Source organism: Novosphingobium oxfordense (assembly GCF_044029435.1).
Classification (GTDB): domain Bacteria; phylum Pseudomonadota; class Alphaproteobacteria; order Sphingomonadales; family Sphingomonadaceae; genus Novosphingobium.
Genome location: NZ_CP147005.1, coordinates 2,166,939 through 2,220,890, shown reverse-complemented (window position 1 = coordinate 2,220,890; position 53,952 = coordinate 2,166,939). Strand labels below are relative to the sequence as shown.

At 63.7% G+C, this 53,952-nt stretch carries 64 protein-coding genes (2 of these 64 running past the window's edge); 47 read left to right on the top strand and 17 right to left on the bottom strand.

Annotation, left to right across the window (positions count from 1 at the left end; all coding sequences use genetic code 11):
- Together fusA and tuf are read left to right on the top strand one after the other, a co-directional pair.
- Positions 1–2,072 carry the 3' portion of an elongation factor G gene (fusA, locus tag WBP07_RS10385; protein WP_395390959.1) on the top strand. Its footprint begins 13 nt before the window's first position, so 2,072 of the gene's 2,085 nt are visible here — the last part of the coding sequence; its start codon lies off the left edge, out of view; it ends in the stop codon at positions 2,070–2,072.
- Positions 2,073–2,162: 90 nt separating this feature from the next.
- Positions 2,163–3,353: an elongation factor Tu gene (gene tuf / locus WBP07_RS10380; RefSeq protein WP_395390958.1), complete on the top strand. Its 1,191-nt coding sequence runs from the start codon at positions 2,163–2,165 to the stop codon at positions 3,351–3,353.
- A gap of 126 nt (positions 3,354–3,479) precedes the next feature.
- On the opposite strand, the gene WBP07_RS10375 is transcribed toward tuf, so the two are convergent.
- Entirely contained in the window at positions 3,480–3,938 is a 459-nt protein-coding gene (locus WBP07_RS10375; protein ID WP_395390957.1) for a hypothetical protein, read from the bottom strand.
- A 254-nt stretch (positions 3,939–4,192) separates the two neighbouring features.
- On the opposite strand from WBP07_RS10375, the gene rpsJ reads away from it, so the two are divergent.
- The 34 genes from rpsJ to WBP07_RS10205 all read left to right on the top strand — a co-directional run bounded on the left by rpsJ (position 4,193) and on the right by WBP07_RS10205 (position 27,495).
- Positions 4,193–4,504 (top strand): 30S ribosomal protein S10, encoded by a 312-nt coding sequence (gene rpsJ, locus WBP07_RS10370; protein ID WP_007011873.1) that lies wholly within the window; start codon positions 4,193–4,195, stop codon positions 4,502–4,504.
- 349 nt (positions 4,505–4,853) lie between these two features.
- Positions 4,854–5,609 (top strand): 50S ribosomal protein L3, encoded by a 756-nt coding sequence (gene rplC / locus WBP07_RS10365; protein ID WP_142635117.1) that lies wholly within the window; start codon positions 4,854–4,856, stop codon positions 5,607–5,609.
- Positions 5,610–5,611: 2 nt separating this feature from the next.
- Positions 5,612–6,238: a 50S ribosomal protein L4 gene (rplD, locus tag WBP07_RS10360; RefSeq protein WP_395390956.1), complete on the top strand. Its 627-nt coding sequence runs from the start codon at positions 5,612–5,614 to the stop codon at positions 6,236–6,238.
- Positions 6,231–6,542: a 50S ribosomal protein L23 gene (locus WBP07_RS10355; RefSeq protein ID WP_395390955.1), complete on the top strand. Its 312-nt coding sequence runs from the start codon at positions 6,231–6,233 to the stop codon at positions 6,540–6,542. Before rplD ends, WBP07_RS10355 begins: the two co-directional genes overlap by 8 nt.
- Before the next feature lie 6 nt (positions 6,543–6,548).
- A complete protein-coding gene (rplB, locus tag WBP07_RS10350; RefSeq protein ID WP_395390954.1) occupies positions 6,549–7,385 on the top strand; it encodes a 50S ribosomal protein L2 in 837 nt (278 codons plus the stop codon).
- 6 nt (positions 7,386–7,391) lie between these two features.
- Positions 7,392–7,673 carry a 30S ribosomal protein S19 gene (gene rpsS / locus WBP07_RS10345; protein WP_142635109.1) on the top strand — a complete coding sequence of 94 codons (282 nt, stop codon included), beginning with the start codon at positions 7,392–7,394 and terminating at the stop codon, positions 7,671–7,673.
- Complete coding sequence (gene rplV, locus WBP07_RS10340) at positions 7,670–8,047, top strand: 50S ribosomal protein L22 (protein WP_132386855.1); 378 nt, start codon at positions 7,670–7,672, stop codon at positions 8,045–8,047. Before rpsS ends, rplV begins: the two co-directional genes overlap by 4 nt.
- A gap of 3 nt (positions 8,048–8,050) precedes the next feature.
- Positions 8,051–8,746: a 30S ribosomal protein S3 gene (gene rpsC, locus WBP07_RS10335; protein WP_395390953.1), complete on the top strand. Its 696-nt coding sequence runs from the start codon at positions 8,051–8,053 to the stop codon at positions 8,744–8,746.
- Between the two features lie 22 nt (positions 8,747–8,768).
- Positions 8,769–9,203: a 50S ribosomal protein L16 gene (gene rplP / locus WBP07_RS10330; protein WP_395390952.1), complete on the top strand. Its 435-nt coding sequence runs from the start codon at positions 8,769–8,771 to the stop codon at positions 9,201–9,203.
- 12 nt (positions 9,204–9,215) lie between these two features.
- The gene (rpmC, locus tag WBP07_RS10325) at positions 9,216–9,416 is read left to right on the top strand and encodes a 50S ribosomal protein L29 (protein WP_395331269.1); all 201 of its coding nucleotides are present in this window, start codon (positions 9,216–9,218) and stop codon (positions 9,414–9,416) included.
- Positions 9,417–9,428: 12 nt separating this feature from the next.
- Positions 9,429–9,698, top strand: coding sequence for a 30S ribosomal protein S17 (gene rpsQ, locus WBP07_RS10320; RefSeq protein ID WP_021233437.1), 270 nt, complete (start codon positions 9,429–9,431; stop codon positions 9,696–9,698).
- Positions 9,699–9,902: 204 nt separating this feature from the next.
- Entirely contained in the window at positions 9,903–10,271 is a 369-nt protein-coding gene (gene rplN, locus WBP07_RS10315) for a 50S ribosomal protein L14 (RefSeq protein ID WP_395390950.1), read from the top strand.
- Complete coding sequence (gene rplX / locus WBP07_RS10310) at positions 10,271–10,588, top strand: 50S ribosomal protein L24 (RefSeq protein ID WP_142635101.1); 318 nt, start codon at positions 10,271–10,273, stop codon at positions 10,586–10,588. The genes rplN and rplX overlap by 1 nt, the downstream gene beginning before the upstream one ends.
- On the top strand, positions 10,581–11,162 hold the full coding sequence (rplE, locus tag WBP07_RS10305; protein ID WP_142635097.1) for a 50S ribosomal protein L5: 582 nt from the start codon (positions 10,581–10,583) through the stop codon (positions 11,160–11,162). Before rplX ends, rplE begins: the two co-directional genes overlap by 8 nt.
- A gap of 26 nt (positions 11,163–11,188) precedes the next feature.
- Positions 11,189–11,494 (top strand): 30S ribosomal protein S14, encoded by a 306-nt coding sequence (gene rpsN / locus WBP07_RS10300; protein WP_086490047.1) that lies wholly within the window; start codon positions 11,189–11,191, stop codon positions 11,492–11,494.
- Positions 11,495–11,506: 12 nt separating this feature from the next.
- Positions 11,507–11,902: a 30S ribosomal protein S8 gene (gene rpsH / locus WBP07_RS10295; RefSeq protein ID WP_395331277.1), complete on the top strand. Its 396-nt coding sequence runs from the start codon at positions 11,507–11,509 to the stop codon at positions 11,900–11,902.
- Entirely contained in the window at positions 11,902–12,435 is a 534-nt protein-coding gene (rplF, locus tag WBP07_RS10290; RefSeq protein WP_395390948.1) for a 50S ribosomal protein L6, read from the top strand. Before rpsH ends, rplF begins: the two co-directional genes overlap by 1 nt.
- Complete coding sequence (gene rplR / locus WBP07_RS10285; RefSeq protein WP_207078134.1) at positions 12,435–12,773, top strand: 50S ribosomal protein L18; 339 nt, start codon at positions 12,435–12,437, stop codon at positions 12,771–12,773. The genes rplF and rplR overlap by 1 nt, the downstream gene beginning before the upstream one ends.
- Before the next feature lie 2 nt (positions 12,774–12,775).
- A complete protein-coding gene (gene rpsE / locus WBP07_RS10280; protein WP_395390946.1) occupies positions 12,776–13,480 on the top strand; it encodes a 30S ribosomal protein S5 in 705 nt (234 codons plus the stop codon).
- Positions 13,481–13,486: 6 nt separating this feature from the next.
- Positions 13,487–13,663 carry a 50S ribosomal protein L30 gene (gene rpmD, locus WBP07_RS10275; RefSeq protein ID WP_395390945.1) on the top strand — a complete coding sequence of 59 codons (177 nt, stop codon included), beginning with the start codon at positions 13,487–13,489 and terminating at the stop codon, positions 13,661–13,663.
- A 152-nt stretch (positions 13,664–13,815) separates the two neighbouring features.
- On the top strand, positions 13,816–15,351 hold the full coding sequence (locus tag WBP07_RS10270; RefSeq protein ID WP_395390944.1) for a hypothetical protein: 1,536 nt from the start codon (positions 13,816–13,818) through the stop codon (positions 15,349–15,351).
- 117 nt (positions 15,352–15,468) lie between these two features.
- A complete protein-coding gene (locus tag WBP07_RS10265; protein ID WP_395390943.1) occupies positions 15,469–16,830 on the top strand; it encodes a hypothetical protein in 1,362 nt (453 codons plus the stop codon).
- Between the two features lie 151 nt (positions 16,831–16,981).
- Complete coding sequence (rplO, locus tag WBP07_RS10260; RefSeq protein ID WP_395390942.1) at positions 16,982–17,461, top strand: 50S ribosomal protein L15; 480 nt, start codon at positions 16,982–16,984, stop codon at positions 17,459–17,461.
- 236 nt (positions 17,462–17,697) lie between these two features.
- Entirely contained in the window at positions 17,698–19,065 is a 1,368-nt protein-coding gene (secY, locus tag WBP07_RS10255) for a preprotein translocase subunit SecY (protein WP_395390941.1), read from the top strand.
- Positions 19,066–19,100: 35 nt separating this feature from the next.
- Positions 19,101–19,748 (top strand): adenylate kinase, encoded by a 648-nt coding sequence (locus WBP07_RS10250; RefSeq protein ID WP_395390940.1) that lies wholly within the window; start codon positions 19,101–19,103, stop codon positions 19,746–19,748.
- Positions 19,749–19,850: 102 nt separating this feature from the next.
- Positions 19,851–20,543 (top strand): SRPBCC family protein, encoded by a 693-nt coding sequence (locus WBP07_RS10245; protein ID WP_395390939.1) that lies wholly within the window; start codon positions 19,851–19,853, stop codon positions 20,541–20,543.
- Positions 20,544–20,942: 399 nt separating this feature from the next.
- Positions 20,943–21,311 carry a 30S ribosomal protein S13 gene (gene rpsM, locus WBP07_RS10240; protein WP_142635077.1) on the top strand — a complete coding sequence of 123 codons (369 nt, stop codon included), beginning with the start codon at positions 20,943–20,945 and terminating at the stop codon, positions 21,309–21,311.
- 51 nt (positions 21,312–21,362) lie between these two features.
- Positions 21,363–21,752, top strand: a complete 390-nt coding sequence (gene rpsK, locus WBP07_RS10235) for a 30S ribosomal protein S11 (RefSeq protein ID WP_007011846.1) — start codon at positions 21,363–21,365, stop codon at positions 21,750–21,752.
- Positions 21,753–21,857: 105 nt separating this feature from the next.
- Entirely contained in the window at positions 21,858–22,925 is a 1,068-nt protein-coding gene (locus tag WBP07_RS10230) for a DNA-directed RNA polymerase subunit alpha (RefSeq protein WP_395390938.1), read from the top strand.
- 81 nt (positions 22,926–23,006) lie between these two features.
- A complete protein-coding gene (locus WBP07_RS10225) occupies positions 23,007–23,507 on the top strand; it encodes a diacylglycerol kinase family protein (protein ID WP_395390937.1) in 501 nt (166 codons plus the stop codon).
- A gap of 103 nt (positions 23,508–23,610) precedes the next feature.
- Complete coding sequence (rplQ, locus tag WBP07_RS10220; protein WP_395390936.1) at positions 23,611–24,033, top strand: 50S ribosomal protein L17; 423 nt, start codon at positions 23,611–23,613, stop codon at positions 24,031–24,033.
- 238 nt (positions 24,034–24,271) lie between these two features.
- Positions 24,272–26,434: a prolyl oligopeptidase family protein gene (locus WBP07_RS10215; protein WP_395390935.1), complete on the top strand. Its 2,163-nt coding sequence runs from the start codon at positions 24,272–24,274 to the stop codon at positions 26,432–26,434.
- A 132-nt stretch (positions 26,435–26,566) separates the two neighbouring features.
- Complete coding sequence (locus WBP07_RS10210) at positions 26,567–26,995, top strand: hypothetical protein (protein ID WP_395390934.1); 429 nt, start codon at positions 26,567–26,569, stop codon at positions 26,993–26,995.
- Positions 26,996–27,156: 161 nt separating this feature from the next.
- The gene (locus WBP07_RS10205; protein WP_395390933.1) at positions 27,157–27,495 is read left to right on the top strand and encodes a hypothetical protein; all 339 of its coding nucleotides are present in this window, start codon (positions 27,157–27,159) and stop codon (positions 27,493–27,495) included.
- A 99-nt stretch (positions 27,496–27,594) separates the two neighbouring features.
- On the opposite strand, the gene WBP07_RS10200 is transcribed toward WBP07_RS10205, so the two are convergent.
- On the bottom strand, positions 27,595–28,236 hold the full coding sequence (locus tag WBP07_RS10200; RefSeq protein WP_395390932.1) for a trimeric intracellular cation channel family protein: 642 nt from the start codon (positions 28,234–28,236) through the stop codon (positions 27,595–27,597).
- 7 nt (positions 28,237–28,243) lie between these two features.
- Complete coding sequence (locus tag WBP07_RS10195; protein WP_395390931.1) at positions 28,244–28,702, bottom strand: hypothetical protein; 459 nt, start codon at positions 28,700–28,702, stop codon at positions 28,244–28,246.
- 279 nt (positions 28,703–28,981) lie between these two features.
- Between WBP07_RS10195 and WBP07_RS10190 the strand changes: the two genes are divergently transcribed.
- Positions 28,982–30,322 carry a cytochrome P450 gene (locus WBP07_RS10190; protein ID WP_395390929.1) on the top strand — a complete coding sequence of 447 codons (1,341 nt, stop codon included), beginning with the start codon at positions 28,982–28,984 and terminating at the stop codon, positions 30,320–30,322.
- A gap of 144 nt (positions 30,323–30,466) precedes the next feature.
- Positions 30,467–32,143, top strand: a complete 1,677-nt coding sequence (locus WBP07_RS10185; RefSeq protein WP_395390928.1) for a hypothetical protein — start codon at positions 30,467–30,469, stop codon at positions 32,141–32,143.
- A 12-nt stretch (positions 32,144–32,155) separates the two neighbouring features.
- Here WBP07_RS10185 and WBP07_RS10180 read toward each other — a convergent pair whose 3' ends face one another.
- The 6 genes from WBP07_RS10180 to WBP07_RS10155 all read right to left on the bottom strand — a co-directional run bounded on the left by WBP07_RS10180 (position 32,156) and on the right by WBP07_RS10155 (position 37,216).
- A complete protein-coding gene (locus WBP07_RS10180) occupies positions 32,156–33,088 on the bottom strand; it encodes a zinc-binding alcohol dehydrogenase family protein (protein ID WP_395390927.1) in 933 nt (310 codons plus the stop codon).
- A 112-nt stretch (positions 33,089–33,200) separates the two neighbouring features.
- Positions 33,201–34,673 (bottom strand): DUF4403 family protein, encoded by a 1,473-nt coding sequence (locus tag WBP07_RS10175; protein ID WP_395390926.1) that lies wholly within the window; start codon positions 34,671–34,673, stop codon positions 33,201–33,203.
- Between the two features lie 145 nt (positions 34,674–34,818).
- Positions 34,819–35,241: a VOC family protein gene (locus WBP07_RS10170; RefSeq protein WP_395390925.1), complete on the bottom strand. Its 423-nt coding sequence runs from the start codon at positions 35,239–35,241 to the stop codon at positions 34,819–34,821.
- Between the two features lie 140 nt (positions 35,242–35,381).
- Entirely contained in the window at positions 35,382–35,744 is a 363-nt protein-coding gene (locus WBP07_RS10165) for a hypothetical protein (protein ID WP_395390924.1), read from the bottom strand.
- 203 nt (positions 35,745–35,947) lie between these two features.
- Positions 35,948–36,367: a UrcA family protein gene (locus WBP07_RS10160; protein ID WP_395390923.1), complete on the bottom strand. Its 420-nt coding sequence runs from the start codon at positions 36,365–36,367 to the stop codon at positions 35,948–35,950.
- Positions 36,368–36,811: 444 nt separating this feature from the next.
- Complete coding sequence (locus tag WBP07_RS10155; protein WP_395390922.1) at positions 36,812–37,216, bottom strand: UrcA family protein; 405 nt, start codon at positions 37,214–37,216, stop codon at positions 36,812–36,814.
- A 529-nt stretch (positions 37,217–37,745) separates the two neighbouring features.
- Here WBP07_RS10155 and uvrA point away from each other — a divergent pair.
- From uvrA to WBP07_RS10125, 6 genes are all read left to right on the top strand, one after another.
- The gene (gene uvrA, locus WBP07_RS10150) at positions 37,746–40,643 is read left to right on the top strand and encodes an excinuclease ABC subunit UvrA (protein ID WP_395390921.1); all 2,898 of its coding nucleotides are present in this window, start codon (positions 37,746–37,748) and stop codon (positions 40,641–40,643) included.
- 2 nt (positions 40,644–40,645) lie between these two features.
- Entirely contained in the window at positions 40,646–41,200 is a 555-nt protein-coding gene (locus WBP07_RS10145) for a hypothetical protein (RefSeq protein ID WP_395390919.1), read from the top strand.
- Positions 41,169–41,351 (top strand): hypothetical protein, encoded by a 183-nt coding sequence (locus WBP07_RS10140; protein WP_395390917.1) that lies wholly within the window; start codon positions 41,169–41,171, stop codon positions 41,349–41,351. Before WBP07_RS10145 ends, WBP07_RS10140 begins: the two co-directional genes overlap by 32 nt.
- Before the next feature lie 46 nt (positions 41,352–41,397).
- Positions 41,398–41,571 (top strand): hypothetical protein, encoded by a 174-nt coding sequence (locus WBP07_RS10135; protein ID WP_395390915.1) that lies wholly within the window; start codon positions 41,398–41,400, stop codon positions 41,569–41,571.
- Between the two features lie 250 nt (positions 41,572–41,821).
- Positions 41,822–42,709 carry a hypothetical protein gene (locus tag WBP07_RS10130; protein WP_395390914.1) on the top strand — a complete coding sequence of 296 codons (888 nt, stop codon included), beginning with the start codon at positions 41,822–41,824 and terminating at the stop codon, positions 42,707–42,709.
- Positions 42,703–42,996 carry an STAS-like domain-containing protein gene (locus WBP07_RS10125; protein ID WP_395390913.1) on the top strand — a complete coding sequence of 98 codons (294 nt, stop codon included), beginning with the start codon at positions 42,703–42,705 and terminating at the stop codon, positions 42,994–42,996. Before WBP07_RS10130 ends, WBP07_RS10125 begins: the two co-directional genes overlap by 7 nt.
- Positions 42,997–44,666: 1,670 nt before the next feature.
- Here the strand turns inward: WBP07_RS10125 and WBP07_RS10120 are convergent.
- The 4 genes from WBP07_RS10120 to WBP07_RS10105 all read right to left on the bottom strand — a co-directional run bounded on the left by WBP07_RS10120 (position 44,667) and on the right by WBP07_RS10105 (position 48,760).
- Positions 44,667–45,242 carry a septal ring lytic transglycosylase RlpA family protein gene (locus WBP07_RS10120; protein ID WP_395390912.1) on the bottom strand — a complete coding sequence of 192 codons (576 nt, stop codon included), beginning with the start codon at positions 45,240–45,242 and terminating at the stop codon, positions 44,667–44,669.
- Positions 45,243–45,371: 129 nt separating this feature from the next.
- Positions 45,372–46,592 (bottom strand): argininosuccinate synthase, encoded by a 1,221-nt coding sequence (locus WBP07_RS10115; RefSeq protein WP_395390911.1) that lies wholly within the window; start codon positions 46,590–46,592, stop codon positions 45,372–45,374.
- Positions 46,593–46,681: 89 nt separating this feature from the next.
- Positions 46,682–47,926: a class I SAM-dependent methyltransferase gene (locus WBP07_RS10110; RefSeq protein WP_395395768.1), complete on the bottom strand. Its 1,245-nt coding sequence runs from the start codon at positions 47,924–47,926 to the stop codon at positions 46,682–46,684.
- Positions 47,927–48,022: 96 nt separating this feature from the next.
- On the bottom strand, positions 48,023–48,760 hold the full coding sequence (locus tag WBP07_RS10105; RefSeq protein WP_395395767.1) for an SDR family oxidoreductase: 738 nt from the start codon (positions 48,758–48,760) through the stop codon (positions 48,023–48,025).
- A 256-nt stretch (positions 48,761–49,016) separates the two neighbouring features.
- Here WBP07_RS10105 and WBP07_RS10100 point away from each other — a divergent pair, with 256 nt between their 5' ends.
- Positions 49,017–49,523 (top strand): nuclear transport factor 2 family protein, encoded by a 507-nt coding sequence (locus WBP07_RS10100; RefSeq protein WP_395390910.1) that lies wholly within the window; start codon positions 49,017–49,019, stop codon positions 49,521–49,523.
- A gap of 19 nt (positions 49,524–49,542) precedes the next feature.
- Here the strand turns inward: WBP07_RS10100 and WBP07_RS10095 are convergent, their stop codons facing one another.
- A complete protein-coding gene (locus tag WBP07_RS10095) occupies positions 49,543–50,310 on the bottom strand; it encodes a sulfotransferase family 2 domain-containing protein (protein WP_395390908.1) in 768 nt (255 codons plus the stop codon).
- Positions 50,311–50,522: 212 nt separating this feature from the next.
- On the bottom strand, positions 50,523–50,861 hold the full coding sequence (locus WBP07_RS10090) for a glycine zipper 2TM domain-containing protein (RefSeq protein WP_395390907.1): 339 nt from the start codon (positions 50,859–50,861) through the stop codon (positions 50,523–50,525).
- Positions 50,862–50,934: 73 nt separating this feature from the next.
- Between WBP07_RS10090 and WBP07_RS10085 the strand changes: the two genes are divergently transcribed.
- Together WBP07_RS10085 and WBP07_RS10080 are read left to right on the top strand one after the other, a co-directional pair.
- Positions 50,935–51,303, top strand: coding sequence for a hypothetical protein (locus WBP07_RS10085; protein ID WP_395390906.1), 369 nt, complete (start codon positions 50,935–50,937; stop codon positions 51,301–51,303).
- Positions 51,304–51,334: 31 nt separating this feature from the next.
- Complete coding sequence (locus WBP07_RS10080; RefSeq protein WP_395390905.1) at positions 51,335–51,724, top strand: VOC family protein; 390 nt, start codon at positions 51,335–51,337, stop codon at positions 51,722–51,724.
- A gap of 221 nt (positions 51,725–51,945) precedes the next feature.
- Here the strand turns inward: WBP07_RS10080 and WBP07_RS10075 are convergent, their stop codons facing one another.
- Both WBP07_RS10075 and WBP07_RS10070 read right to left on the bottom strand, forming a co-directional pair.
- Positions 51,946–53,442 (bottom strand): methyl-accepting chemotaxis protein, encoded by a 1,497-nt coding sequence (locus WBP07_RS10075; protein ID WP_395390904.1) that lies wholly within the window; start codon positions 53,440–53,442, stop codon positions 51,946–51,948.
- Between the two features lie 185 nt (positions 53,443–53,627).
- Positions 53,628–53,952, bottom strand: the 3' portion of a protein-coding gene (locus WBP07_RS10070) for a glycine zipper 2TM domain-containing protein (protein WP_395390903.1). The gene runs 65 nt beyond the window's last position; 325 of the gene's 390 nt are visible here — the last part of the coding sequence; its start codon lies off the right edge, out of view; the stop codon is at positions 53,628–53,630.

Genomic DNA, 53,952 nt, shown 5'->3' with positions numbered 1-53,952 from the left:
ATCCGCTCAATATGTACCGTAACATCGGTATTATGGCGCACATCGACGCCGGTAAGACCACCACTACCGAGCGAATCCTCTACTACACCGGCAAGTCCTACAAGATCGGCGAAGTCCACGACGGCGCTGCGACCATGGACTGGATGGAGCAGGAGCAGGAACGCGGCATCACCATCACCTCGGCTGCGACCACCTGCTTCTGGACGTCCGAGGGCCAGGAATACCGCATCAACATCATCGACACCCCCGGCCACGTTGACTTCACCATCGAAGTCGAACGTTCGCTGCGCGTGCTCGACGGTGCGGTCGCGTGCTTCGACGGCGTTGCCGGCGTTGAGCCGCAGTCGGAAACCGTGTGGCGCCAGGCCGACAAGTACGGCGTTCCGCGCATGTGCTTCATCAACAAGCTCGACCGTACCGGCGCGAACTTCAAGTACTGCGTGCAGTCGATCATCGACCGCCTCGGTGCGACGCCTGCCGTGCTCTACATTCCGATCGGCCTCGAAGCCGATCTGAAGGGCCTGGTTGACCTGGTTCACAACCGTGCGATCGTCTGGAAGGACGAATCGCTCGGCGCCGAATTCTTCTACGAAGAAATCCCGGCCGAACTGGCTGACGAAGCTGCCGAATACCGTGAAAAGCTGCTCGAACTCGCTGTCGAGCAGGACGATGCGGTCATGGAAGCCTACCTCGAAGGCACCGAGCCCGACGTCGCCACGCTGAAGGCGCTGATCCGCAAGGGCACGCTGAACCACAAGTTCGTTCCGGTCGTCTGCGGCTCGGCGTTCAAGAACAAGGGCGTGCAGCCCCTGCTCGACGCCGTCGTCGACTATCTGCCTTCGCCGCTCGACATCGAAGACGTCCAGGGCGTCAAGGTCGACAGCGACGAGGCCGACAGCCGTCCGCCTTCGGACGACGCTCCGTTCTCGGCGCTCGCGTTCAAGGTCATGAACGACCCGTTCGTCGGTTCGCTCACCTTCTGCCGCATCTACTCGGGCACGCTCTCGAAGGGTTCGTACCTGAACTCGGTGAAGCAGAAGAAGGAAAAGGTCGGCCGCATTCTCGAAATGCACGCCAACGATCGTAAGGACATCGAAGAAGCCTTCGCGGGCGACATCGTTGCTCTTGCCGGCATGAAGGAAACCACCACGGGCGACACGCTCTGCGCGGAAAAGGCGCCGATCGTTCTCGAACGCATGGAATTCCCCGAGCCGGTTATCGAACTGTCGGTCGAACCGAAGACCAAGGCCGACCAGGAGAAGATGGGCGTCGCGCTCAACCGTCTCTCGGCCGAGGATCCCTCGTTCCGCGTCACCACCGATCACGAATCGGGCCAGACGATCATCAAGGGCATGGGCGAACTTCACCTGGACATCATCGTCGACCGTATGCGTCGCGAGTTCAAGGTTGAAGCCAACGTCGGCGCCCCGCAGGTCGCCTATCGCGAATACCTCGCCAAGCCTGTCGATGTGGACTACACCCACAAGAAGCAGTCGGGCGGTACCGGTCAGTTCGGTCGCGTGAAGATCAAGGTCACGCCGGGCGAGCGCGGTGCGGGCATCACCTTCAAGGACGAGATCAAGGGCGGTAACATTCCGAAGGAATATATCCCCGCGATCGAAAAGGGCATGCGCGAAACCGCTGCCTCGGGCTCGCTGGTCGGCTTCCCGATCATCGACTTCGACATCGTCCTCTACGACGGTGCCTACCACGACGTCGACTCGTCGGCTCTGGCCTTCGAAATCGCCGGTCGCGGTGCTATGCGTGAAGTCGCCCAGAAGGCCGGCATCAAGCTGCTCGAGCCGATCATGAAGGTCGAAGTCGTCACCCCCGAGGAATACCTCGGCGACGTCATCGGCGACATGAACAGCCGTCGTGGCCAGATCCAGGGCACCGACAGCCGCGGCAATGCCCAGGTCGTCGAATCCATGGTCCCGCTGGCGAACATGTTCGGTTACGTGAACCAGCTCCGCTCGTTCACCCAGGGCCGTGCAAACTACTCGATGTTCTTCTCCCACTATGACGAGGTCCCGGCGAACGTCGCGGCCGAGGTCAAGGAGAAGCTTGCCTAAACGGCAAGATCATTCTAGGGGCGGCGCCTGTTTCGGCGGGCGTTGCCTCACATCCCGCAGATTACAATTCAAGCAAAGAAGGTTTGAAAGATGGCGAAGGCAAAATTCGAGCGGAACAAGCCGCACTGCAACATCGGCACCATCGGTCACGTTGACCACGGTAAGACCACCCTTACCGCTGCCATCACCAAGGTCATGGCCGAGGCATTCGGCGGCGAAGCCGTTGACTTCTCGAACATCGACAAGGCTCCGGAAGAGCGCGAGCGCGGCATCACCATCTCGACCGCTCACGTCGAGTACGAGACCGACGCCCGCCACTACGCGCACGTCGACTGCCCGGGTCACGCTGACTACGTCAAGAACATGATCACCGGTGCTGCCCAGATGGACGGCGCTATCCTGGTCGTGAACGCTGCTGACGGCCCGATGCCGCAGACCCGCGAGCACATCCTGCTTGCTCGCCAGGTCGGCGTGCCGCAGCTCGTCGTGTACATGAACAAGGTCGACCAGGTCGATGACGAAGAGCTCCTCGAGCTCGTCGAACTCGAAGTGCGCGAACTGCTCTCGTCGTACGACTTCGACGGCGACAACATCCCCGTCGTCAAGGGTTCGGCTCTGGCCGCTCTTGAAGGCCGTGACGACAACATCGGCAAGGAATCGATCCTGGCTCTGATGAAGGCCGTTGACGACTTCATCCCGCAGCCCCCGCGTCCCACCGACAAGTCGTTCTTGATGCCCGTCGAAGACGTGTTCTCGATCTCGGGTCGTGGTACGGTTGTGACCGGCCGCGTCGAAACCGGCATCGTCAAGGTTGGTGAAGAAGTCGAAGTCGTCGGTATCCGCGACACGCAGAAGACCACCGTCACCGGCGTCGAAATGTTCCGCAAGCTGCTCGACCAGGGTGAAGCCGGCGACAACATCGGCGCGCTGGTTCGTGGCCTGAAGCGCGACGACGTTGAGCGTGGCCAGGTTCTCGCCAAGCCGGGCACCGTGACCCCGCACACCGAGTTCTCGGCAGAAGTCTACGTTCTGTCGAAGGACGAAGGTGGCCGTCACACGCCGTTCTTCGCGAACTACCGTCCGCAGTTCTACTTCCGCACCACCGACGTGACCGGCGAAGTGATCCTCCCCGAGGGCACCGAGATGGTCATGCCTGGCGACAACGTTTCGCTGTCGGTTAAGCTGATCGCTCCGATCGCCATGGACGAAGGTCTCCGCTTCGCAATTCGCGAAGGCGGCCGTACCGTCGGTTCGGGCGTCGTTGCCAAGATCACGAAGTAATTCGCTGATCTTCAGCTTCGGCTAAAGTGATTGGCCCGGCCTTCCTCACGGAAGGCCGGGCTTTTCGCGTTTATGGATCTCTTTGATGAAGTCGTGTTGATGAAGTCGTGGCCCGCACGGGCGGCTTTACTGCGCCCGCAACTCGCCCTGTGCGATCTTCCATGCATCCGATCCCTTGGGCGCTTCGGGAATGGACTTGAGATCGATGTAGTAGACGGGTTCGGGCACGCGGCCGAACGGTATGGTGATGCAAGGGCCAAGGCAGCCGGGCAGATGCCCGATGTCCGGCGGGTAGGCCGCGCCCGTGCGCGTGCTCTCGTCGACGGATTGCGATGCCGGGACGCGCTGGTCCGTGCCGTCGGCGCCGTGGGAACAGACGACGATCGTGCCATCGTTGCCGCCGTTGCTGGCGCGGGCGGCGTCACGGCAGGCGTCGTCCACCGGGCCGCCTCTGGCGTCGGGCACGGTGACGTGCGCCGTGAGCACGTCGGAGTCGTCGAGATCGATGGGGAGCTTCGTTCCGCTGGGGGCGTAGGCCGGCTCGTCGGCCGCAGCGGCGCTTGGAGCCAGGCATGCGAGGGTCAACGCGACAAGCGCGCTGGAAATTGTCGTGGTGATGGAGGGCATTGAAAGCGGCTTCTGTTAGGCGTCGCCTTGCCAACGTAGGGCGGGGATGGGGCGCAGGGAAGGGCGGATGCGACGAACCGCGTCCGCTGCCCCCGAAAACCTGCCGAATGTCGTGAAAACAGGGCTTGCCCGACTCGCCTTCACCGTGTAGGGGCGCGGTTCGAATTTGACGGGGCGTATGCCCTTTGGCTCTTTCTCATCGGTAGTAGGTAATGGAAGCTCAGAACATCCGTATCCGCCTCAAGGCGTTTGACCATCGCGTGCTCGACCAGGCCACTGGCGAGATCGCCGACACGGCCCGCCGCACCGGCGCTCTGATTCGTGGGCCCATTCCGCTCCCGACCAAGATCGAGAAGTTCACGGTCAACCGTGGTCCGCACATCGACAAGAAGTCGCGTGAGCAGTTCGAAGTCCGCACCTACAAGCGTCTGCTTGACATCGTGCAGCCGAACGCAGCTACCGTCGACGCTCTGATGAAGCTCGACCTGGCTGCCGGCGTGAACGTCGAGATCAAGCTGGCCTAAGCCGGTTTACGGGGTGACCTTTATGGGTCGCCCCGAGAGTCTTTTTGATCGGACTTAAAACGATCAGGTAGAATTCGGATCTTCGGATCCAATTACCTTGTCGGCTTTCATGGCCGGCTTTGCGAACAGCAGTTCGCAGAGACAGCGCCCCGAAGGGAAACCGAGGGGACACAAGGGATACCTCCGACGTCTCCTCCGGGAAATGTCGGGAATGCGTCCCCCGTCTCGTTTCCGCAGCCCATTCAGGGTTTGCAGGGAACACCTGACCCGGACGGGGTTCGTATCACAAATAGGGTTGGACACGCGTACGAGGGATGGTCCTGCGTACGCCTCTGTAAGGAGAAAGGTCATGCGTACAGGCGTGATCGCCAAGAAAGTCGGGATGACCCGCCTGTTCCAGGAGGACGGTCGCCACGTGCCCGTCACTGTCCTGGCACTTGAAGACTGTCAGGTGGTTTCGGTCCGTACTGCTGATCGTGACGGCTACGTCGCGGTTCAGCTCGGTGCGGGCGAAGCAAAGCAGAAGAACGTTGCCAAGCCGCAGCGTGAACACTTCGCCAAGGCGCAGGTTCCCCTCAAGATGCGCGTCGCGGAATTCCGCGTCGCCGACGACGCCCTCCTCGAAGTTGGCGCCACGATCGCTGCCTCGCACTTCGTGCCCGGCCAGCTGGTCGACGTAGGCGGCCACACCCAGGGTAAGGGCTTCCAGGGCGCCATGAAGCGCTGGGGCTTCGGCGGTATGCGCGCCACCCACGGTGTTTCGATCTCGCACCGTGCGCACGGTTCGACGGGTAACCGTCAGGATCCGGGCAAGGTGTTCAAGAACAAGAAGATGGCCGGCCACATGGGCGACCGTCAGCGCACCCAGCAGAACCTCGAAGTCGTCCGCGTGGACGACGAGCGTGGCCTGATCTTCGTCAAGGGCTCGGTCCCCGGTTCGAAGAACGCCTGGCTCACCGTTTCGGACGCCGTCAAGGTCGACCGTCACGCCGAGGCTCCGTACCCCGCCGGCATCAAGTCGGTTGCCAACACCAATGATACGGCCGCTGCCGTGACCCCGGCTGAAGCCGCGGCTCCCGAAGCGACCGAAGGCCAGGAGGGCTAATCATGAAGGTTCAGGTCCTCAATATTGACGGCACTGCCGGCAAGGGCGACATCGAACTGTCGGACGACGTGTTCGGTCTCGAGCCGCGCGCCGACATCCTGCACCGCGTCGTCACCTGGCAGCTCGAAAATCGTCGCGGCATCGCCCGTGCGACCCGCGAGCGCTCGGAAGTCGCGCGCACCGGTAAGAAGTTCGGTCGCCAGAAGGGCGGCGGTACTGCCCGTCACGGCGATCGTGCGGCTCCGGTGTTCATCGGCGGTGGTAAGGCTCACGGTGCTCGTCGCCGCGAGTTCAACGTTTCGCTGAACAAGAAGATCCGTGCACTGGGTCTTAAGATGGCTCTGTCGTCGAAGGCCCAGAATGGCCTCGTCGTCGTCGACTCGCTCGACGTCGCCGATGCCAGGACCAAGGTGCTCGTCGGTCAGCTCGCCAAGGCCGGTTTCGGCAAGAAGGTGCTCGTGGTCGATGGTGAGCAGGTCAACGAGGGCTTCGCCCGCGCTGCCCGCAACATCGTCGGCGTGAACGTGCTCCCGGCTGTCGGCGCCAACGTGTACGACATCCTGAAGCATGATACGCTGGTGCTGACGCGCGCCGCTGTCGAGAAGCTGGAGGCGCGTTTCAATGGCTAAGAGCAACGTGGACATCCGTCACTACGACGTGATCCTCTCGCCGCACATCACCGAGAAGTCGACCCTGCTTTCGGAGCAGAACGCGGTTGTCTTCAAGGTTGCTGACAAGGCGACCAAGCCCGAGATCAAGGCCGCCGTCGAAGCTCTGTTCGACGTCAAGGTCACCGGCGTGAACACGCTGGTCGTCAAGGGCAAGACCAAGCGCTGGCGCGGTAAGGCTTACCGCCGCAGCGACGTGAAGAAGGCGATTGTCACGCTGGCCGAAGGCCAGTCGATCGACATCACCGAAGGCGCGCGGGGTTAATTTCCGATGGCACTTAAGACTTACAACCCGACCAGCCCCGCACGCCGCGGCCTGGTCCTCGTCGACAAGTCGTCGCTCTGGAAGGGTAAGCCCGTCAAGGCGCTGACCGAAGGCAAGAGCAAGACCGGCGGTCGTAACAACAAGGGTCATGTCACCTCGCGTGGCATCGCCGGTGGTCACAAGCAGAAGTACCGCTTCATCGACTTCAAGCGTCGTAAGTGGGACATGGAAGCTGTTGTGGAGCGTATCGAATACGATCCCAACCGCACCGCTTTCATCGCGCTCGTGAAGTACACCGACGGTGAACTGGCCTACATCATCGCGCCGCAGCGCCTCGCCATTGGCGACGTCGTGATCGCCGGTGAGAAGACCGACGTGAAGCCCGGCAACGCCATGCTTCTGTCGCAGATGCCGGTTGGCACGATCTGCCACAACGTCGAGATGAAGCCCGGCAAGGGCGGTCAGATCGCACGTTCGGCCGGTACTTACGTTCAGGTCGTCGGTCGTGACCGCGGCATGGTCATCGTTCGCCTCAACTCGGGCGAGCAGCGCTACCTGCGTGGCGACTGCATGGGCACCGTTGGCGCCGTGTCGAACCCCGACAACGCCAACCAGACGCTTGCCAAGGCCGGTCGCGGTCGCTGGCTGGGCCGTCGCCCGCTTACCCGTGGTGTTGCCAAGAACCCGGTCGATCACCCGCACGGCGGTGGTGAAGGCCGTACCTCGGGCGGCCGTCATCCGGTCACTCCGTGGGGCAAGCCGACCAAGGGCGCTCGCACTCGCAACAACAAGCAGACGGACAAGATGATCATCCGTTCGCGCCACGCCAAGAAGAAGAGGTAAGACACGATGGCACGTTCCGTCTGGAAAGGCCCCTTCGTCGACCTGTACCTTCTCAAGAAGGCCGAGGTCGCGCAGGATGCCGGCACCCGCGCTGGTCCGATCAAGACCTGGTCGCGTCGCTCCACCATCCTTCCGCAGTTCGTTGGTCTGACCTTCCAGGTCTACAACGGGCACAAGTTCATCCCCGTTGCGGTCAACGAGGACATGGTCGGCCACAAGCTCGGCGAATTCGCGCCCACGCGCACGTTCCCGGGTCACGCTGCCGACAAGAAGGGTAAGCGCAAGTGAGCAAGCAGGCAGCACCCCGCCGCGTAGGCGAAAAGGAAGCTCTGGCTGTCGGCACCACCATTCGTGGTTCGGCCCAGAAGCTCAACCTGGTCGCCGCGCTTATCCGTGGCCGCAAGGTCGAGGACGCGATGAACATTCTCGCTTTCTCGAAGAAGGCCATGGCTCAGGACGCACGCAAAATTCTTGCGTCGGCCATTGCCAACGCTGAGAACAACCACAACCTCGACGTCGACGCTCTCGTCGTCGCCGAGGCGTCGGTCGGCAAGTCGATCACCATGAAGCGTTTCCACGCTCGTGGTCGCGGCAAGTCCACCCGCATCCTCAAGCCGTTTTCGCGCCTGCGGATCGTCGTTCGCGAAGTCGAGGAGGCCTGATCCATGGGTCATAAGAGCAATCCGATCGGTCTGCGTCTGCAGATCAACCGTACCTGGGACAGCCGCTGGTTCGCGGAAGGCCGGGACTACGGCAAGCTGCTTGAGGAAGACCTCAAGATCCGCAAGTTCATCGTCACGAAGCTGCCCCAGGCCGCTATCTCGAAGGTGGTGATCGAGCGTCCGGCCAAGCTGTGCCGCATCTCGATCTACGCGGCTCGTCCGGGTGTCATCATCGGCAAGAAGGGCGCCGACATCGAAAAGCTCCGCAAGGAGCTGGCTTCGATGACGGGCAGCGAAGTGAAGCTGAACATCGTCGAAATCCGCAAGCCGGAAATCGATGCGAAGCTCGTCGCTCAGGGCATCGCCGATCAGCTGATCCGTCGTGTGGCGTTCCGCCGTGCGATGAAGCGTGCGATGCAGTCCGCGATGCGTCTGGGCGCCGAAGGCGTCAAGATCATGTGCGGTGGCCGTCTCGGCGGCGCTGAAATCGCCCGCGTCGAGCAGTATCGCGAAGGTCGCGTGCCGCTTCACACCCTGCGTGCGAACATCGACTATGCCGAAGCCGAGGCGCTGACCGCCTACGGTATCATCGGCATCAAGGTCTGGATCTTCAAGGGTGAGATCCTGGGCCACGACCCGACGGCGCAGGACCGCCTGATGCTGGAGGCTCAGACCTCCGGCGTTCGTCCCGCGCGTTGAGGCTTAGGATAGAGTAAGCACCATGCTGCAACCAAAGAAGACCAAGTTCCGCAAGGCCTTCAAGGGCCGGATCAAGGGCGAAGCCAAGGGTGGCACCGACCTGAACTTCGGTTCGTACGGCCTCAAGGCCCTCGAGCCCGAGCGGATCACCGCCCGCCAGATCGAAGCGGCTCGCCGCGCGATCACGCGTCACATCAAGCGCCAGGGCCGTCTCTGGATCCGCGTTTTCCCCGACGTGCCGGTTTCGAAGAAGCCTGCTGAAGTCCGTCAGGGTAAGGGCAAGGGTTCGGTCGAATACTGGGCCGCCCGCGTCAAGCCGGGTCGCATCCTGTTCGAACTGGACGGCGTCGCTGGCCCCCTCGCAGCCGAGGCTTTCAGCCGCGCTGCGATGAAGCTGCCGATCAAGACCAAGGTTGTGGCTCGCCTCGGCGACACCTCGCACCTTGGCGGCGAGTAAGGAAGTCGTATCATGGCTAACAAGATCGAAGACCTTCGCGCCAAGACCGACGACCAGCTCCTCGCTGATCTCGTCGAGCTGAAGCGCGAGCAGTTCAACCTGCGGTTCCAGGCCGCGACCAGCCAGCTTGAGGCGCCCGCGCGCATCAAGCAGGTGCGTCGTGACATCGCCCGCATCAAGACGCTCCAGGCCGAGCGTTCGGCGCAGGCCTAAGGAGGAAACACGATGCCCAAGCGTATTCTGATCGGGACCGTCGTTTCCGACAAGACCGACAAGACCGTGACCGTACTGGTCGAGCGCAAGGTGAAGCACCCCCTTTACGGGAAGATCATCCGTCGCTCGAAGAAGTACCACGCTCACGACGAAGACAACGCCTTCAAGACCGGCGAACGCGTCCGGATCGAGGAGACGAAGCCCTTCTCGAAGACCAAGACCTGGAAGGTTCTTGACCGTCTTCAGGCGAGCAAGGGTACGGCGCTCGAAGCCGAGGTGTAAGATTTGGAACGGAAATGTTCCTCGGGACATTTCCGGACCACTTCAGCCTCGGCCTCAGGGCCGGACAAGAGTGTTGACCTAGGCGGGTGAATGCGGCAAAGGGCCGCACTTCGCCCGTCGGGGCGACTCGGGCCCCTCGTGGGCCTGTCTTTTTAGGAACTGCCGGACTGGTTCCGGCAAGCCAGTTGAGAAGGACTCGGATCGATGATCCAGATGCAATCCAATCTCGACGTCGCGGACAACAGCGGCGCGAAGCGCGTCCAGTGCATCAAGGTGCTGGGTGGCTCGAAGCGTCGTTTCGCAGGCGTCGGCGACATCATCGTGGTGTCGATTAAGGAGGCGCAGCCCCGCGCTCGCGTCAAGAAGGGCGACGTTCACCGTGCGGTGATCGTGCGTACCCGCAAGGACGTGCGTCGTGCAGACGGCAGCGTGATCCGCTTCGACGGCAATGCCGCCGTGCTGATCAACAAGAACGAGGAGCCGATCGGCACTCGTATCTTTGGCCCCGTCGTGCGCGAGCTTCGCGGCAAGGGCTTCATGAAGATCATCTCGCTTGCTCCGGAGGTGCTGTAATGGCTGCCGCGAAGATCAAGAAGGGTGACTCCGTCGTCGTCCTGTCCGGCAAGGACAAGGGCCGCACCGGCACCGTGCTTCAGGTTCTCCCGAAGGACGCCAAGGTCGTGGTTGAGGGCGTGAACGTCGCTACCAAGCACCGCAAGCCGACCCAGCAGAACCCGCAGGGCGGCATCGAGCGCACTCCGGCTCCGATGGCGATCAGCAAGGTTGCCGTTGCCGACAAGGACGGCAAGCCGACCCGCGTTCGCTTCGAAGTCAAGGACGGCAAGAAGGTCCGCGTGGCCGTGAAGTCCGGGGAGACCATCGATGGCTGATTACACTCCGCGCATGCGCACCCGCTATGACGACGCGATCGTCAAGGCGATGACCGAAAAGTTCGGTTACAAGAACGCGATGGAAGTGCCCAAGATCGAAAAGATCACGCTCAACATGGGCGTGGGCGAGGCGAGCCAGGACAAGAAGAAGGTCCAGACCGCCGCTGTCGAAATGGAAGCCATCGCTGGTCAGAAGCCGGTGATCACCAAGGCCCGCAAGTCGATCGCACAGTTCAAGCTGCGCGAAGGCATGCCGATCGGCTGCAAGGTGACCCTGCGTCGCGAGCGTATGTACGAATTCCTCGATCGCCTCATCACGATCGCGATGCCCCGCATTCGCGACTTCCGTGGCCTGAACCCCAAGTCGTTCGACGGCCGTGGTAACTACGCGATGGGTCTTAAGGAGCAGATCATCTTCCCAGAGATCAGCTACGACAAGATCGAGAAGGTGCGTGGTATGGACATCATCGTCACCACCACCGCGAAGACCGACGAAGAAGCACGCGAACTGCTGCGTCTTTTCGGTTTCCCGTTCCCGGCCGAAGCGGCTTCGGAACAGAAGGAAGCGGCGTGAGCCGCTGATAGAGAGAGCTTAAGTCCATGGCGAAACTGAGTTCCGTGAACAAGAACGAGCGTCGCAAGAAGCTCGTTAAGAAGTATGCAGGCAAGTACGAGCGCCTCAAGGCGGTCGCTGCTGATGAATCGCTCGATGAAACCGAGCGTCTCATTGCTCGCCTGAAGCTGGCCGAGATCCCGCGCAACGGCAACCCGACCCGGGTTCGCAACCGCTGCGCCACGACCGGCCGTCCGCGCGGTTATTACCGCAAGTTCGGCCTGTGCCGCGTCGAGCTGCGTGATCTTGCCAACAAGGGCATGATCCCCGGCGTGACCAAGTCGAGCTGGTAAGGGTTAGAAGCAATGGCATTGACCGATCCCCTGGGTGATATGCTCACCCGCATCCGCAACGGCCAGCAGGCGAAGAAGGACTCCGTCCTTTCCCCCGCCAGCAAGCTGCGTGCGCGCGTGCTCGAAGTTCTCCAGCGTGAGGGCTATATCCGTGGTTTCAGCGATGACACCACTGGTGCCCACCCGCAGCTGCGCATCGAGCTGAAGTATTTCGAGGGCGAAGCCGCTATCAAGCACATCGCCCGCGTCTCCAAGCCTGGCCGCCGCGTCTACTCGGGTTCGAAGGAACTCCCGGTTGTGCGCAACGGTCTCGGCATCACCATCGTCTCGACGCCGCGTGGCGTGCTTTCGGATGCCGAAGCGCGCGCTGCCAACGTCGGTGGCGAAGTGCTGGCGGAGGTGTTCTAATGAGCCGCATCGGCAAAAAGCCGGTTGTGATCCCTGGCGGGGTCACTGCCGCCATCGACAACGGCACGCTCAGCGTGAAGGGCCCCAAGGGCACCCTCACCATGGGTCTGTCGGACCTCGTGACCTACTCGGTCGAAGAAGGTTCGATCGCCGTTCAGCCTGCCAACCAGTCGAAGGCTGCCCGCAGCCACTGGGGCATGCAGCGCACCCTCGTTTCGAACCTCGTTGAAGGCGTTACCAACGGCTTCTCCAAGGTCCTCGAGATCAAGGGCGTCGGCTACCGCGCCGCGGCTCAGGGCAAGAACCTGAAGCTGCAGCTCGGTTACTCGCACGACGTGGACATCGCGGTGCCGGAAGGCATCGAGGTCAAGACCCCGGATAACACCACGGTCGAGATCTCTGGTATTGACAAGCAGAAGGTCGGCCAGCTTGCGGCCGAAATTCGCCGCTGGCGCAAGCCCGAACCCTACAAGGGCAAGGGTATCAAGTACCGTGGCGAGTTCATCTTCCGCAAGGAAGGGAAGAAGAAGTAATGGCCAAGCTTTCCCTTTTTGCGCGCCGCGCCCGGCGCGTCCGCACGGCCCTGAAGGCCCGTTCGGGCGGCCGTCCTCGCCTGTCGGTGCACCGCACCGGCCGTCACATCTATGCGCAGATCATCGACGATGCGCAGGGCCGTACGCTGGCCGCCGCCAATACCCTTGGCGGCAAGGGCACCGACAAGGATGCCGCGACCCGCGTTGGCAAGGAACTCGCCGAGGCCGCCAAGAAGGCGGGCGTTACCTCGGTGGTGTTCGACCGTGGCGGTTTCCTCTTCCATGGCCGCGTCAAGGCGCTGGCCGAAGCCGCCCGTGAAGGCGGGCTGGAGTTCTGATCATGGCTGACGCAAACACCGAAATCCAGACCGAGGCTCCGGCCGCTGAAGGCCAGGAAGTCCGCGAAGGTCGTGGTCGTGGTCGTGGCCGTGGCGAACGCGGCGAGCGTGGCGGCCGTGGCCGTCGCGACGATCGCCGTGGCGGCCGTGGCAACAACGAGGAAGAACAGGGCGAGGAGCTCATCGAGAAGCTCGTCCACATCAACCGCGTTTCGAAGACCGTTAAGGGCGGTAAGCGCTTTGGTTTCGCAGCTCTCGTCGTCGTTGGCGACGGCAAGGGCCGCGTAGGCTTCGGCCACGCCAAGGCTCGCGAAGTGCCTGAAGCGATCACGAAGGCCACTGCTTCTGCAAAGAAGAAGATGGTCCGCGTGCCGCTCAAGGACGGTCGCACCCTGCACCATGACGGCAAGGGCCACTTCGGCGCCGGCAAGGTGAACGTGCGTACGGCTCCCGCCGGTACCGGTATCATCGCCGGTGGTCCGATGCGCGCCGTGTTCGAAAGCCTCGGCGTCCATGACGTCGTGACCAAGTCGGTCGGCACCTCGAACCCGTACAACATGATCCGCGCCACCTTCGACGCGCTGACCAACCAGACTTCGCCGAAGTCGGTTGCCCAGCGTCGTGGCAAGAAGGTCGCCGACCTTCTGGGTCGTGGCGGCGCCAGCGAGGCAGAGGCGGAAGCCGCTGCCGAAGCCATCGCGGAGTAATCAGTCATGGCGAAGATCAAGATCAAGCAGATCGGTTCGCCGATCCGTCGCCCCGAGAACCAGAAGAAGATCCTGATCGGTCTGGGCCTCGGCAAGATGAACAAGGTCGTCGAGCTGGAAGACACCGCGGAAGTCCGCGGTGCGATCGCCAAGCTGCCGCACATGGTTGCGGTGATCGACTGATCGACCGTCCGATCCCGAGCTGTAACGGTTCGGGTCAGGAACACGAAAGGGCTCCGGTGGAAACGCCGGGGCCTTTTTCTTTGCCCTTCGCGTACGTGGGAGAGCCTTCGTTAACCATGTCTGCCCTATGCCGGGGCCGATAGGGGGGACGTGTGGAACAGGCCGGGGCATTTCAGCGTAGCGAATTGGGCGGGCTTGCCGGATCCGGCGGGATGGGCGGCGTCCTGGCGCGGGCAGCGAGGGCCTTGGGCTCCGGCTCGCTGGCATCCGCGTTGCTGTTCCTCTGTGTGGCGATCGCGCTGCGGGCCAGCACTTACGGTGATCCCAATGTCCACGGCGACGAGGTCTTCTATCAGACCGTCGGCCTGGCCATGCATCACGGCGCGGTTCCTTATGTGGACGTCTGGGACCGTAAACCCTGGGGCCTGTTCTTCCTCTACTACCTGATCACCGCGATTTCGGATCAGCCGATCGCCTATCAGCTGGCGTCGACCGTGTTCGCGGCGGCGACCGCCTGGGTCATCAGCCGAATCGCGAGCCGCTGGAACGCAGGGCAGGGCGCACTATTCGCCGGCCTCGCGTACCTGCTCTGGCTGGAACAGGCGCAAGGCTTCTTCGGCCAGGCGCCGGTCTGGTACAATCTTTTCGTCGCGACGGCCGCTCTGCTTGTTCTTCAGACCGTGCATGAGCTTGGCGAGGGCAAGGTGACGTGGCGTCCCTGGGCGGCCATGGCGCTGGGCGGCTGCGCGATCACGATCAAGCAAACCAGCCTGTTCGAATGCGCGTGGTTGGGCAGCTACGCCGCTTACGCGCTCTGGCACTCTCCGCTCGCGAAGCGGCGCAAGTTGCTGACGATCGCCGGATGGATGCTGCTGGGCGCGGCACCGACGTTGGGCATCGCGCTCGGTTACGCATTTGCAGGCGATGGCCCGATCTGGTGGCAGGCGATGGTCGGCGCGAATCTGCGCAAGACGATCGACCCCGCCACGTCGGCGATCCGCGCCTTGCTCATGTTCGTGATGCTGGCGCCTTTCGCGATGCTGCTGGTGCTCGGCCTGCCGAAAATGCAGCGGGAAGAGCGCGGCTTCCTGGTCGGATGGCTGGCTGCGGCAGGTCTGGGCCTGCTGTCGGTGCCGAACTTCTATCCGCACTACGCGTTGCCGATGCTCATCCCGCTATGCATCGCTAGCGCCGGCTTCTTTGCTGGCCGTTGGACCGGGCCGGTTGCGCTTGCGGTCATGGCGCTGCTGGCCTTCCGCGATACCCAGGTTCTTGATTTCGAGCATGCCCGCCGCTCGCGCGCTGCACTGGCGGAGCTTGAGCAGGCCGTACGCAGTCATGACGATGGCGGACCGCTGTTCGTCTATGACGGACCTTTCCAGCTCTACGCGATGACCGGGCACCACTTCGTCACGCCGCTGGTCTTTCCGCCCCATCTTGCCCAGGGTATCGAGAAGGACGTGAGTTACCTCTCCACCCTTGGCGAAGTGCGCCGCGTGCTGGCCGAGCGTCCCTCGACCCTGGTGCTGGCCAGCAAGCCAAGGCAGGGGCCGGTCAATTGGGAAACCATGGTTCCGGTCCGGGCCTATGCCTTGCGCAATTGCCACCTGGTTTCCCGCGTCCTCACACCTGAATGGCTGCACGAAGAGACCATCGATGTCTGGGCGGACTGCAATCGAGCCCATTGATTCTGTTCAATGAGACGCGAAAAGCTGTGCGTTGGTGCAAGTTCATCTCCACCCGGGCCCGAATCCTGTGCTAAGCGGCCCCCAATTCCGGCATCTTGCACTTCCCTGGGGGATACCTTGCTTCGCAGGACAATCGCGGCCTCATCGCTGATTCTCGCTTCACTCGCCGTTTCCGGCTGCGGTGGCGGCACCTCCGGCGACGATGAGACGTACGTCGAGGAAAGCCCCGCCGCAGAGCCGCCTTGCGCCGATCCGCTGGCGGATCCTGCGGTGCTGGCGCGCAATCGCAATGCCGATCGTGCACTGAAGGCCGCGCTGGCCTCGGGCCGGGCCGATCCGATCGAGGAAGCGCAGAAGGCGGCCGCCGCCGGCGATTTCCGCCTGGTTGCGGCAGTCACCGTCGAAGGCATCGACACGCGCGAATTCGGGGCGATCTGCGCCCTTCGCGGCGGGCTGAACCCGCGCATGGCGCGCGTCGTCACTTATTACGGCGAGGATGGCGAACCGTCTCCCGAACCGTCCGATACCGCCAGCGGCGCGGCCGAAGGGGGAAGCGAGGACAAGCTCGTCGCCTTCGCGCGCGCCTTCAACCAGACGCTGATCGCCGATCCCGCCTATCCCTATCGCGACGTCTGCCGCCCGCTTGCGGCGCAGGAAGCCGATGCGGCGGGCAAGGATGTGGGCTCCGCCCGCGGTGCGGTGGTCCGCGCCGTCAGTGAGGCGCCGACGCGCGCCTACGGGTTCCCGGACCTTGGTCCGCTGCAGACCGGCGCGACGCTGGCCGACGCCGCGCGGCGCGGCAATGTCGCGGCTATGCGCCGGATGCTCGATGCGGAAGCGCGCGAGTTGAAGAAGGCCGAGGCTGCCGCTTCGGACAAGCCGGGCGCAAAGGCGAGCGACAAGCCCACGAACGGGCCGACCGACCGGCCTACTCCGGTGGGCATGATCGATGCCCCCGATCTCTTCGGAATGACGCCGCTGGCCTGGGCCATGGCCTATCACCGGGACGAGGCGGTGCGCTTCCTGCTCTCCCGCCATGCAAGTCCGTCGGGCGCGCAGTGCCAGGCACTGGTCGATCGCGATTCGCCGATGCAGATCGCCCGTGCCTCCGGATGGGTCGGCATGGTCCAGCGCATGAAGCCGATGGTTTCCGAAGACGATTACGCCGCACTGGCTGAGGAACCGAAGCTGGCGGATGGCAGCAAGGCGGACTTCAACAGCGAACTGGGCAAGCTGGGCGAACGCTACGGCACCATCTTCCACAAGGACGAGATGACCCGCCACGCGCTGACCTTCAAGGTCGACGCCCACGGCAAGATGACGTCGTGCGAGTTCGCGCCCAAGACGATCTCGCCCGAATTCGATGCGGATATCTGCAAGTTGGGCCGCGACGTGCTGGAATGGCAGCCCGGCCGCGATTCGGAAGGGCGCCCGCTTGGCGGCGAAGGCAAGGTGATGATCCGCCTGCGGGGCACCTGACGGCCCGCGAATCGGGTCTGCACTGCCGAAAAAGCCCGGAATCGCGCGGGATTTGGCGCAGACGCCGCATTAGGGGGTGACAGCCGGGCACCTTTCCCTTAAGGGCGCGCCTTCCTTCAAGCGCGACTTAAAGCGAAAGCGAGTGCAGATTATGAAACTGAATGACATCCGCGACAACGCCGGCGCCCGTCACCGCCGCATCCGCGTGGGCCGTGGTATCGGCTCGGGCAAGGGCAAGACCGCTGGCCGCGGCCAGAAGGGTGCCAAGGCACGCTCGGGCGTTTCGATCAACGGCTTCGAGGGCGGCCAGATGCCGCTCCACATGCGCCTTCCGAAGCGCGGCTTCAGCAACAAGAAGTTCGCCAAGGACTTCGCTGAAGTGAACCTGGGCATGATCCAGAAGGCGATCGACGCCGGCAAGCTGGACGTTGCCAACACTGTCGACCACGCCGCCCTCAAGGGCGCCGGTCTGGCTCGTGGCGGCAAGGACGGCGTGCGTCTCCTCGCCAAGGGCGAACTGACCGCCAAGGTCACCTTCAACGTTGCCGGTGCCTCGAAGGGCGCCGTTGCCGCGGTTGAGAAGGCCGGCGGTTCGGTGATCGTTCCTGCCAAGGAAGCCGCCGAGGCCTGAGGCCCGTTGGCATCGCATCCGCGATAAGCTCATAGGAGAGGGCGGGCGCCATGCGCTTCGCCCTCTCTTTGTTCCCGGGGTCGCATTATGAAGGCGATATGGGAACAATGACAGGGACGGGTCTTTCAGACCCTGCGCGAATGTCTATATGAGCGGACCAGAACCGGGGTTCGACAAGCCTGCGCTCAGTCGCTAAGGCAAGTGCGAACCGACTATTCGAGGCATTACCAATCGTCATGGCTTCTCGCGCCGACAACGTTGCCAGCTCGCTGAACCTGGCCAATTTCTCGAAGGCCACCGAACTGAAGAACCGTATCTGGTTCACGGTCGGTGCGCTGATCGTCTTCCGCTTTCTCAGCTTCGTGCCGCTCCCGGGCGTGAACCCGGTGATTCTCGCCAAGCTCTACGACAAGACGCAGGGCGGCATCCTCGACCTGTTTAACACCTTCTCGGGCGGTTCGCTTTCGCGCATGAGCCTGATCGCGCTTGGCGTGATGCCCTACATCACCGCCTCGATCGTGGTCCAGCTCGCTGCGGCGCTGCACCCGGCGCTGATGGCGCTGAAGAAGGAAGGCGAAGCAGGCCGCAAGAAGCTGAACCAGTACACGCGTTACGGCGCGGTCCTGCTTTGCGCGATCCAGGGCTGGTTCCTTGCCGTCAGCCTTGAAGCGTATGGCGCTTCGTCTGGCCTCGCGGCAGTGGTCGACCCCGGCTACCTGTTCCGCATCGGCGCGGTCATCTCGCTGGTCGGCGGCACCATGTTCCTGCTGTGGCTGGGCGAACAGATCACCTCGCGCGGCATCGGCAACGGCGTGTCGCTGATCATCATGGCGGGCATCGTCGCCCAGATGCCGACTTTCGCCAGCAATGTGGGCCAGGCCTACAGCGCCGGCGACACCGGTTCGATCCTGATCATCTCGCTGATCGGTCTGGTCGTGCTCATGATCCTGGGCATCTGCTTCTTCGAACGCGCCACGCGCCGCCTGCTGATCCAGTATCCCAAGCGCGCCACCCAGCGCGGCATGATGCAGGCCGATCGCAGCCACCTGCCGCTCAAGCTGAACACGGCCGGCGTCATCCCGCCGATCTTCGCCAGCTCGCTGCTGCTGCTGCCGCTGACCATCACCCAGTTCGCCGGCAAGTCGCTGAACCCGGATTCGATGGGCGGCAAGATCGTCGTCACGCTCAACCAGTACCTCGGCCACGGTAAGCCGCTGTACATGGCGCTCTACGCGGCCGGCATCATCTTCTTCTCGTTCTTCTACACCGCCGTCGTCTTCAATCCCGAAGAAACTGCGGACAACCTGAAGAAGAACGGTGGTTTCATTCCCGGCATCCGTCCGGGCAAGAACACCGCCAACTATCTCGATTACGTGCTGACGCGCGTGACCGTGATCGGCGCCCTGTACCTGACCGTGGTCTGCACCGTTCCCGAGTACTTCCTCTCGATGACCGGTCTGCCGCTGCTGTTCATGGGCGGCACCAGCCTGCTGATCGTCGTCAACGTGACGGTGGATACCATCACCCAGATTCAGTCGCACCTGCTGGCGCACCAGTATGGCGACCTGATCAAGAAGGCCAAGCTGAAGGGGCGCATGCGCTGAGGGGCGCAAGCTCAGGGATAATTGAGGGGTAAGGCGTGAATATCATCCTGTTGGGCCCGCCGGGGGCGGGCAAGGGCACCCAGGCACAGCGTCTGGTCGAGAAGCATGGCATGCGTCAGCTCTCGACCGGCGACATGCTCCGCGCCGCGGTCAAGGCCGGGACGCCGACCGGGCTTGAAGCCAAGGCCGTGATGGATCGTGGCGAACTGGTATCCGACGCGATCGTCTCGGCCCTGATCGGGGACGAGCTGGACGCGATGGGCGCCGGCACCGGTGCCATCTTCGACGGCTATCCGCGCACTGCCGCGCAGGCCGAATCGCTGGACGAGATCCTGGCCGCGCGCGGCCGCAAGCTCGACCATGTGATCGAACTGGAAGTGAACGAGGATGCGCTGGTGGAGCGCATCACCGGCCGCTTCACCTGTGCCACTTGCGGCAAGGGCTATCACGACAAGTTCGAACAGCCCAAGGTGCCGGGCGTTTGCGACAAGTGCGGTGGCACCGAGTTCAAGCGCCGGCCGGACGACAATGCCGAGACCGTGCGCACGCGCATGGCCGAGTATCGCGCCAAGACGGCGCCGATCCTGCCGATCTACGAAGAGCGCGGGATCGTCTCCAAGGTCGACGGAATGGCCGACATGGACGATGTGACTGCCGCCATCGAGGCGGTGCTCAAGTCCTGAAGCATCGAAGGGCTCGCGGCATACCGCGGGCCCTTTTCGCATATGGGCTCAACAACCGCGTAGCCGGGGCAGGCGGGCGGTGACTGCGGGGGATTGATGGACATGAAGGCGACTGCGTTTGCCGTTCTGATGCTGGTGGGGTTTGCGCCGGTGGTCGCCACGCCGGCTGTCGCGCGCGTGCAGGAGGCCAGCGAACGAGGCATGGTCATGCGCTATGTCGCGCATGTCCCGGTCGGCCCGGATGAGGCCTGGGCGGTGCTGGTCAAGCCGGCGCAATGGTGGGACGCCGAGCACACTTATTCGCACGACGCGGCGAATCTCTCGCTCGATGTGCGTCCGGGTGGATGTTTTTGCGAAGTGCTGCCCAGCAAGGACACGCCAAAGGCTGCGCCGCGCGGCGGCGTCGAGCACATGCGCGTGATCTACGCCGAAAAGGGCAGGGCGCTCAGGATGTCCGGCGCGCTGGGGCCCTTGCAGGCCGATGCGGCGGTTGCCACGCTGACGTTCCAGTTCAAGCCGGACGAGACCGGCACGCAGATTTTGGTCGAATATGTCGTAGGCGGGTATTTCCGGGGGGACGCGGCGAAGCTGGCGCCGATGTTCGACGGGGTGCTGGGCGGACAGGTGGATCGTCTCGTCGAAAAGCTGGGCGGCAGTTTCGCGGCCGCATTCAAGCCGGGGACGCTCGATCTGCTGCCTTCTCAGGCGGCGGGGCAGCCCGCTGCGGAGACGTCCGAAGGGGCCGGGCCGCCGGCGCCCGAATCGGATTCGAAGGCAAGGATCATCGGCCGTTGAGCGGGCTTTCGCATGCTCGCTTGCAAGGCAGGTGCTTGCCCTTGCAGCGGTTTCTTTGACTGGGTGGCGCCGATGGGTTACAGTCCGCACATTACGGGCTCCGGAATGACCGCGCGAAAGCGGCGGCGGACCCGTCGGCCATGGAGCGCGGCAGGCCGCGCACATCGGGTCGCAGTCCGGGCCAAGTCGCCCGAGCGCTTGAATGCGGCTTCGCAGGCGTTGACATGCCTTGCGAATCGTTCTAAGCGCGCCGTTCACTTGACACTTGCGGCAAGTCCGGATGGTACAGGCAACATGCTTGCTGTGCTCCGGACCTTTTGCCATTTCAGCAGTTTTAGGTGTTTGAGCGTTGAGATGGGAAAGCCTGTAGGGGCATTCCTGTGGAGCATGGAGAATTAAGTGGCTCGTATTGCCGGGGTAAACCTCCCCACCAACAAGCGCGTTATCATCGCGCTCACCTATATCCATGGCATCGGTCGTACCAAGGCCCTGGAAATCGCCGACAAGCTGGGCATCGACCACAGCCGTCGCATTCAGGACCTGTCGGACGCCGAAGTCCTGCAGATTCGCGAAACCATCGACGCTGAACACACCGTCGAAGGTGACCTTCGTCGCGAAACCGCGATGAACATCAAGCGTCTGATGGACCTCGCCTGCTACCGTGGCCTGCGTCACCGCAAGGGTCTTCCGGTCCGCGGCCAGCGCACGCACACCAATGCGCGCACCCGTAAGGGCAAGGCCAAGCCGATCGCCGGCAAGAAGAAGTAAGTCGCCTTTCGGCTTCTTTCCCGCAGCGACTAATCTACAGGATATACGGACATGGCACGCGAACCCCAGCGCATTAAGCGCCGCGAACGCAAGAACATCACCAGCGGCATCGCGCATGTGAATGCTAGCTTCAACAACACCATGGTGACCATCACCGACGCCCAGGGCAACGCGATTTCGTGGTCCTCGGCCGGCATGATGGGCTTCAAGGGCAGCCGCAAGTCGACTCCCTACGCCGCGCAGGTCGCCGCTGACGACGCTGGCAAGAAGGCCGCCGAACACGGCGTGCGCACCCTCGAAGTCGAGGTCAAGGGCCCCGGTTCGGGCCGTGAGAGCGCCCTGCGCGCCCTCCAGGCTGTCGGCTTCACCATTACCTCGATCCGCGACGTGACGCCGATCCCGCACAACGGTGTTCGTCCGTCTAAGCGCCGTCGCGTCTGATCGAGCTAATACGGACGGCGAACCGGTCGCCGTCCGTCTTCGGAACGTCCCAAGCCTTTCCACCAGGCTTCGGGGCGTAACCGCCATCACTCCCAGGGGAAGTCCATGACTGTCAACATCAAGAACTGGCAGGAACTCAAGAAGCCGAACAGCCTTGAGATCAAGCCGGGACCCGACCCCAAGCTGAAGGCGACGTTCATCGCCGAACCGCTGGAGCGTGGCTTCGGCCTGACGCTCGGCAACGCGCTGCGCCGCGTGCTGCTCTCCTCGCTGCAGGGCGCCGCGATCACCTCGATCAAGATCGAGAACGTCCTTCACGAGTTCTCGTCGCTGGCTGGCGTTCGCGAAGACGTCACGGACATCGTCCTCAACGTCAAGCAGATCGCGCTCAAGATGCAGGGCGAAGGCCCGAAGCGTCTCCAGCTCTCGGCCACTGGCCCGGGTGAGGTGAAGGCCGGCGACATCGCCGTGTCGGGCGACATCGAGGTCATGAACAAGGACCTCGTGATCTGCCACCTCGACGAGGGTGCGGTCCTGAACATGGAACTCACCGCCGACACCGGCAAGGGCTATGTCCCCGCCGTGTCGAACCGTCCGGTTGACGCGCCGATCGGCCTGATCCCGGTCGATTCGCTCTACTCGCCGGTCCGTCAGGTCAGCTACAAGGTCGACAATGCCCGTATCGGTCAGGAACTCGACTACGACAAGCTGAGCCTCACGGTCGAGACCGACGGCACCGTCACCCCGGAAGACGCCGTGGCCTATGCTGCGCGCATCCTCCAGGACCAGCTGGCGCTGTTCGTCCACTTCGAGGACATCGCCCCGGTTGGCGCCTCGCCGATGATCGGCATGGCTGCCGGTGGCACCACGACCTCGGAAGAGAGCGACACCAACCAGCTCAACCGTTACCTTCTCAAGAAGGTGGACGAGTTGGAACTCTCGGTCCGTTCGGCCAACTGCCTCAAGAACGACAACATCATCTATATCGGCGATCTGGTCCAGAAGACCGAAGCCGAGATGCTGCGCACGCCGAACTTCGGCCGCAAGTCGCTCAACGAGATCAAGGAAGTCCTTTCGTCGATGGGCCTGCGCCTCGGCATGGACATCCCGGGCTGGCCGCCCGAGAACATCGAAGAGATGGCCAAGAAGCTGGAGCAGGAACTGCTCGGCTGATCGGCACCTTCGGTACCGAATTGAAGAGGGCTCCGCGGGAAACCGCGGGGCCTTTTTCTTTGGCTGCCACCTGCACGCGATATGCACTGCGCGTGCATGGAAAGATCACTGTTCGCCGGCCGCTCCCAGCGGCTAACTGACGGTATGGACGATCGGCCCAATGGTATCCCGTTTAGCCCGCGCGCACGCTTGGCCAGCTTTGGCCATGCCTGGCGGGGACTTCGTCGGATGGTGCAGCGCGAACACAACGCGCGGATCCATCTGGCCGCTTCGCTGGGCGTCATCGGTGCAGGGCTGTTCCTGCACGTTGGGATAGCCGACTGGCGCTGGCTCGTGGTGGCGATCACAATGGTCTGGTTGGCCGAGGCGTTCAACACGGCGGTCGAAAATCTGTGCGATCACGTTGAGCCGGCCTTCGATCCTGCAATCGGCCGCGTCAAGGATATGGCAGCCGGGGCGGTCCTGATCGCCTCCCTGGCGGCTGCGGCCATCGGATTGTTGACGCTCGGCCCGCCCATTTTGGCGCTTCTGGGTGCGGCGTTACCCGCTCTACGCTTGACTCTTCCGCCGTTTTCGGGTTGAGGGCGCGCTTCACACGCAAGTGAACCGGCTTTGGGCGGTGGCCGCACCACATCGCCCGGCAGGCAGTACCTTGAACGGCTGTCTGACGAACGGAGAAGAAGACATGCGTCACAAACATGGCCAGCGCAAGCTGCAGCGTACCTCGGGCCACCGCGCCGCCCTGCTGCGCAACATGGCTGCCGCGCTCATCAAGCACGAGCAGATCCAGACCACCACGCCCAAGGCCAAGGAACTGCGCCCCTACCTCGAAAAGCTGATCACGCTTGCAAAGCATGGTGGCCTTTCGAACCGTCGTCTGGCGCACGCTCGCCTGATGGACGAGGCTCAGGAAAAGAAGCTCTTCGAAGTGCTCGCCGAGCGCTATGCAGGCCGCAGCGGTGGTTACACCCGCATCATCAAGGCTGGCATCCGCGCTTCGGACGCCGCTCCGATCGCGATCATCGAACTCGTTGACCGCGACGTTTCGGAAAAGGGCAAGGACTCGGGTCCGGTCCTGACCGAAGAAAACGAATACGCCGAAGCGTAAGTGGCTTTGGGAAGATGCGCTGAAGCGCATCTTCCTTGTGGCACCGGCCCTCTCCCCCACCCGACCACCCATAGGGTACTATCGTCGGGTGGTCGGGTGGGGGAGAGGGCCGGTGCTGCAATCCGGCGTCAGCCGGATCAAAGCTCAGCCTTTCCCACGGGAAAGGCGTCGCCGAGATTGAAAGGGCGGTTGCGAGTGCTAGGCTCGCAGCCGCCTTTTTTCATTCTCGGAGAATAACATGGTGCGTCTGGCCGGCCGTAACGGGCTTCTTGGCGGGGCTCTCGGCATGGCGCTTCTTGCGGCCACTTCGCTTTCGGCACAGGACAAGCCGATCACCTATCCCGAAACGCGCCGTGGCGACGTGGTGGATACGCTGTTCGGCGAGAAGATCGCCGATCCCTATCGCTGGCTCGAAGCCGACGTGCGCCATGATGCGGACGTGGCCGATTGGGTTTCGCGCCAGTCCACCTTCACCGAAACCTACCTGAAGTCGCTGCCACAGCGCGCGTGGTTCCAGAAGCGCATCAGCACGCTGACCGACTTCGAGCGCTTCGGCCTGCCGCAGAAGGCTGGCAAGCGCTACTTCTACACACGCAATTCGGGCCTGCAGAACCAGTCGCAGCTGTTCGTGCGCGATGGCCTGACCGGCACGCCGCGCCTGCTGCTCGATCCCAATGCCTGGGCCAAGGACGGCGCCACGGCGCTGGATAGCTGGGAGCCTTCGGACAAGGGCCGCTACCTGCTCTACAGCGTGCAGGATGGCGGCAGCGACTGGCGCATTCTGCACGTGCTGGATGTCGACACCGGCAAGGTCACGAGCGACGAGCTGCGCTGGGTGAAGTTCTCCGGCCTGTCGTGGATCGGCGAAGAGGGCTTCCTCTATTCGCGCTTCCCGGCGCCGAAGGAGGGGGAAACCTTCCAAAGCCGCAACTACAACCAGGGCATCTACTATCACCGGATCGGCACGCCGCAATCGGCGGACGAACTGGTCTACGCAACGCCGGACCATCCCGAGTACGGCCATACCGCCCGGGTAACGCAGGATGGCCGCCTGGCGATCATCGCTTCGACCATCGGCACCGATGCGCGCAACGACATCCACGTGATCGACCTTGCGGCGCGCAAGACGAAGGGCTGGCAGGCGGTACCGATCGTCACCGGCTTCAAGGACGATTGGAGTCTTGTCGAAGGGGCGGGCCAGCGGCTCTGGTTCGTTACCAACCAGAACGCGCCGCGCTACCGTCTTGTCAGCATCGATCTCGCGCAGAAGGCGCCGGCTTTCGCGGAAGTGGTGCCGCAGCGCGAGGATATCCTCGAACGCGCGGGCGTGATCGGCAGCAACCTCGTGCTCAACTACATGCGCGATGCCTCCAGCCATGCAGAGATCCTGTCTCTGGACGGCAAGACCGCGCGGTCGCTGGCGCTCAGCGGGATCGGCACGGCATCGGGCTTCCACGGCAAGCCGGGCGATCCGGAGACGTTCTATTCGTTCTCCAGCTTCAATCGCCCTGCGTCGATCTTCCGGCTCGACATGCGGACTGGCAAGTCGGAGGTCTTTGCCGAGCCGAAGATGGACTTCTCGCCCGACGATATCGTGGTGGAGCAGCGCTTCTATCCCTCGAAGGACGGCACGCGCATTCCGATGTTCCTGGTGCGCCGCAAGGACGTGGCGGCATCGGGCAAGCCGGTGCCGACGCTTCTCTACGGCTATGGCGGTTTCGATATCGCGCTGACGCCGGGCTATTCGCCGACGACGATGGCCTGGGTGCAGGCGGGTGGCGCCTATGCCATGGCCAACTTGCGCGGTGGCGGCGAGTACGGGCGCGAATGGCATGACGCGGGCCGCCGCGCCAACAAGCAGAACGTCTTCGACGACTTCATTGCGGCGGGCGAGTACCTGAAGGAGCAGGGCATCGCCGCGAAGGACGGGCTGGCCATCCAGGGCCGGTCCAACGGCGGCTTGCTGATCGGCGCCGTGACCAACCAGCGGCCTGACCTGTTCGCTGCCGCCGTGCCGCAAGTGGGCGTGATGGACATGCTGCGGTTCGACCGGTTCACGGCCGGCCGCTACTGGGTGGACGATTACGGCTATCCGGACCGCGAGGCGGACTTCAAGGTGCTGCGCGCCTATTCGCCGTATCACAACATCCACGACGGCGCCGCCTATCCGGCGATCCTGGTGACAACGGCGGATACGGACGACCGCGTGGTGCCCGGCCACTCGTTCAAGTACGCCGCCGCGCTCCAGCACGCATCGCTGGGGGACAAGCCGCACCTGATCCGCATCGACACGCGCGCAGGCCACGGCTCGGGCAAGCCGACCGACAAGCTGATCGAGGAAAACGCCGATGTGCTGGCGTTCATGGCGCAATGGACGGGCCTGAAGCCGGCATCCGAGTAATCGTTCAGGTAGTGAGGTAAAATCCTGAACCGTGGCTGTCGTTACGGTTCAGGATGCTCACAAGTCCAGGGACTTAGTCTCGACCACGTCACCGGGCATCGGGCCCGAAACGGGAAGTGGGACAGGCAAGTCATGAATATCTTCGCAACAGCATCGGGCCGGATGGCGGGCATACTGGCTGTGGGCGTGCTGGCGCTCTCGGCGGTTCCCGCTGCGGCGCTGGGATACGGCCGGGGCGGATCGCGCGATGCGGCGGGCCAGTGCAGCGCGGCGGCGGAGCGGACGGCCAATCGCTACAGCTACGGCGGCCGGGCGCGGGTGACGGACATCCGCAGCGTCGACCGCAAGGACTATGGCTACAAGGTCAAGGGCCGCATTGCCGTGAACGCCATGGGCCGCTCGTGGCACCGGGGCGATCCCGATTATGGCCAGGGCTGGGGCCGTGACTATCGCGGTTGGAATGCCGACATGCGCGGATGGGATTCGGGCACGTTCGAATGCAAGGTCGATTGGCGCGGCCGCGTCTACGGCATCGATTTCAAGGGCATCCGGGGCCTGTAAGCGGTACGCCGACCCGGTGCGGGCTTGAATTCACGGGTGAAAGCACGGAAAATGGCGGGGCGCGCTTCACTGCAAGCGCCTCCGCCATGATCGTTGCCCGATCCCCCCGAGGAGCCCGATCGATGACCGCGAGACCTTTGATAGCCCTGATACTCGCTCTGTTGCCTGCCGCTGCGCTGGCACAGGGAGATCGCTTCGCCAACGATCCGCGTCTGGACAACCGCCGCGATGCCTTCGGCGTCAGTTCCCGTCAGGCCGCTCATATGTGTGCCGCCGCCGCCGAAAAGGCGCTGCAAGGCGCGGAGTACAAAGGCGTTCAGATCGTTGGTCTCAAACAGATCGAGCATAAGGACCAAGGCTACGCGTTGGAGTCCTGGGTCAGCGTTTCCGGCGGCGGCCCGGCCGGTCGCGGGGAAGGCCCGTTGCGCGGCACCCTGAATTGCACGGTTCAGCAGGGCAAGATCGCCGGCCTCGACTTCGATGGGATACCCGGGGTCTAGAGCAGTTTCCGATCTGATTGCGTCGGATCAACTGCTCCAAGATTTTGGTTTGCCGCGTGTTCCGAGTCATCAGGTGAATCCACCTGATTGGAAAACGCTTTAGGCCTCGTCCTCCGGACCGATATGGGCGGGCAGGCCGAGCGACCATTGGATCGCCGCCCCGCGCAGCGCAAAGCCGGCCGCCGCGGCCAGCGCCCAGCTCAGCCCCGCAGACAGTCCCAGCGCGATGCCCAGCGCCGCCAGCGAGGCCGCCAGCGCGGCGGCAGTCACGTAAAGCTCCGGCCGCATCAGGATCGAGGGTTGCCCGGCCAGCACGTCGCGGATGATGCCGCCGACGCAGCCGGTCACCACGCCCATCAGGATCGCGGGCACGGCGGGCACGCCCCAGGCCAGCGCCTTGATGGTGCCGAACACCGCGTAGACGGCCAGGCCCAGCGCGTCCGCCCATTCCAGCAGGCGGCCTTGCCACCAGCGGACCGGGGTGAACCACGCCAGCAGCGCCACCGCCAGACAAACGGGTGCAACATAGTGATCGCGCACCCAGAACACCGGCGCGCCGATCAGCAGATCGCGCAAGGTACCGCCGCCCACGCCGGTCATCAGCGCGAAGAAAGCGGCGGTGACGAAGGTTTGGCGCATCTGCACCGCCGTCAACGCGCCGGACAGCGCGAATACGGCGATCCCGAACAAGTCGATCGCCGGGGGCAGGGCGGGGGCAAGGGGCGGAACTATCATCGGCATGTCAGCATCATAGACCGGATGCGTGAAGTTCGGGAAGCGGTGCCAGATCGGGCTCGATCCACGCCGCGCGCGCCTCCACGCTCATCAGCTGCGCCTCGCTCCAGTGGGTGAGTAGCCAGGCAGAGCGCCCGAGCGGCGAATCCATGATCGCCCCCAGCACGCGCGACAGTGGCGCATCCGGCCCGTGGCGCGCCAGTTCCAGCGCGGCCACGCGCATAGAGGCCTCGGTGATAGTCGCGTGGAAGCCGCGCGTCGGGCTCTCCGGCACGCCCACGGCGCGGTTGTAGCGACGGATCACCGCCTCGATCCCGCCATGCTCGGCCAGCACGTCAGCATGGCGCAGCAGCCAGAGCGCGACGGCGAAATGCGCCGCGTGGCTCCATTCGGCATAGGGCCATGTGGTGTCGAGAACGCCGTGGGCCACGCGCTCGATCGTCTCGTCATCGAAGGGAGTATCGGTCTTCATCGTTGGGTTTCCTGTGTCTGGAGACCCGGCTCCAACGGCAAGCACGCGGGCCATGGCGCGCCGGCCGAAGGGGCCGGGCCATGTCGCACAAAGGGTTGGTTAGGGTGGTGGCCCTACCTGCCGCGCGCGCATGCCCGGTCGCTTTCGCCTGGGCGGCGATTGCGTTGCGGGATGAGGAGGGCGGTGCTGGCCATGCCGGGGCGATATCACAGCAACGGGCGTTTGACCATCTTACCTAATGTGATACACATAGGATCATAAATCGGGAGATGTTTCGCCGTGCTCAACCCAGTGCCCAATCCTGCCCCTGAGCCCATCACGCCTTACGAAACCGCAGACTGGTACACCGACGTCTCGCTGGTGGACGATCCCCACGCCTATTTCGATTACCTGCGCGCGCAGGGCCCGGTTGTGCGGCTACCCTATCGCAATGCGGTGGCGGTGACGGGTTATGACGAGACGGTGCAGGTCATGCTGGATACCGAGCACTTCTCCTCGATCAACGGCGTCACCGGGCCGCTGGCCGAACTGCCGTTCACCCCGCAGGGCGACGACATTACCGACACGCTGGAGGCGCACCGCAAGCAGATCGCCTTTGCCGATCAGGTGGTGACCGAAAGCGGCGCGCGCCATGCCGATTTGCGCTCGATCCTGGCGCGGCTGTTCACGCCGAGCCGGCTCAAGGAACTTCAGCCCAAGCTGCTGGCCACCGCCGAGGGCCTGATCGATGAGTTCCATCGCGATGGGAAAGTCGATCTCGTGCTGCAATACGGCGGCCCTTACGGCGCGCTGGTGATTTCCGATCTGCTGGGCCTTTCCGAAAAGACGCGCGCGAAGTTCCGCACCCTGTTGGAAGGCGCGATCCCCGTGCCGATGGACGCCAGCGAGGAGGACATGCTGAAGAACCCGCTGGTCGGCGTGGGCAAGGACCTGTTCAAGCTGATCGCCCAGCGCCGTCTGGCGCTGCACCCGCTGATGCGCCCATTGCGCGGGGTGCTGGCTTCGCAGGACATCCTCTCCGAACTGGCGGAGGCGCGCTATCCCGATGGCCGCAAGCCGACCCTGGTGGACCTGACCAGCCTGGCCGCCTTCCTGTTCGGGGCGGGGCAGGACACCACCAACCGTCTGCTCGCCAACGCCTTCAAGGTCATCGCCACGCGGCCCGACATCCAGCAGGAACTGCGCGACCGGCCGGAACGGATCGCCGCGTTCGTGGAGGAAGTGCTGCGTTTCGACGGCTCGGTGAAAAGCGGCGGCCGCATGTGCCAGAAGACCACCACGCTGGGCGGGATGGAGATCAAGGCGGGCACGGCGGTGCTGATGTCGCACATGGCGGCCAACCGCGATCCGGCACGCTTTCCCGATCCCTGCACGTTCGACATGGACCGGCCGAGGATCAAGGAACACCTCGCTTTCGGTCGCGGTGCCCATACCTGCATCGGCGCACCGCTCGCCCGGCGCGAAGTGGTCACCAGCATAGAGCGGCTGCTGGCGCGGATGGGCAATATCCGCCTGTCCCCTGCGCATCACGGGCGGGAGGGAGAATGGCGCTTCCAGTACGAGCCTACGTATGTCCTCCGGGCGCTGGCCAGCCTCCATCTGGAGTTCGATCCGCTGTAGGAGGGGGGCGGTGCCGATTTGAAAGCGCGCATGGGAAGCGCGCATGGGAAGTGCACATGGGAAGGCAACTCTGCGTCCGGCTTTTCTCCTCGCTTCCGCCGGGCTAGGGTCTGCGTGAAAACAGATCCGAAAGGCTTCCCCCCAATGTCCGGCCTGAAATCCGCCACCCGTCTTGCCCTCGTTCCGCTGCTGCTTGCCGCCAGTGCCCTGCAGGCGGCTCCCGCCATGGCGCAGGCGGCCGCGCCTGCCTACGATCTTGCCGCGCAGAAGGCGAAGCTGGCGACCGTGCACATGAAGGTCGACACGCAGTTTCTGACGCCGGAAGAGCGCGACGTCGTCAACATGCTGATCAAGGTTTCGGACCTGTTCAGCGATATCTACCTGCGCCAGCGCTATGTCGAAAATCCGCAGGTCCGTCAGGCGATTTCGATGAACCGCCGGGCGGATCGCGACCTGCTGGTGGAGATGTTCGATCGCAATTTCGGCCCTTGGGACGAACTGGCCGATCTCCACCCGTTCTGGGGCGACAAGCCGATGCCGGAAGGCGCGGGCTTCTATCCGGAAGACCTGACGCGGCAGGAGTTCGAGGCCTATCTCACGGCCCATCCGGACCAGAAGGCAGCGCTCACCAGTGCCTATACCGTGGTGCGCCGCGATGGCGACAAGCTGGTCGCGGTGCCGTACTCGCAGGCCTACAAGCAGTGGCTGGAGCCGGCGGCCAAGCTGCTGGACCAGGCGGCGGCGCGGACCAGCAACGCCAGCCTGAAGAAGTTCCTCAGCCTGCGCGCCAAGGCCCTGCGCACCGACGACTACTTCGAAAGCGAACTGGCGTGGATGGATATCGAGGGCACGCCGATCGAACCGGCGATCGGACCGTACGAGGTCTATACCGACCGCCTGATGGGCGCGAAGGCTTCTTTCGAAAGCTTCGTGACGCTGAAGGACCCCGAGGAATCGGCCAAGCTCGCCAAGTACAAGGCGTTCCTGCGCGACATGGAAGCGAACCTGCCGATCCCCGACGAATACAAGAACTTCCAGCGCGGCTTCGCCAGCCCGATCGCCGTGGCCGAGCAGGTGCGCGGCGGCGGCGACAATGTGCCGGGACCGCAGACCATCGCCTTCAACCTGCCGAATGACGAGCGCGTGCGCGAGGCGAAGGGCGCGAAGAAGGTGATCCTTTCCAACGTGCTGGGCGCCAAGTTCGACCTCATCCTGAAGCCGATGGGGGCGCTGGTGCTGGTGCCCGCGCAGGCCGGGCTGGTCGATCGCAAGTACATGCAGCTGGAAACGCTGTTCCACGAACTGTCCCACAGCCTCGGGCCGGGAACGATCGTGGTCAATGGCGAGAAGACCACGGTGGACAAGGCGCTGAAGGAGCAGAACTCCGCGATCGAGGAAGCCAAGGCCGATGTCGCCGGCGTGTGGGACCTGCTGCTGATGATGCAGAAGGGCGAACTTCCGGTTGCGGAGAAGCCGCAGCTTTTCGCCACCTACATGGTCGGCGTGTTCCGCGCGGTGCGCTTCGGCGCGGTGGAGGCGCATGGCAAGGGCGCGGCGCTGCAATACGGCTATCTGCGCGCCAAGGGGGCCTTCACCTACGACCCGGCGACGCAGCGCTTCACGGTGGACGACGCGAAGATGGAAGCGGGCCTGCGCGATCTGCTGCACGACATGCTGATGCTGCAGGCGCGCGGCGACTATGCCGGCACGATCGCCTTCATGGATCGCTGGGCGAAGCTGGATCCCGATGCGGAGCGCGTGATCAAGGCCATGGGAACGCTGCCCGTGGACATTCGCCCGATCTATCCGGACAGCGTCTGAGCCCTTCCGTCGCTACGGCCGCATCACCACGCGGCCGTAGACGCCGCCGCGCATCATGAAGCTCCAGGCCTCGTCCGCTTCGCACAGGGCGAATTCGTATTCGACGGGGATCTGCAGTTCCCCACGCGCCACGCGCAGCAGGGCTTCGTCGATCAGGCCGTGGATCGAGGGATCGTCCATCGGCGCGGCGGGGGCGATGGGGAGGAGGTCGAACCGCGTGGCCTGATGATCGCTGGCGTGGAAGCTGGCATAGCGGCCGCCGTTGACCACAAGGCGCGAGAGCGTGGCATAGTCGGCATCCAGGCCGGTATCGACGATGATGTCGAAGCCATGGCCCTGCGTTGCGTCGAGGCACGCGGCAATGACATCCTCGTCCCACTTGTCGATCAGGCGTGAGAGGCCGAAGTCGCCCAGGTCGGAGCGGTGCGAGGTATTCGTGGCGATGCCGCTGACCCGCGCCCCGGCCCGCGCGGCCAGTTGCAGGACGATCAGCCCGGTCGCGCTGGTGACGCCGTTGATGAGCACGGTTTGACCGGGCGTTACGCCGTTTTTCCCGAAAAGCGTCGCATGCGCCGAGGCGAAGGCATGGGGAACGGCGGCGGCGAAAGCCGGGTCGATCCCCTCGGGCAAGTGCCAGACCGTCGCTTCGGGAACCGCGAAGAATTCCGCGAAGGCACCGCCGGGATGATGGCCGACCACCCGGTCCCCCACTGCGAAGCGGGTGACTGCGGAACCGGTCGCCTCCACGGTGCCGGCAGCCTGGCAGCCGGGTATCGCGCTGGGTACCGGCGCGGGCAGCGTCACCATCTGGTGAATGTCGACACATTCCAGTGCGGCCAGTTCCACGCGTATGAGCACGGTATCGGCAGCAATGGCCGGGCGCGGCGCAGCAGCATAGCGGAGGGCGATTCTGCCATTGCCGCCATGCTGGAAAACCGCGTTCAACGTATGCCTCTGGTCATGGCTGGGGGGATGTCGGTCGCGAATATGGTATACGCCCCTTCGTGTCCATACAAAGGGTTGCGTCTTTCGTATGAAGGAACTTGCGCGGCGCCGATCATTCCGCAAGCTTCACCGTGGCGATGCCGCTTCCCCGTACCGGCAGGTAAAGGCCCTGTCCCGCCGCGCGGATCGTGCCGGTGTGCGCCTCCGTGACTTCGGCACGGATCAGCAGCTTGCCTGCCCGCTTTTCGGCAATCGCGCGGTGGATCTTGCCGAGCAGGTCCTGGAAATCCTTCTCGAAGTTCTGCCCCAGCGCATCCGCCAGCGTTGCGGAAAGTTCGGGTGCATTGGCGAATCCCAGCAGCAGCTTGCTGCCCACCATGTCGGTGCCGCCGCCGACATGAAGCTCGGTGAATTCCACCTTGCGGGAATCGGGCTGGTTGGACGGCTTGGCGGTCAGCCAGACCGTGCCGCTGGACTTTTTCAGGTAGCCCTTCGCTCCCCAGACCGAAAGCTCGATACCCACCGCGATCCGCCCGCCAGTGGTGCCGTAGATGGTCGCCTTGCGGAATTCCGCGTGAAGGGTGCCGAGGTCGGAAACCACGAAAGGCCGCTGCTGGCGCTTGACCAACGCCTTCAGCAGCACCGGCTCCAGCTCCCGATAGTCCGCGATTACCGGGATGAAGAAGGCGATGCGCCCGGCCTCTCCGTTCATCCGGCGCAGCGCGGGCAGGGCCGTGGGCGCCGGATCGGCAGGCCGGTCGCCCACGAAGGTCTCGGTCAGCGCCTTGAGGCCAAGCCGCAGCTGGACGCGATGGCCCGATAGCATGTAGCCGCCATACTGCACTTCCTGCGGAGTGATCCGCATCCACACCGGCGGGTTGCGGTGGTTCAGCTCCAGAGAGGTGAACGCGGCGGCCCAGGCCTTCTCGATCGTCGGCCGCACCGAGATTTTCGCCAGTTCCGCGCCCAGCTGCCGTTCCAGCCCCGCGACGATCGGGGCCAGCTTCTTGTCCGCCGGTTTGGAAAGATCGATCCGGCGGCCGAGGAAGTCGAGATGGGGGCTGTCGATCCAGCGATAGGTGATGGTCACCTTGCCGCGCAGTTTCCAGTCGGGCGTCATGTCGAGGCTGACCCGCGCTCTCGCTTCGGCCCGCGCGTTTGCAGTCTCGCGCTTAAGCACGCCGCCGATGTCGCGCGCCTGGACTTGGGCGGTGATCGGCATGGTGAAGACCACCTCGCGCCCGGTGCCGGTGAAGCGCAGGGGGCCGCGCCGCGCCTCTCCGACGATGTCGCACTTGATCTTGGGGGTCTTCAGCTTGACGAAGGCAAGCTTCACCTTCTTCGAGGGGAGGCATTCCAGGCCGGTCTCGTCGATGGACCATAGCGTGCGGGGGATTTCCCGCTCCAGCGCGGGGCCCAGCGCGGAGATATCGGCATCGACGGGCACCGTCAGCAGCGAGGCTTGCGGTTCGATCACGATGGCGTCGTTGGCGCGCGGGGGCGGCGCTTCCTCGGCCTGGCGATGGCATCCGGCCGGCATCAGTGCCAGCAGGATGAGGGCGGAGGAAATGCGTCCTGGCTTCATCTCACCTCGGGTCGGGCCTCGGTTCCGTCCAGCCATGAATAAGCGAGAAGCGGGGGTGGTTCCAGCGCCGCGGCATCGGGTTTTCCCGCCTTCCGCATCGGATGGAGGTGAAAACGCCGGGAGGAAATCCCGCGTCCCGCCTCCCTCAGGTGGCGAAAAGCTGGCCGAGGTCGGCAAAGGCCTTCATCTCGATGGCATTGCCCGAAGGATCGCGGAAGAACATGGTTGCCTGCTCACCCGCCTGTCCGGCGAAGCGGATATAGGGCTCTATGCCGAAGCTGACGCCGGCTTCGCGCAGACGCAATGCCAGATCCTCCCAATCCTCCATGGCCAGCACCACGCCGAAATGCGGCACCGGCACGCCATGGCCGTCGACCGGGTTGGAGGCGCTGTCTCCGCGCGCCATGTCCGGCACGAGATGGGTGACGATCTGGTGCCCGTAGAAGTCGAAATCGACCCAATGCGCGCTGCTGCGCCCTTCGCGGCAGCCCATCAGGCCGCCCCAGAAGGCCCGTGCGGCATCAAGGTCGTGGACAGGGAAGGCGAGGTGGAAGGGGCGCAAGCTCATGCTGCCGGGCTTACCTGCGATTGCTGGTGCCTGTCACGGCAAATGGGAAAAGGGGGACGGGCGCGTCCCCCGAGGGGGCGGCGCGGGTACGATGCCCCGGCGCCGCGAAGGCCGCCGCCTGCCGTTCGTTTGAACGGCTCTCAGCGGCAGCGTGAATAGTCGCCGGCGCGGCAGGCCGCGACATCGCGCCGCCACCGGGCAAGGTCGGCGTCGTACTGGCGGCGCGCCTCGGCATAATTGCGTGCATCGCTGTCGTCACCGCCGCGCTCCTCGCCGCGCTGCCCCTTGTAGGCTTTCCAACCCTCGGCATATTGCGCGTCGCGCTTGCGGACAGAGGCGAGCTGGTCCTGGTTGAGCTTGCGGATGATGGCGCGATCGCGCGCAATGGCCTGCGGCGTCATCGTCGGGTCGCTGGGATCGTCGGCATGCGCCGGACCGGCGGCCAGGATTCCACAAGCGAAAGCCGGCGCGCTCAGCGCCAGAAGGATACGCGACCCCCTCATCAAATTCTCCATCCCTGAGGTGTTGTTGGCGAAGCTCTGACGCGGGCGGGAAACGCGCGCAAAGGCTATGCGACGAACGGTGGAGTGCGGGGGTGGAGTGTGCCGCGTCTGCGGCGAGAGGAGGTGTTCAGCGGGAACCGGGGCCCGAACCGGGATCGCCGCCCACGGGGAGGGAGCGGCGATCCCGTCGTCGGTCCGGTTCGTCAGCGCGCGCGATGTTGGGAGGTATCGCGGGCAACGGCCAGGACCGCCACGCGCCCGTCCCGATCACGATCGGCGAGCACGGTATCGCGGGTGGCGAAGGCCTGCCGGGTGCTTTCGTCACGGCAGTTGCGCATGTCGGCATAGGCAGGCAGGTCGCGGATGTCGGCGGTGCCGCAGACATGGCCCACGGCCGTTTCGATGCGCGCATCCAGTTGCGCGCGTCCCTGCGGCGAATCCAGGTCAAGATCGGTGTAGAAGACTTGCTCGGTCGGCCGGTTTCCATCGACCATGGTTACGGCCTCGGTTCCGCCATCGTCTGATGGACGGGCGACCGCCTGTGAGGGAATGGCCAGCGCGGCGCAAAGCAGCGCAAACGGGGCAGCGAAAGTCACGGTATTGCGAATGTCGATATGCGTCATGCTCGTATCTCCGGTCGGTCCGGGCAGGGCCCGGCGCGGTGGTTGAAGTCGAGCGACCCTGTCGGCGCCGCCTGCGGGAGCCGCAGGCGCGTTCCCGCTTATCGTGTCGTTGTATCTGTCTTTGGGGGCGGTCCCGTATGCTAACCGCCTTGCCATTCTTTCCGGATATTGCGCCTTCCGCTTCTTCGGCAGGAGGGCAAAGACAAATTTCTTCCGTACCGGTGTTCCGTGGAACAGCCGTTTTAACAGTCTATTTCCAGTTGTTGAAATATAGATATCACGTAAGAAAAGTTATCATGAGGTGTTGATAAGTAATTTCAACGATCGGCGATTCCTGTACGTGGCCGTTTGCCATCATGGCGGAGGGCTTGCCGAAAGTTCCAATCCGCCCTGATTTTGATGCGCCCCACCGGCCCGGCCGAAGCCGGGCTTTGGAGGCAACAGTCACCGCCGGGCGAACACGGCCAGCGTCTGCGGCATGGCGGAAGCGGCCAGGGTCTGACCCTGAGCGCGTGCCGCCAGATACTGCGCGAAGACCTGATCGCGCGCGGCATAGGCGCGTTGGCTGGAATCGTCGCGGCAGCCCATCATCGATGCGAACTCGTCAAGGTCGCGCACGTCCACGTTCTTTCCGCAGACGGTGCGAACCGCGGAATCCAGCCGTGTTGTCAGGTGATCGCGCCCGGCCTGGGTCTCGAGGTTGAGATCGTCGTAACGGACCAGAACGCGCGGCACGCTTGGATCGATGACCGGATTCTTGACGACGACTTCGTCGGCCACGGCCGATGCGGCAAAGCCAAGCGTGGCTCCGGCCAGGATGGCGGCGGCTATCATGGAATTCCTGGACATTTCGGGTACTCCTCCTTCAAGGACGCAGCCCGTCGCCCGCGAAACCTCCCGTTCCGCGATACCGAACGCACTGCGACGACCCTGTGCGGTCTGAAAATGTGCGGTTTTTTAAAAGAATCCCTCTCTTGCAGGCACTTGGCGCGCGCCTGCCTCGCGGTAATCCCCACAGTCAATTCTATCGATACTATAAGGCGTTAAACCCGCTACGGTGGCCCTGGCTGATCTTCGGAGCCGGTCATCTACTCTTTCACAGAGAGATCGGCATTAAAGCAAAGGGCGAGTCCATACTTTTATCGGGCAGTGTCGTTATTGCGCATTAGTATGGCATTTTCAAGTCTGCAAACTAACGGATCGGTGAACGGCATTTGTCGGCCGATAGACGACATCGGTTCCCCGACGAACGGCATGTGGTGGATTTTTGCGCCTGCGTTGCAATCGGGGCGGGCGTTCCCACATGGCTTTCCGGAATTGCGGCCTGCCATGCGCCTTGCCTTGCGCATTGCGAACAAATCTGGAACATACGTCCCCCATGAGTCTCTCCCACATCACCGTCCGCGGCGCCCGTGAGCACAATCTCAAGGGTTTCGACATCGAACTCCCGCGTGAGAAGCTGATCGTCATCACCGGCCTCTCGGGCTCGGGCAAATCCAGCCTTGCGTTCGACACGATCTATGCGGAAGGCCAGCGCCGCTATGTCGAGAGTCTCTCGGCCTATGCGCGCCAGTTCCTGGAGATGATGCAGAAGCCGGACGTCGAGCATATCGACGGCCTCAGCCCCGCGATCTCGATCGAGCAGAAGACTACCAGTCGCAACCCGCGCTCCACCGTGGCGACCGTGACGGAGATCTGGGACTACATGCGCCTGCTCTGGGCACGCGTGGGCATTCCCTATTCGCCCGCCACCGGGCTTCCGATCGAGGCGCAGACCGTCTCCAACATGGTCGACCGGGTGATGGAACTGCCCGAAGGCACCCGCGCCTACCTGCTCGCGCCGGTCGTGCGCGGCCGCAAGGGCGAGTACCGCAAGGAATTGGCCGAGTGGCAGAAGGCCGGCTACACCCGCGTCCGCATCGACGGCGAACTCTACGCCATCGAGGACGCCCCCGCGCTCGACAAGAAGTACAAGCACGACATCGAAGTCGTGGTGGACCGCATCGCGGTGAAGGACGGCATCCAGACCCGCCTGGCCGACAGCTTCGAACAGGCGCTGAAGCTGGCCGAGGGGCTGGCCTATATCGACCTTGCCGACGGTGTCGTGCCGGGCCGTGAGAGCGAAGGGAAGGGCAAGAAGAACCTCAAGGGCGCCGGCCTGCCGCCCAACCGCATCGTCTTCTCCGAAAAGTTCGCCTGCCCGGTCAGCGGCTTCACGATCGAGGAGATCGAGCCGCGCCTGTTCTCGTTCAACGCGCCGCAGGGTGCGTGCCCGGCCTGCGACGGCCTGGGTGAGAAGCTGCTGTTCGACCCGCAACTGGTGGTCCCGAACGAGCATCTCAGCCTCAAGCAGGGCGCGATCGTGCCCTGGGCCAAGTCAAACCCGCCTTCGCCTTACTACATGCAGGTGCTCTCCAGCCTGGCCGAACACTTCGGGTTCGACCTCACCACGCCGTGGGACGCACTGCAGACCGAGCTGAAGATCGTCATCCTCTACGGCACCGGCGGCAAGGCCGTGCCGCTGACGTTCAAGGACGGCAAGAAGGAATACACCGTCAACAAGCCGTTCGAAGGCGTGATCGGCAACCTCAACCGCCGCATGATCCAGACGGACAGCGCCTGGATGCGCGAGGAACTGTCCAAGTTCCAGACCGCGCAGCCCTGCGAAACGTGCGAGGGCAAGCGCCTCAAGCCCGAGGCGCTCTCGGTTAAGATCGCCGGCAGCGACATTGCCGATGCCGCGCGCCTTTCCGTGGCGGACGGCTTCGCGTGGTTCGGGGAGCTTGAGGGCAAGCTGACCAGCCAGCAGCAGCAGATCGCCAAGGCCATCCTCAAGGAAATCAACGAGCGGCTGGGCTTCCTCAACAACGTCGGGCTTGATTACCTCAACCTCGACCGTACCAGCGGCACGCTGTCAGGCGGTGAGAGCCAGCGCATCCGCCTGGCCAGCCAGATCGGCTCGGGCCTGTCGGGCGTGCTCTACGTGCTCGACGAACCCTCGATCGGCCTCCACCAGCGCGATAACGACATGCTGCTGGAAACGCTGAAGCGCCTGCGCGACCTGGGCAACACCGTGATCGTCGTCGAACATGACGAGGACGCGATCCGCACGGCAGACCACATTGTTGACCTTGGCCCCGGCGCCGGCGTCCATGGCGGCGAAGTCGTGGCCGAAGGCACGCTGAAGCAAGTGCTGAAGAGCAAGAACAGCCTCACCGCCGCCTACCTCAACGGCACCCGCAAGATCGAGGTGCCGACCGAGCGCCGCAAGGGCAACGGCAAGAAGATCGTGGTGGAGAACGCCCGCGCCAACAACTTGCGAAACGTCACGGCGGAATTCCCGCTCGGCACGTTCTGCTGCGTCACCGGCGTGTCCGGATCGGGCAAAAGCTCGCTCACCATCGATACGCTACAGGCCGGCGCCGCGCGTCAGCTGAACGGCGCGCGCGTGGTCGCCGGGGCGCATGACCGGATCACCGGGCTCGAAAACTGCGACAAGGTGATCGAGATCGACCAGTCCCCGATCGGCCGCACCCCGCGCTCCAACCCCGCCACCTACACCGGCGCCTTCACCCAGATCCGCGACTGGTTCGCCGGCCTGCCGGAATCCGAGGCGCGCGGCTACAAGGCCGGGCGCTTCAGCTTCAACGTCAAGGGCGGCCGGTGCGAGGCGTGCCAGGGCGACGGCCTGATCAAGATCGAGATGCACTTCCTGCCCGACGTCTACGTCACGTGTGAGGAATGCCACGGCAAGCGCTACAACCGCGAAACGCTGGAAGTGAAGTTCAAGGGCCACTCCATCGCCGACGTGCTGGACATGACGATCGAGGACGCGGAGGAGTTCTTCAAGGCCGTGCCCCCGATCCGCGACAAGATGCACATGCTGAACGAAGTCGGCCTCGGCTACGTCAAGGTTGGCCAGCAGGCGACCACGCTGTCCGGCGGTGAGGCGCAGCGCGTGAAGCTCGCCAAGGAACTAGCTCGCCGCTCCACCGGGCAGACGCTCTATATTCTGGACGAGCCGACCACCGGCCTCCACTTCGAGGACGTGCGCAAGCTGCTGGAAGTGCTCCACCGCTTGGTAGAGCAGGGCAATTCGGTGGTGGTGATCGAGCACAACCTCGATGTCATCAAGACCGCCGACTGGATCATCGACATGGGCCCAGAAGGCGGCGTCCGTGGCGGTCAGGTGATTGCAGAGGGCACGCCGGAGGATATCGTGAAGGAGAAGAAGTCCTTCACCGGGCACTATCTGAAGCCGCTTCTGGGGAAGTGATTGTGGCAGGCTGGCGCGCGCAGTTCGAGGATGCCCTGCGCGTTCTCGCGCGTGTCAGCATGGCCATGGACGAGGCGGGTCATCGCCCACCGATCCTGGTCGGTGGCGCAGCGGTGGAGGTCTACACCCAAGGGCAGATCGCCACGGGCGACTTCGATTTGATTTGCGGCCGGCAGGACCTGCTGGAAGGCGTCTTGGCGCGTTTTGGTTTCGAGCGTCCCTCCGGCCCCGGCAAAAGCACACGCGGCTGGATACATCCGCAGTTGGGTATGGGTTTCGAGGTCGTATCCGACACGTTGCTGGGCGGCCTAGCGGATCGCGCCATGGTGCGCGTGCTGGAACTGGGCGAGGATGGTGCGGTTGCGATTATCGCGCCCGAGGACATCATTGCCGACCGAATGGGGCAATACGCCTCTGGCAGTGCGCCGGAAATGCTGGGGCAGGCCCGCGCACTCTACGCGCTTTGCGACGGTCTGGACATGGCCTATATGGAAAGGCGGATTTCAGAGGAAACAGTAGGCAGGTATGGCCTTCAAGACCTTGCAGACGAAGCGTGAGCCGCTGACGCTCGAAGCTCTGGCGCAGACCATCGCCTGCCGTCGCGTCAGTGCGCCTGAAATCCGCGTTCCCCGCAATAATGGCAAGCGTCGGACTGCATCGAAGCAAGCGCTGCTTGATGAAATCGCGAAGACCGGCGCTGATTGGTAGCTGACGGCGAACCCTGCTCCACCCTTTTGGCGAGCAGGGCAATTTGGTGGCGGTGGTGATCGAGCGCAACCTCGATGCCATCAAGGCCGTCGACTGGATCATCGTCGTGGGGCCAGAGGGCTGCGTCCGTGGCGGTCAGGTGATTGTGGAGGATATTGTGAAGGTGAAGAAGTCCTTCACCGGGCATTATCTGAAAGCCGTTCTTGAGGCGGGGAAGTGAGGCCGGCTTGAGTTCCGATTTTAGCTGTAATTCTGAAATTTCTCCCTGGCTGTGCGTCGCCGTTATTCGAAATACTCCGCAGGAGAAGCTGGAAAATCTCCGTTATAGCCTTTTTAAAGGTTAAATAATTTTCATCGACATGACTTCGAAGTGTCTTGATGCCTTGATGGTGGTGTGCTTTCGATCTCCGTTGAGAATTTGCAATTTTTGCAGAATCGGCGATTTTCGTAATTAAGCTTCGTAGGTTCCTATGCTGGTAGTAAATTTACCTCAGAATTTTCAGATGAATGCAGTAAGTAAATTTACTTCTCAAATAGTGGGGTTTAGCGGGGAACCTTTGGATGATGTCGTCGTATTTGATTTTGAAAAATTAAATTTTATTGACGGTAACGGTTATACTGTACTTTCTAATTCTATTGGATGGCTTGCCAGTAAAGGGGTGGAAGTTAGATTTAGGAGATTTAATCACCCAAACAATCATGCTGTGCAATATCTTGATGATTGCGGATTTTTCCTGAAATATGCGAAATGTCAGGTGCGGTCGAGTGCGAAAGTTAGAGATACCACTGTTCCTTGCATTCATATTCAGCAGCAGCAGTCATTTTCGTGGGTTGAGAGAAGGTTGAGTCCATGGCTGGAGTGGACTCTTGGTGTTGGATATGGGCAAGTTGCTAGTATAAGGACGTGTGTAAAAGAGGTTTTGAATAATATTGCTGATCATTCGAAGGTTAGTACGGGATTTGTCCATGCCCAACATTATCCAAATACTAAAAATATAAAAATAATAACGTCGGATTTTGGGGAGGGGATTCCAAATACGATACGCAATCGTTACGGTCCGATGTCTGATTTTGAGGCAATTCTGCATGCCACAAAGAATGGCGTAACCGCGCAGAGCCAGCCTAACAACATGGGGGCAGGCTTAAGCTATCTCGTTGACACCGTGCTGGCCAATGGCGGCGTCGTGCGTCTTCATTCTCTGACTGGAAATCTCACTTGTCGTTGTGATAATCGTGGCAGGATGCAGCAGCACAGAGGACGCGGTTCGGGGCTTTATCCCGGCACTCTAATCGAAATTGAGTTAGATACACGTCTCTTCGTCGGTGATGACGATGATAGGGCAGACTTCGAATGGTAATACGCATTCTGAACATCGTAGGGGCTTGCAATACGTCTGCAGAAGGCGCGATGGTGGCTGACGCCGTCCGTGAGGCTTTAAAGAATAATGATGTAGTGAAATTGTCATTTTCTGGAATATCGGATGTTCCGTCATCTTTCGTGAATGCATCAGTTGTGGCGCTCTTTAGGGAATTTTCCCGTGAAGAGTTGTCGGCGCGGTTGGTCATAACTGATGTGACATCTCAGATTGCGGGGATGATCCGCCGGTGCCTGGATAATAGCCAGTCGAATTCGCGAGGATTTTGAAGCGATAGCATCGCCGCTGAGCGTCTTTTGGCTCTGTGATGGGGCGTCGCTCCGCACTTCGTCTTGGCGGCATTTTCCTACACATCCCCACATGCGATAAATGATCCGGTTCACCCCGGCGCGGCTGCGTCGGGGCCTTGGCTCCAGTCTTGGGGGTGAACCATGTCCGACCATTCAAAATCTTCGTATCCCACCGCTGCCGGGCGGGGGTGGATTCCTGCTTCTCGCGATATCGGGTTGCCGGGGGAGTCCTTTCCGAGAACTCGGCGCTTGGTTGAGGGCGATCCCAGCTTTCGCTGGGATGACGGGGAAGGCTGGTCTGGCCGGGAGGCTTGGTCTGACGGAGGCGGCGGCGCTGACGGGAAGGGCTGGTCAGACGGAAGGTGCCAGTCTCGTGGCGAGGGCTGGGCCGATGGTGAGGGGTTGGGCGGCGGCGGCTGTCTAGGCGGCGGTGTTAGTGTTGGTGACGCTGGGAGCGATTACGGCGCTGAGGCTCGGGGCAACGATTTTGCCAGCGGGCAGGGCGCTTCGGGGTTGTCGGGCGCTCACGGAAGGTTTGGGGAGCGCGAGGGCGATGGCCCTCGCATTTTGGCTTCTTCTTCGGGGGCTGTCGATCTGCCGTTTGGGGATGGGGCGAGTCCCCTCCACCATCCTGCGGATGGTCCCCCTCCCCGTGCCGGGGAGGACTCTCACAATGGGTGGTCTGTTCGGCGCAAGGTGCGGTTTCTGCATCATCTTGCAGAGAAGGGCGATGTGCGCTCGGCGGCGGTGCGGGTGGGGATGAGCCGGCAGTCGGCCTACATGCTTCGGCGGCGGGACCACGTTTTCGCGCAGGGGTGGGCGGCGGCTCTGGTGCTGGCGCGGGCGCATGTGGAGGAAGTGCTGGCGACGCGGGCGCTCGATGGGGTGGAGGAGGCCGTGTTCTACCACGGCGAGCAGGTGGCGGTGCGGCGGCGGTTCGATGCGCGGCTGTTGCTGGCGCATCTGGCGCGGCTCGACCGGGCGGCGGAGGAGACCGTGGCGGGCGCGCATGCCGCGCGCTTTGACGAGGTTCTGGCGCTGCTGGCGGGGGAGGCTCCGGGCGAGATGGTCCTGGCGGGTGTTCCGCGTGAAGGTCTGGGGGACGCGGTGTTGCCGCCGGAGCGGGCGGACTATGTCTCGGCGCTGGGCGATGCGCTGGCGGAGGCCGAGCGGGAGGCCTGGCTCGATGCGGTCGATGCCGGGGAGGACGTGGGCGACGCGCCCGATCTGGGGCAGGCGGAGTGCCGGGCGGTGGCGGCGGCCGAGTGGGACGGCTGGCAGGCGCGGGCCTTCGCGGCGGTGGATGCGGTGTTAGAGGAGGGTGTGGAGCGGTGCCCGGAGGCGGGTGGTCCGGTTGAGTTCAAGTCGATGGATGGGCCTTGCTGCGCCGGTGATGCGCTCGGCGTGGCGGGGCTTTGCGGGCCGGTTGAGGCGGGGGCGGAAAGGGCTTGGCCGATTTCCGCTGGACCGTGTCAACTGTGTCAACGGGAGCGGGCCGGGCGGGCGCAAAAAAATGCGACGGTTGGGGAACCGGATGCCCGCGGCGATGTTCTATTGGGTGAAGGCCGGCGCGGTGCTTCCCCCACCCCCCTCCGATACCGCGTCGGCCTAACCCCTCAGGATCAAGCAGCAGGACGCGGAAGCGGCGATCAGTTGTCGTCGTCCTCGTCGCGGACGGCGATCTCTACCTTGCCGGAACCGGCGCGGGAGATGCCGATCTTGTCGGCGGCGGCCTTGCTCAGGTCGATCAGGCGGTTCGAATGGAACGGGCCGCGATCGTTGACGGTGACGATCACCGACTGGCCGTTGGCCGGGTTGGTGACGCGCACTTGCGAGCCGAGCGGCAGCGTGCGGTGTGCGGCGGTGAGCTGCGTCGGGTCGAAACGGTCACCGCTGGCGGTGCGGTTGCCGGCGAGTTCGCGGCCGTAGAAGCTGGCCATGCCGGAGCCGATGGTCTCGAAATCCTGCTCATCGGCCTGAATGGCATCGGTAAGCGGGTTGGCGGGCAGGGCGGCCGGAGGCGGCGTCAGCGCGGCGGGCGGCACCATGGCCACCGGCGCGACGATCGGCGCTTGCGCGGCAACGGGCTCAGAGCCCGGCAGTTTGGCCAGTCGCCCCTCGGCAATCGCCGAAGAGGCAGGAGCTGCGATAAGCGCGGCCGTCGCAAGAACGAAGCCGAGGCGCTTGGCGCGAGCTTTAGGCGGTTGGTTTTGCTTCCCCGTCATGGGGATGGACTCCTACAGGCAGTTCATCGCCTTGAGGACCCATGGAAAAGCGGCCCGTCGCACTTTGGCAACGGACCGCCCTATGTCGTTAACATGTTGAAAGGATTCGGAAGGCCGAATCTGGGGTGCTTACTTGGAGTCGCGCTGGGCCAGCAGGCGGAGTCGCAGGGCGTTCAGCTTGATGAAACCGGCCGCGTCCTTCTGGTCGTAAGCACCGGCATCGTCCTCGAACGTGACGTGGCGTTCGGAGTAGAGCGAGTCCGGCGACTTGCGGCCGACGACCGAGGCATTGCCCTTGTAGAGCTTGAGGCGGACGGTGCCGTTGACCCGCTGCTGCGAGTGATCGATGGCAGCCTGCAGCATCTCACGCTCCGGCGCGAACCAGAAGCCGTTGTAGATGAGCTCTGCGTACTTCGGCATCAGCTCGTCCTTGAGATGAGCAGCGCCGCGGTCGAGCGTGATCTGCTCGATACCGCGATGGGCGCGGGCGTAGATCTCGCCGCCCGGCGTCTCATACATGCCGCGCGACTTCATGCCGACGAAGCGGTTTTCGACCAGATCGAGGCGGCCGATGCCATGCTTGCGGCCCAGTTCGTTGAGCGCGGTGAGGAGCGAGGCGGGGCTCATCGCGATGCCGTTGAGGGCGACGCCGTCACCCTTCTCGAAGTCGATGGTGATGTATTCCGGCGCGTCCGGCGCGTCTTCCGGATTGACGGTGCGCGAGTAGACGTAGTCCGGGGTCTCTTCCCACGGATCTTCCAGAACCTTGCCTTCGGACGAGGTGTGGAGGAGGTTCGCGTCGGTCGAGAACGGGCTTTCGCCGCGCTTGTCCTTGGGAACGGGGATCTGGTGCTGCTCTGCCCAGGCGATCAGGGCGGTGCGGCTGGTCAGGTCCCACTCGCGCCAAGGGGCGATGACCTTGATGTTCGGATCGAGGGCGTAAGCCGAGAGTTCGAAACGGACCTGGTCGTTGCCCTTGCCGGTGGCGCCATGCGCGACGGCGTCGGCGCCGGTCTCGTGTGCGATCTCGATCAGGCGCTTGGAGATCAGCGGGCGGGCGATCGAGGTGCCGAGGAGGTAGTCGCCTTCATAACGAGCATTGGCGCGCATCATCGGGAAGACGAAGTCGCGCACGAATTCCTCGCGCAGGTCGTCGATGTAGATGTTCTCGTCCGGCAGGCCCATCAGCTTGGCCTTGGCGCGCGCGGGTTCGAGTTCCTCACCCTGGCCGAGGTCGGCGGTGAAGGTCACCACTTCGCAGTTATACGTGACCTGAAGCCACTTGAGGATGACGCTGGTGTCGAGGCCGCCGGAATAGGCGAGGACGACCTTCTTGATGCTGTCGGACATGGGCGCAGGCTCCGCAGGAAAGGGCATGGGATTCGGGACGCGCGCCTATCAGCACGCGCCCCCTTGCGCAATGAAGGAAAGGTGCGGCCCTATTCGCCGAGCAGCGCAGCCTCCGCCACGGCCATATAGCCACGGGTGAGCGGCAGGGCGCGGCGGTTGCGCGTGTACTGGATCTGGTAGTTGCACATGCCGCCGCTTTCGAAGGCCGCTGTGGCGCCGGACAAGTAGAAGATCCACATGCGATAGAACCGCTCGTCCATCATCGCCACGATCGCCGGCTTGTTGGCGACGCAGCGCTTGTACCATTCGCGCAAGGTGAAGGCATAGTGGAGGCGCAGGTTCTCTACATCGGTGGCGATCAGGCGGAACTTTTCGCTGGCCGCTACCGTCTCGCTGAGCGCGGGGATGTAGCCGCCGGGGAAGATATATTTGCGGGTGAAGGCGTCGGTCGCGCCGGGGCCGCCCATGCGGCCGATCGTGTGGAGCAGCATCACGCCGTCATCAGGCAGCAACTGACCACATGCCTTGAAGAACTGCGCGAACTGCGCCTGGCCCACATGTTCGAACATGCCGACCGATACGATGCGGTCGAACTTCTCTCCCCGCGCGGCAAGATCGCGATAGTCGACCAGCTGGAACGTGCACTTGTCCGCCACGCCCGCCTGCTCGGCGCGTTCGCGGGCGAGTTCCAGCTGTTCCTCGCTGAGCGTAATGCCGAGCACGGAAACATTGGCATGCTTGGCGAGATAGATCGCCATGCCGCCCCAACCGCAGCCGATGTCCAGCACGCGCTGGCCGGGTTCGAGCGCCAGCTTGGCGGCGATATGCGCCAGCTTGGCGGTCTGGGCCTGTTCCAGCGTCATGCCTTCCGGGTCGGGCCAGTAGGCGCAGGAATACTGCATGTGCTCGATATCGAGGAACAGTTTATAAAGCTCATTCCCGATGTCGTAGTGATGCGCGATGTTCTTCTTGGCGCTGGCTGCCTTGTTGATCCCATCCACCAGCGTGACGAGCTTGCCGGTCACTTTCTTCAGCGCGGACTGTTCGTGCAGTTCGCCGCCCTTGTCCCACTTGGAATTGGCGCGCAGCAGTTCGACGAGGCCCATGATGTCGTCGTTTTCGACGATGAGCCTGCCGTCCATATAGGCTTCCGCCGCGCCGAGGCGGGGGTCGGTGAGGATCTGCCGTTCTGCCTTGGCATCGGTGAAGCGGATGCGGACGTCCGGGAAACCGGCTGCCTGCGTTCCGAAGTGCTTCACGCTGCCATCGGGGCGGGTCAGTTCAAGCGTGCCCTGGCGGACGCCGCGTTCGAGGAAGCGATCGAGAATTCCCATTGCCATCAGCCATTTGTGAAGGGCGCTTCGGCCCGGAACAAGAGTGTTTCACGTGCGAATGCCGCAAGCGAAGGCGAGAAATCCGGCAGCTTCCCCCTACTGCCGGGCAAGGAACAGCACATCGCGCGGCTGCGCGAGCAGGTGCTGGCCTGAATCAACGAAAAGCGTCTCCCCGCTCGCCAGCCAGCCCTGTCCCAGAAACAGCGCGGCGTCTGCCACATCGGTGGGCGTGGTCTTGCGGTGGAGCAGGTTCAGGCGGTGCGACACTTCGGTCTCCGCCTCGGTCTGGTCATGGCTGGCGAGGATTGCGCCGGGCGCCAACGCATAGACCCGGTCCTCCTCGCGCGGTCTCGCCATCGAGAGCATCGGCACCGTCGCGGCCAGCGCGTGCTTGCTCATCGTGTAGGAGAAGAAGTCCGGATTGGGATTGAGCAGCTTCTGATCGGTCACGTGGATCACCCGCCGCCCGTGCGGACTGCGCGAGTGGGCGAGGAAGGCCTGCGCCAGCCTGGCCGGCGTACCGGCGTTTACGCGCATCGCCTTTTCGAACGTTGCGGGTTCGAGGTTTTGCGCGGTGTCGAGATCGAACATGCCGGCGCAGTTCACCAGCACCCGCCAGTCTGGCAGGCGCGCGGCGAGGTCCTCCACCATCGCGACCGGCGCGTCCCAGTCATCCAGTTCGCAGCTCACGATCTCGGCGCTGGGCAGTTCGGCAGCCAGCGCATCGGCCTGCTCGCGGGATTGGCCATAGTGGATCACCACGTGCCAGCCCGCCGCGCCATAGGCACGGGCAATGGCCGCGCCGATCCGCTTGGCGCCGCCGGTGACGAGCATCGCGGGCCTGTCGCTCACGCTTTCGCCGCTCCGATACCGGCAGGTTGACACAGTTGACACGGTTCAGTGAAAATTGCGCAGGGTTCCTCGGCCAGTGCCGAAAGGCGCCGGTTCCGATCACATGCGAGATGGGATGGAGAGGGGGGATTCCATGCGAACATCGCCAGCATAGGAGCACAGTCCGGCGCCTTAGGAAAGGCCCCTATCCCCCACGCAATCCATTGATTTTCCGCCTGTGATGCATAGGCTGCGGCCCATGGCTCTTTTCGCACTCCTCGCTGCGGCAACCGCTGCCGTTACCGCCGCCAATGGAGCTACCGCTTCGGCGCCAACACCGGCCGACCCGCTGACGGTTGAGATCGCCGCGATCGATGCCAAGGTCTTCACGGCTTATAACACGTGCGACCTTGATACGTTCGCCCGCTATTTCGATCCGGACGTTGCCTTTTTCCACGATACCGGCGGTGCGACGTTCGATCGCAAGTCCGTGGTCGACAGCACCCGCAAATACATCTGCGGCAAGGTCCATCGCGAACTGCTGCCGGCCAGTCTGCACGTCTATCCGGTCAAGGATTATGGCGCGATCGAAGAAGGCGAACACTACTTTTGCGAGCTGGCTTCGGGCGAGTGCGCGGGGATCGCCAAGTTCGTGATCGTCTGGGCCCGACGAGAGGATGGATGGCACGCGACCCAAGTGCTCAGCTATGGCCATCGTACAATGACCGAGGCTGAGCAGCATGCAGTGCCCCCTTTAAAACCGTAAACTTGCTGCTCGCGAACTGTCAGAGGGCGGACGCGCCGGTTTTCAAAGCCGTCTCGCGAAGCGCGAAGTCGCGCGCGTAGAAGCTGTGCAGGAAATCGAGCTGGGCGCGGCCGGGAAGCTCGCCCGAACGCTCGCAACTTGCATCGCAGCGATTGAATAGCGGCAGATTGTCGAGCGACGGTCGGCCGAGCAGGCGGCCGATCTCGCCAATGCGTTCGTAGGGGATCAGCCGGTCGACGGCCTGCTGGCCATGGGCGTCGAGCAGATACCATGCCTGCGGACGGAACACGTGATCGATGTCGAACAGGCTGCGCGCCGCCGCCAGATGGTCGATGGCATCGTCGATCGATCGAAAACTGCCGTAACGGCCAAGGAAAGGCTGGGAAACGCTGCGATGTCGTGTCCCGCCGGTGCGGGCGTAGCGATAGGCGGAAAGAAAGCGTTCCACCGGATTTCGGATGATCGCGAAGCTGGGCAGGGCCAGCACGTCCGGCGCCACGCGGCTGTAGTAGAGCGCCGTGGCATGCTTGGTCTGCGCGCCGTAGAGCCGCTCGCTGATCGAGGTGCCGGCATTCTTGGGCACATGGATGAACAGCAGGCCGCTGGCGCGGATGCGATGGAGCCGCTCACGCCTTTTGGCATCGAGCCAGGGACGCAGCCCCCAGCGCGAAAGCCGTTCGTGCACATCGCTGACAAGCCGAACGCCGAATGCGGAAGCGATGACGCGGTTCAGGCCGGCGGTGCCGGAAGTCCTGTCGAGAACGGGGGGCTGGAGGACGGTCGCCATGCGGGAAGGCAATGGCGGCTTCATGTGGGGGGCGGATTTCAGGATAATTTCAAACTCGAGTTTCGGGATCGGGATGCGATCGGAACGAGCGGCCCGGAAACGACAAGGGGCGCGCCGGCTTGCGCCGACACGCCCCCTTCGATGTGCCTTTGGGATGTGCCTTTGGATGGCCGCGCCCGTCGGCGCGTCCAACCGATGCGGCCAATCGCTGCTTAGCGGCAGCGCGGCGTGCTGTTGTTGCGGTCGATCGAGCGGCCGAGCAGGGCGCCCGCGCCCGCGCCGAGGATCGTGCCGGTGGCGCGATCGCCACGGGTGTCGATCGAGCGGCCGACCAGTGCGCCGGCAACGCCGCCGATCAGCAGGCCGGTGGTGCCGTTCGACTTCTTGCAGCGGTAACGACCGTCGTTGCCGCGCCAGTAGCGGATGCCATTGTTGGTGTTGTGGTATTCGGGGCCGCGACCGCGCCCGTGGGCTTCGGCGGTCTCCGCCACGCTCATGCCGATGGGAACGGCGACAGTGGCTATGGCTGCGGCGATCAGGGTCTTACGCAAGGTGTTTCCTCCAGATTTCATCTCTATTGCGACCTGAGCCCCTCTTTCCCGCCGGCACTTCAACGCACGATGAATGAACATGAATTCCGGCGGCGAAGCGATGGAGCGTGGCTGGCTGGCGGCGAATGTCGTTGCCGGCCATTGTTCGATGCTTTTCCCTTTGCCGTTCGGTCTAGGCCTTAAACTCATAAACGGCCCCATCGAGGCGCCCAAATGGCGAACAACTCGGGCCGAAGGGACCGCCGGGCGGGCTGGTTGCCCGTCCAAGGTCCCTTTGGTTCGAGATGGAAGCCATTTGGGCGTCCCTTCGGGATTTGACCAAAATGGCCCATCGCTGTGTCAGGAAGCCTTGAAATATGGACATATTCCGGCGCCTTCCTTCCTGGCGCTGAGCCATTTTGCCTCAAACCTCGATGGTGCCGTTTATGAGTTTAAGGCCTAGAACGATTGCTCCAGCAGTTAGGGAGCAATCCATGACAGAGGGGCCTTCCGTCGGCGCGTTCGCCATCGTCCCCAGCAACAGCCTGCCCGATGCCATTCCGTTCTGGCAGCGTCTGGGGTTCGAACGTACCGGCGGCGATGCGCAATATGCGATCATGACCGGCTGGGGCTGCGAAGTGCATCTGACCCAGGCGGGAACCGGCCCCTGGCGTGTGCCGGAGGAGCACAACCCTTTCGGCGTGTTCATCCGCACGCCCGATGTCGATGCCATCGCCGCGCGCGTGGACGACCTGATCATCCGGCCCGGCGGCGTGCTGCGGCACCGGGAATGGGGGCTTTATGAAGTGGGGATCAACGGGCCCGATGGCCTGTTGGTGCGGATCGGTTGGCCGTCCGCGTTGATGCCCGGACGGGTTTTGTAGGGCTGGCGTTGCGCCTGCCCACCCCACTGCGACTAGGACTTGCTTTGCAAGCCCAAGTCTCGCTGCCCCTCCCGCTTGCGGGAGGGGATGACAGCGCACCAATTCGCGCGAGGCGCCACTATGCCCTCCCGCAAGCGGGAGGGCCGCGAGGCTTGGTGAGCCGCAGGCGAACCTAGCCGCAGCGGGGTGGGCAAGCGCAACGCATCCAACCCAGCACCAGCCTAGTAACCGACCGCGCGCCTGATTTCCGGCGTGCCGGACCTTGCGGGACCCGCGTAATCCTCACGCAACGAGTCACGCCGTTCGAACTTGAACTTGCCCACGGTCGAACTCATGGCGCCGGCCTGCTCGGTCAAGGCGCGGGCCGCGGCGTTGGACTGTTCGACCATGGCCGCGTTCTGCTGGGTATTGGTGTCCAACTGCTGGATCTCGCCGCTGAGGGTGCGGATGGTTTCGGCCTGCGTGGCGGAAAAGCGCGAAATGCTTTCCGCGCGGGACGTGGTGTCGGCCAGCTTGGCAATGATCTCTTCCAGCGCGGCGCGGGTCTGGGCAACCAGGTCCACGCCTTCAAGTACGTCTTGCGAGGACTTGGTGATCAGGTCCTTGATGTTGTTGGCGGATTCGGTGGTGCGATGGGCCAGGGCCCGCACTTCGGTGGCGACGACCGCGAAGCCTTTGCCCGCCTCGCCGGCACGTGCGGCCTCTACCCCGGCATTCAGCGCCAGCAGGTTGGTCTGGAAAGCGATCGCCTCGATCACGTCGATGATGCTGGCGATCTCTGCCGAACTGGTCTTGATCTTGTCCATCGCGATCACAGCGGACTCCATCACGGTGCCGCCGTGACGGGCATGGTGGGCCACTTCGGAAACGCTGGAATTGACCTTTCCGGCGTTGTCCGCCGTGGTGCCGATCGCCTCGGTCACTTCGCGGATGCCTTCGGCGACGCGGGCGATCGTGGCGGCCTGGCTTTCGGTACGGAAGGCCAGATCGTTGGCAGCGGCGCTGATTTCCTGCGCGCCCACTTTCACGCCTTCCGAGGAATTGGTGATGTCGATGGCCAGCGCGCTGATGCGGCGGCGCATCTCGTGGAAATCGATCGCCAGCTTCTCAAACGCGGGGGGCAGGTCGCCCAGTTGCACTTGCAGGTTGCCGTGCGCCACTTGTTCCATCGCGGTGCTCATCGTCTGCAGCGCGCGGTCGCGGTCCAGCGCCTCGTGCACGAAGTAGGTGTTCAGCGCCACCTGCATGTCCTGCATCGATGCCTTGACCAGTGTGCCGATGGTCTGGCCGACGGTGCGGCTGGTAAGGGGCGTGATGAACCGCCCGGTCATCATCGCGGTGATGACCTCTTCCAGCACCATGGCATAGGCGGAAACGTAGTAGTCCGGCGTCAGGCCGATGCGGGCGTGGATTTCGCCGATCTTTTCGCTGCGCGCCCGCGCGTCGGCATCGAAACGGCCGGAGAACATTTTGATCCAGTGGTCGTACTGCGCGTTCGATGCCCGTTCGCGGATGGCGCTGGTGGGCAGCATGCGCGACAGTTCGGGCGTGGCCTCGATCCGCGTGTAGAGCTTGGCCAGCGCCTTGCGCGCGTGCTTGCGCATGGCGGCGCAGAGCTTGGGAAACAGCCGATAATTCGCATCGTCCAGCGGCGCGATGTTCACGCGGGCGGCGGCGGCCTTGGCGGCCTTGGTTGCGGCGGTGGAAGTGGCGCTCATGTGCTTGGTCCATCCCCAAGGGCCAGACGAACAGGCCCGCAGTCCCGGCCGGTCTATCGGCCAGAGACTAAGATCATGAGATGGAACGGCTAAGGGGCGGCCCTAAGGAAAGCCGCACCGGAAGCGCGGCCGATCGCCAGCGCTTCCGGAACAGGTCGGCCCGCGGGGGCGGGCCGGAAATCAGATCAACGGCACTTCAGATCGCCACGATCGATCTGGCGGCCCAGCACGCCGCCGGCGACGCCGCCGATGATCGCGCCCAGCGTCTGGTCGCCACTGCCGGCGATCTCGTGACCGGCCAGTGCGCCCACGCCGGCGCCGATGATCAGGCCGGTGGTGCCGTTGTCGCGCTTGCAATAGTAACGCCCGTCACGGCCGCGCCAGACATGGTCGTTACGCGTCATCCGGGGCGGATTGCGGTAGCGGCCATTCGAATCGTAGCGATAGTTGTTGCGCTGCGGCGGGCGGTGGGCCTGCGATCCGTAGGACGGTCCGCGATGCGGATCGGCG

Bases quoted from the DNA above. Each gene is read 5' to 3' on its own strand.
- rplP (WP_395390952.1), top strand. From the start codon at position 8,769: ATGCTGCAACCAAAGAAGACCAAGTTCCGCAAGGCCTTCAAGGGCCGG.
- WBP07_RS10105 (WP_395395767.1), bottom strand. From the start codon at position 48,760: ATGCTCGTCACCGGCGGCGCCAAGCGGATCGGCGCGGCCATTGCCCGT.
- WBP07_RS10115 (WP_395390911.1), bottom strand. From the start codon at position 46,592: ATGTCCGACAGCATCAAGAAGGTCGTCCTCGCCTATTCCGGCGGCCTC.
- WBP07_RS10085 (WP_395390906.1), top strand. From the start codon at position 50,935: ATGAACATGAATTCCGGCGGCGAAGCGATGGAGCGTGGCTGGCTGGCG.
- rplE (WP_142635097.1), top strand. From the start codon at position 10,581: ATGGCTGATTACACTCCGCGCATGCGCACCCGCTATGACGACGCGATC.
- rplF (WP_395390948.1), top strand. From the start codon at position 11,902: ATGAGCCGCATCGGCAAAAAGCCGGTTGTGATCCCTGGCGGGGTCACT.
- WBP07_RS10195 (WP_395390931.1), bottom strand. From the start codon at position 28,702: ATGAAGACCGATACTCCCTTCGATGACGAGACGATCGAGCGCGTGGCC.
- rplC (WP_142635117.1), top strand. From the start codon at position 4,854: ATGCGTACAGGCGTGATCGCCAAGAAAGTCGGGATGACCCGCCTGTTC.
- rplD (WP_395390956.1), top strand. From the start codon at position 5,612: ATGAAGGTTCAGGTCCTCAATATTGACGGCACTGCCGGCAAGGGCGAC.
- rpsE (WP_395390946.1), top strand. From the start codon at position 12,776: ATGGCTGACGCAAACACCGAAATCCAGACCGAGGCTCCGGCCGCTGAA.
- rplQ (WP_395390936.1), top strand. From the start codon at position 23,611: ATGCGTCACAAACATGGCCAGCGCAAGCTGCAGCGTACCTCGGGCCAC.
- rplR (WP_207078134.1), top strand. From the start codon at position 12,435: ATGGCCAAGCTTTCCCTTTTTGCGCGCCGCGCCCGGCGCGTCCGCACG.
- WBP07_RS10120 (WP_395390912.1), bottom strand. From the start codon at position 45,242: ATGACGGGGAAGCAAAACCAACCGCCTAAAGCTCGCGCCAAGCGCCTC.
- WBP07_RS10210 (WP_395390934.1), top strand. From the start codon at position 26,567: ATGAATATCTTCGCAACAGCATCGGGCCGGATGGCGGGCATACTGGCT.
- WBP07_RS10175 (WP_395390926.1), bottom strand. From the start codon at position 34,673: ATGAAGCCAGGACGCATTTCCTCCGCCCTCATCCTGCTGGCACTGATG.
- WBP07_RS10230 (WP_395390938.1), top strand. From the start codon at position 21,858: ATGACTGTCAACATCAAGAACTGGCAGGAACTCAAGAAGCCGAACAGC.
- WBP07_RS10170 (WP_395390925.1), bottom strand. From the start codon at position 35,241: ATGAGCTTGCGCCCCTTCCACCTCGCCTTCCCTGTCCACGACCTTGAT.
- secY (WP_395390941.1), top strand. From the start codon at position 17,698: ATGGCTTCTCGCGCCGACAACGTTGCCAGCTCGCTGAACCTGGCCAAT.
- WBP07_RS10125 (WP_395390913.1), top strand. From the start codon at position 42,703: ATGGTAATACGCATTCTGAACATCGTAGGGGCTTGCAATACGTCTGCA.
- WBP07_RS10155 (WP_395390922.1), bottom strand. From the start codon at position 37,216: ATGTCCAGGAATTCCATGATAGCCGCCGCCATCCTGGCCGGAGCCACG.
- rpsH (WP_395331277.1), top strand. From the start codon at position 11,507: ATGGCATTGACCGATCCCCTGGGTGATATGCTCACCCGCATCCGCAAC.
- rpmC (WP_395331269.1), top strand. From the start codon at position 9,216: ATGGCTAACAAGATCGAAGACCTTCGCGCCAAGACCGACGACCAGCTC.
- WBP07_RS10075 (WP_395390904.1), bottom strand. From the start codon at position 53,442: ATGAGCGCCACTTCCACCGCCGCAACCAAGGCCGCCAAGGCCGCCGCC.
- WBP07_RS10215 (WP_395390935.1), top strand. From the start codon at position 24,272: ATGGTGCGTCTGGCCGGCCGTAACGGGCTTCTTGGCGGGGCTCTCGGC.
- rplN (WP_395390950.1), top strand. From the start codon at position 9,903: ATGATCCAGATGCAATCCAATCTCGACGTCGCGGACAACAGCGGCGCG.
- rpsK (WP_007011846.1), top strand. From the start codon at position 21,363: ATGGCACGCGAACCCCAGCGCATTAAGCGCCGCGAACGCAAGAACATC.
- WBP07_RS10185 (WP_395390928.1), top strand. From the start codon at position 30,467: ATGTCCGGCCTGAAATCCGCCACCCGTCTTGCCCTCGTTCCGCTGCTG.
- WBP07_RS10200 (WP_395390932.1), bottom strand. From the start codon at position 28,236: ATGCCGATGATAGTTCCGCCCCTTGCCCCCGCCCTGCCCCCGGCGATC.
- WBP07_RS10165 (WP_395390924.1), bottom strand. From the start codon at position 35,744: ATGAGGGGGTCGCGTATCCTTCTGGCGCTGAGCGCGCCGGCTTTCGCT.
- rpsN (WP_086490047.1), top strand. From the start codon at position 11,189: ATGGCGAAACTGAGTTCCGTGAACAAGAACGAGCGTCGCAAGAAGCTC.
- rpsQ (WP_021233437.1), top strand. From the start codon at position 9,429: ATGCCCAAGCGTATTCTGATCGGGACCGTCGTTTCCGACAAGACCGAC.
- WBP07_RS10140 (WP_395390917.1), top strand. From the start codon at position 41,169: ATGGCCTTCAAGACCTTGCAGACGAAGCGTGAGCCGCTGACGCTCGAA.
- WBP07_RS10355 (WP_395390955.1), top strand. From the start codon at position 6,231: ATGGCTAAGAGCAACGTGGACATCCGTCACTACGACGTGATCCTCTCG.
- WBP07_RS10100 (WP_395390910.1), top strand. From the start codon at position 49,017: ATGGCTCTTTTCGCACTCCTCGCTGCGGCAACCGCTGCCGTTACCGCC.
- WBP07_RS10160 (WP_395390923.1), bottom strand. From the start codon at position 36,367: ATGACGCATATCGACATTCGCAATACCGTGACTTTCGCTGCCCCGTTT.
- rplX (WP_142635101.1), top strand. From the start codon at position 10,271: ATGGCTGCCGCGAAGATCAAGAAGGGTGACTCCGTCGTCGTCCTGTCC.
- rpmD (WP_395390945.1), top strand. From the start codon at position 13,487: ATGGCGAAGATCAAGATCAAGCAGATCGGTTCGCCGATCCGTCGCCCC.
- WBP07_RS10245 (WP_395390939.1), top strand. From the start codon at position 19,851: ATGAAGGCGACTGCGTTTGCCGTTCTGATGCTGGTGGGGTTTGCGCCG.
- rpsC (WP_395390953.1), top strand. From the start codon at position 8,051: ATGGGTCATAAGAGCAATCCGATCGGTCTGCGTCTGCAGATCAACCGT.
- rplB (WP_395390954.1), top strand. From the start codon at position 6,549: ATGGCACTTAAGACTTACAACCCGACCAGCCCCGCACGCCGCGGCCTG.
- WBP07_RS10225 (WP_395390937.1), top strand. From the start codon at position 23,007: ATGCACTGCGCGTGCATGGAAAGATCACTGTTCGCCGGCCGCTCCCAG.
- rpsJ (WP_007011873.1), top strand. From the start codon at position 4,193: ATGGAAGCTCAGAACATCCGTATCCGCCTCAAGGCGTTTGACCATCGC.
- uvrA (WP_395390921.1), top strand. From the start codon at position 37,746: ATGAGTCTCTCCCACATCACCGTCCGCGGCGCCCGTGAGCACAATCTC.
- WBP07_RS10095 (WP_395390908.1), bottom strand. From the start codon at position 50,310: ATGGCGACCGTCCTCCAGCCCCCCGTTCTCGACAGGACTTCCGGCACC.
- WBP07_RS10080 (WP_395390905.1), top strand. From the start codon at position 51,335: ATGACAGAGGGGCCTTCCGTCGGCGCGTTCGCCATCGTCCCCAGCAAC.
- rplO (WP_395390942.1), top strand. From the start codon at position 16,982: ATGAAACTGAATGACATCCGCGACAACGCCGGCGCCCGTCACCGCCGC.
- rpsS (WP_142635109.1), top strand. From the start codon at position 7,392: ATGGCACGTTCCGTCTGGAAAGGCCCCTTCGTCGACCTGTACCTTCTC.
- WBP07_RS10110 (WP_395395768.1), bottom strand. From the start codon at position 47,926: ATGGGAATTCTCGATCGCTTCCTCGAACGCGGCGTCCGCCAGGGCACG.
- tuf (WP_395390958.1), top strand. From the start codon at position 2,163: ATGGCGAAGGCAAAATTCGAGCGGAACAAGCCGCACTGCAACATCGGC.
- WBP07_RS10130 (WP_395390914.1), top strand. From the start codon at position 41,822: ATGCTGGTAGTAAATTTACCTCAGAATTTTCAGATGAATGCAGTAAGT.